At 56.6% G+C, this 57,671-nt stretch carries 54 protein-coding genes (1 of these 54 running past the window's edge); 33 read left to right on the forward strand and 21 right to left on the reverse strand.

Features of this window, described 5'->3' with window-relative positions:
- Positions 1-88: 88 nt before the first annotated feature.
- The gene (locus IE099_RS19565) at positions 89-775 is read right to left on the reverse strand and encodes an FG-GAP-like repeat-containing protein (protein ID WP_189574123.1); all 687 of its coding nucleotides are present in this window, start codon (positions 773-775) and stop codon (positions 89-91) included.
- Positions 776-855: 80 nt separating this feature from the next.
- Between IE099_RS19565 and IE099_RS19570 the strand changes: the two genes are divergently transcribed.
- The 4 genes from IE099_RS19570 (at position 856) to IE099_RS19585 (ending at position 8,271) form a co-directional block, all read left to right on the forward strand.
- Positions 856-2,142 (forward strand): hypothetical protein, encoded by a 1,287-nt coding sequence (locus tag IE099_RS19570; protein ID WP_189574125.1) that lies wholly within the window; start codon positions 856-858, stop codon positions 2,140-2,142.
- A 284-nt stretch (positions 2,143-2,426) separates the two neighbouring features.
- Positions 2,427-5,312: a PSD1 and planctomycete cytochrome C domain-containing protein gene (locus IE099_RS19575; RefSeq protein WP_229809606.1), complete on the forward strand. Its 2,886-nt coding sequence runs from the start codon at positions 2,427-2,429 to the stop codon at positions 5,310-5,312.
- A gap of 1 nt (position 5,313) precedes the next feature.
- Entirely contained in the window at positions 5,314-6,783 is a 1,470-nt protein-coding gene (locus IE099_RS19580; RefSeq protein ID WP_189574127.1) for a DUF1501 domain-containing protein, read from the forward strand.
- A 126-nt stretch (positions 6,784-6,909) separates the two neighbouring features.
- Positions 6,910-8,271, forward strand: a complete 1,362-nt coding sequence (locus tag IE099_RS19585; protein ID WP_189574129.1) for a C39 family peptidase — start codon at positions 6,910-6,912, stop codon at positions 8,269-8,271.
- Positions 8,272-8,286: 15 nt separating this feature from the next.
- On the opposite strand, the gene IE099_RS19590 is transcribed toward IE099_RS19585, so the two are convergent.
- Positions 8,287-10,065: a DEAD/DEAH box helicase gene (locus IE099_RS19590; protein WP_189574131.1), complete on the reverse strand. Its 1,779-nt coding sequence runs from the start codon at positions 10,063-10,065 to the stop codon at positions 8,287-8,289.
- Between the two features lie 238 nt (positions 10,066-10,303).
- Here IE099_RS19590 and IE099_RS19595 point away from each other — a divergent pair, with 238 nt between their 5' ends.
- The 4 genes from IE099_RS19595 (at position 10,304) to IE099_RS19610 (ending at position 14,414) form a co-directional block, all read left to right on the forward strand.
- Positions 10,304-11,041 carry a hypothetical protein gene (locus tag IE099_RS19595; RefSeq protein ID WP_189574134.1) on the forward strand — a complete coding sequence of 246 codons (738 nt, stop codon included), beginning with the start codon at positions 10,304-10,306 and terminating at the stop codon, positions 11,039-11,041.
- Positions 11,042-11,195: 154 nt separating this feature from the next.
- On the forward strand, positions 11,196-11,849 hold the full coding sequence (locus tag IE099_RS19600; protein WP_189574137.1) for a PEP-CTERM sorting domain-containing protein: 654 nt from the start codon (positions 11,196-11,198) through the stop codon (positions 11,847-11,849).
- 96 nt (positions 11,850-11,945) lie between these two features.
- Positions 11,946-13,367: a sulfatase-like hydrolase/transferase gene (locus IE099_RS19605; RefSeq protein WP_189574139.1), complete on the forward strand. Its 1,422-nt coding sequence runs from the start codon at positions 11,946-11,948 to the stop codon at positions 13,365-13,367.
- 48 nt (positions 13,368-13,415) lie between these two features.
- Positions 13,416-14,414, forward strand: coding sequence for an ADP-ribosylglycohydrolase family protein (locus IE099_RS19610; protein ID WP_189574142.1), 999 nt, complete (start codon positions 13,416-13,418; stop codon positions 14,412-14,414).
- On the opposite strand, the gene IE099_RS19615 is transcribed toward IE099_RS19610, so the two are convergent.
- From IE099_RS19615 to IE099_RS19625, 3 genes are read right to left on the reverse strand one after another with little or no spacing between them, the layout of a single operon-like run.
- On the reverse strand, positions 14,360-14,767 hold the full coding sequence (locus IE099_RS19615; protein WP_189574145.1) for an HIT family protein: 408 nt from the start codon (positions 14,765-14,767) through the stop codon (positions 14,360-14,362). The two genes, IE099_RS19610 and IE099_RS19615, sit on opposite strands and share 55 nt — an antisense overlap.
- A 12-nt stretch (positions 14,768-14,779) precedes the next feature.
- A complete protein-coding gene (locus tag IE099_RS19620; RefSeq protein WP_229809607.1) occupies positions 14,780-16,036 on the reverse strand; it encodes a competence/damage-inducible protein A in 1,257 nt (418 codons plus the stop codon).
- Between the two features lie 43 nt (positions 16,037-16,079).
- Positions 16,080-16,499, reverse strand: coding sequence for a thiol-disulfide oxidoreductase DCC family protein (locus IE099_RS19625; RefSeq protein WP_189574151.1), 420 nt, complete (start codon positions 16,497-16,499; stop codon positions 16,080-16,082).
- 164 nt (positions 16,500-16,663) lie between these two features.
- Here IE099_RS19625 and IE099_RS19630 point away from each other — a divergent pair, with 164 nt between their 5' ends.
- Positions 16,664-17,959, forward strand: coding sequence for a Gfo/Idh/MocA family protein (locus tag IE099_RS19630; RefSeq protein ID WP_189574154.1), 1,296 nt, complete (start codon positions 16,664-16,666; stop codon positions 17,957-17,959).
- Positions 17,960-18,042: 83 nt separating this feature from the next.
- A complete protein-coding gene (locus tag IE099_RS19635; protein ID WP_189574157.1) occupies positions 18,043-19,227 on the forward strand; it encodes a formylglycine-generating enzyme family protein in 1,185 nt (394 codons plus the stop codon).
- 106 nt (positions 19,228-19,333) lie between these two features.
- Here IE099_RS19635 and IE099_RS19640 read toward each other — a convergent pair whose 3' ends face one another.
- On the reverse strand, positions 19,334-19,963 hold the full coding sequence (locus IE099_RS19640) for a superoxide dismutase (protein WP_229809608.1): 630 nt from the start codon (positions 19,961-19,963) through the stop codon (positions 19,334-19,336).
- A gap of 107 nt (positions 19,964-20,070) precedes the next feature.
- Between IE099_RS19640 and IE099_RS19645 the strand changes: the two genes are divergently transcribed.
- The 4 genes from IE099_RS19645 (at position 20,071) to dtd (ending at position 24,647) form a co-directional block, all read left to right on the forward strand.
- A complete protein-coding gene (locus IE099_RS19645) occupies positions 20,071-21,711 on the forward strand; it encodes a DNA recombination protein RmuC (protein WP_189574160.1) in 1,641 nt (546 codons plus the stop codon).
- A 115-nt stretch (positions 21,712-21,826) separates the two neighbouring features.
- Positions 21,827-23,422 carry a S8 family peptidase gene (locus IE099_RS19650; protein ID WP_189574163.1) on the forward strand — a complete coding sequence of 532 codons (1,596 nt, stop codon included), beginning with the start codon at positions 21,827-21,829 and terminating at the stop codon, positions 23,420-23,422.
- A complete protein-coding gene (locus IE099_RS19655) occupies positions 23,419-24,183 on the forward strand; it encodes a hypothetical protein (protein ID WP_189574166.1) in 765 nt (254 codons plus the stop codon). Before IE099_RS19650 ends, IE099_RS19655 begins: the two co-directional genes overlap by 4 nt.
- An 11-nt stretch (positions 24,184-24,194) precedes the next feature.
- Entirely contained in the window at positions 24,195-24,647 is a 453-nt protein-coding gene (gene dtd, locus IE099_RS19660; RefSeq protein WP_189574169.1) for a D-aminoacyl-tRNA deacylase, read from the forward strand.
- A gap of 12 nt (positions 24,648-24,659) precedes the next feature.
- Here dtd and IE099_RS19665 read toward each other — a convergent pair whose 3' ends face one another.
- From IE099_RS19665 to IE099_RS19695, 7 genes are all read right to left on the reverse strand, one after another.
- The gene (locus IE099_RS19665) at positions 24,660-25,343 is read right to left on the reverse strand and encodes a hypothetical protein (protein ID WP_189574172.1); all 684 of its coding nucleotides are present in this window, start codon (positions 25,341-25,343) and stop codon (positions 24,660-24,662) included.
- A gap of 22 nt (positions 25,344-25,365) precedes the next feature.
- On the reverse strand, positions 25,366-28,041 hold the full coding sequence (locus tag IE099_RS19670; RefSeq protein ID WP_229809609.1) for a valine--tRNA ligase: 2,676 nt from the start codon (positions 28,039-28,041) through the stop codon (positions 25,366-25,368).
- 99 nt (positions 28,042-28,140) lie between these two features.
- Entirely contained in the window at positions 28,141-29,214 is a 1,074-nt protein-coding gene (locus IE099_RS19675) for a hypothetical protein (protein WP_189574189.1), read from the reverse strand.
- A 7-nt stretch (positions 29,215-29,221) separates the two neighbouring features.
- Positions 29,222-30,457, reverse strand: coding sequence for a hypothetical protein (locus IE099_RS19680; RefSeq protein ID WP_189574192.1), 1,236 nt, complete (start codon positions 30,455-30,457; stop codon positions 29,222-29,224).
- Positions 30,458-30,507: 50 nt separating this feature from the next.
- Entirely contained in the window at positions 30,508-32,214 is a 1,707-nt protein-coding gene (locus tag IE099_RS19685) for an Hsp70 family protein (RefSeq protein ID WP_189574195.1), read from the reverse strand.
- Positions 32,215-32,227: 13 nt separating this feature from the next.
- Complete coding sequence (locus IE099_RS19690; protein WP_189574198.1) at positions 32,228-32,788, reverse strand: BAR domain-containing protein; 561 nt, start codon at positions 32,786-32,788, stop codon at positions 32,228-32,230.
- Positions 32,785-33,144, reverse strand: a complete 360-nt coding sequence (locus tag IE099_RS19695) for a HesB/IscA family protein (protein ID WP_189574201.1) — start codon at positions 33,142-33,144, stop codon at positions 32,785-32,787. Before IE099_RS19695 ends, IE099_RS19690 begins: the two co-directional genes overlap by 4 nt.
- 170 nt (positions 33,145-33,314) lie before the next feature.
- On the opposite strand from IE099_RS19695, the gene rpsU reads away from it, so the two are divergent.
- Positions 33,315-33,569 (forward strand): 30S ribosomal protein S21, encoded by a 255-nt coding sequence (gene rpsU / locus IE099_RS19700; RefSeq protein WP_229809610.1) that lies wholly within the window; start codon positions 33,315-33,317, stop codon positions 33,567-33,569.
- A 183-nt stretch (positions 33,570-33,752) separates the two neighbouring features.
- Here rpsU and IE099_RS19705 read toward each other — a convergent pair whose 3' ends face one another.
- Positions 33,753-35,546, reverse strand: a complete 1,794-nt coding sequence (locus IE099_RS19705) for an ABC transporter ATP-binding protein (protein ID WP_229809611.1) — start codon at positions 35,544-35,546, stop codon at positions 33,753-33,755.
- Between the two features lie 176 nt (positions 35,547-35,722).
- Here IE099_RS19705 and IE099_RS19710 point away from each other — a divergent pair, with 176 nt between their 5' ends.
- Positions 35,723-36,499: a VC0807 family protein gene (locus tag IE099_RS19710; protein ID WP_189574204.1), complete on the forward strand. Its 777-nt coding sequence runs from the start codon at positions 35,723-35,725 to the stop codon at positions 36,497-36,499.
- A 10-nt stretch (positions 36,500-36,509) separates the two neighbouring features.
- Here IE099_RS19710 and IE099_RS19715 read toward each other — a convergent pair whose 3' ends face one another.
- Positions 36,510-37,682, reverse strand: a complete 1,173-nt coding sequence (locus IE099_RS19715; RefSeq protein WP_189574207.1) for an OmpA family protein — start codon at positions 37,680-37,682, stop codon at positions 36,510-36,512.
- 223 nt (positions 37,683-37,905) lie between these two features.
- Here IE099_RS19715 and IE099_RS19720 point away from each other — a divergent pair, with 223 nt between their 5' ends.
- The 4 genes from IE099_RS19720 to IE099_RS19735 are packed head-to-tail and all read left to right on the forward strand — an operon-like array spanning position 37,906 to position 41,308.
- Complete coding sequence (locus IE099_RS19720) at positions 37,906-38,919, forward strand: SMP-30/gluconolactonase/LRE family protein (RefSeq protein ID WP_189574209.1); 1,014 nt, start codon at positions 37,906-37,908, stop codon at positions 38,917-38,919.
- 55 nt (positions 38,920-38,974) lie between these two features.
- Entirely contained in the window at positions 38,975-40,216 is a 1,242-nt protein-coding gene (locus tag IE099_RS19725) for an NAD(P)/FAD-dependent oxidoreductase (RefSeq protein WP_189574212.1), read from the forward strand.
- 48 nt (positions 40,217-40,264) lie between these two features.
- Entirely contained in the window at positions 40,265-40,483 is a 219-nt protein-coding gene (locus tag IE099_RS19730; RefSeq protein ID WP_189574216.1) for a hypothetical protein, read from the forward strand.
- A 27-nt stretch (positions 40,484-40,510) separates the two neighbouring features.
- On the forward strand, positions 40,511-41,308 hold the full coding sequence (locus tag IE099_RS19735) for a hypothetical protein (protein ID WP_189574219.1): 798 nt from the start codon (positions 40,511-40,513) through the stop codon (positions 41,306-41,308).
- Positions 41,309-41,311: 3 nt separating this feature from the next.
- Here the strand turns inward: IE099_RS19735 and IE099_RS19740 are convergent, their stop codons facing one another.
- Positions 41,312-41,875: a hypothetical protein gene (locus IE099_RS19740; RefSeq protein WP_189574222.1), complete on the reverse strand. Its 564-nt coding sequence runs from the start codon at positions 41,873-41,875 to the stop codon at positions 41,312-41,314.
- A gap of 99 nt (positions 41,876-41,974) precedes the next feature.
- Here IE099_RS19740 and IE099_RS19745 point away from each other — a divergent pair, with 99 nt between their 5' ends.
- Positions 41,975-42,751 (forward strand): Hsp33 family molecular chaperone HslO, encoded by a 777-nt coding sequence (locus tag IE099_RS19745; protein WP_189574225.1) that lies wholly within the window; start codon positions 41,975-41,977, stop codon positions 42,749-42,751.
- Here the strand turns inward: IE099_RS19745 and IE099_RS19750 are convergent.
- Together IE099_RS19750 and IE099_RS19755 are read right to left on the reverse strand one after the other, a co-directional pair.
- Positions 42,748-43,458 carry a ubiquinone/menaquinone biosynthesis methyltransferase gene (locus IE099_RS19750; RefSeq protein ID WP_189574228.1) on the reverse strand — a complete coding sequence of 237 codons (711 nt, stop codon included), beginning with the start codon at positions 43,456-43,458 and terminating at the stop codon, positions 42,748-42,750. The two genes, IE099_RS19745 and IE099_RS19750, sit on opposite strands and share 4 nt — an antisense overlap.
- Positions 43,459-43,460: 2 nt before the next feature.
- Positions 43,461-43,949: a GNAT family N-acetyltransferase gene (locus tag IE099_RS19755; RefSeq protein ID WP_189574230.1), complete on the reverse strand. Its 489-nt coding sequence runs from the start codon at positions 43,947-43,949 to the stop codon at positions 43,461-43,463.
- A gap of 113 nt (positions 43,950-44,062) precedes the next feature.
- Between IE099_RS19755 and IE099_RS19760 the strand changes: the two genes are divergently transcribed.
- From IE099_RS19760 to ygfZ, 5 genes are all read left to right on the forward strand, one after another.
- Positions 44,063-44,380, forward strand: a complete 318-nt coding sequence (locus IE099_RS19760; RefSeq protein WP_189574233.1) for a hypothetical protein — start codon at positions 44,063-44,065, stop codon at positions 44,378-44,380.
- A gap of 109 nt (positions 44,381-44,489) precedes the next feature.
- Positions 44,490-45,755: an OmpP1/FadL family transporter gene (locus IE099_RS19765; protein ID WP_189574236.1), complete on the forward strand. Its 1,266-nt coding sequence runs from the start codon at positions 44,490-44,492 to the stop codon at positions 45,753-45,755.
- Between the two features lie 110 nt (positions 45,756-45,865).
- A complete protein-coding gene (locus IE099_RS19770) occupies positions 45,866-46,930 on the forward strand; it encodes a fatty acid desaturase family protein (RefSeq protein WP_189574238.1) in 1,065 nt (354 codons plus the stop codon).
- Between the two features lie 8 nt (positions 46,931-46,938).
- A complete protein-coding gene (gene hprK, locus IE099_RS19775; protein ID WP_229809612.1) occupies positions 46,939-47,898 on the forward strand; it encodes an HPr(Ser) kinase/phosphatase in 960 nt (319 codons plus the stop codon).
- Entirely contained in the window at positions 47,895-48,695 is an 801-nt protein-coding gene (gene ygfZ / locus IE099_RS19780; protein WP_189574241.1) for a CAF17-like 4Fe-4S cluster assembly/insertion protein YgfZ, read from the forward strand. Before hprK ends, ygfZ begins: the two co-directional genes overlap by 4 nt.
- A 3-nt stretch (positions 48,696-48,698) precedes the next feature.
- On the opposite strand, the gene IE099_RS19785 is transcribed toward ygfZ, so the two are convergent.
- Entirely contained in the window at positions 48,699-49,520 is an 822-nt protein-coding gene (locus tag IE099_RS19785) for a LysM peptidoglycan-binding domain-containing protein (protein ID WP_189574244.1), read from the reverse strand.
- A gap of 141 nt (positions 49,521-49,661) precedes the next feature.
- Here IE099_RS19785 and IE099_RS19790 point away from each other — a divergent pair, with 141 nt between their 5' ends.
- The 3 genes from IE099_RS19790 to IE099_RS19800 all read left to right on the forward strand — a co-directional run bounded on the left by IE099_RS19790 (position 49,662) and on the right by IE099_RS19800 (position 53,823).
- Positions 49,662-52,355 (forward strand): 3-keto-disaccharide hydrolase, encoded by a 2,694-nt coding sequence (locus IE099_RS19790; RefSeq protein ID WP_189574247.1) that lies wholly within the window; start codon positions 49,662-49,664, stop codon positions 52,353-52,355.
- A gap of 353 nt (positions 52,356-52,708) precedes the next feature.
- Complete coding sequence (locus tag IE099_RS19795) at positions 52,709-53,194, forward strand: hypothetical protein (protein WP_189574250.1); 486 nt, start codon at positions 52,709-52,711, stop codon at positions 53,192-53,194.
- On the forward strand, positions 53,191-53,823 hold the full coding sequence (locus IE099_RS19800) for an LON peptidase substrate-binding domain-containing protein (protein ID WP_189574253.1): 633 nt from the start codon (positions 53,191-53,193) through the stop codon (positions 53,821-53,823). Before IE099_RS19795 ends, IE099_RS19800 begins: the two co-directional genes overlap by 4 nt.
- An 87-nt stretch (positions 53,824-53,910) precedes the next feature.
- On the opposite strand, the gene IE099_RS19805 is transcribed toward IE099_RS19800, so the two are convergent.
- Both IE099_RS19805 and pyrR read right to left on the reverse strand, forming a co-directional pair.
- Positions 53,911-54,825 (reverse strand): aspartate carbamoyltransferase catalytic subunit, encoded by a 915-nt coding sequence (locus IE099_RS19805; protein WP_189574256.1) that lies wholly within the window; start codon positions 54,823-54,825, stop codon positions 53,911-53,913.
- 4 nt (positions 54,826-54,829) lie between these two features.
- Positions 54,830-55,351: a bifunctional pyr operon transcriptional regulator/uracil phosphoribosyltransferase PyrR gene (pyrR, locus tag IE099_RS19810; protein ID WP_189574259.1), complete on the reverse strand. Its 522-nt coding sequence runs from the start codon at positions 55,349-55,351 to the stop codon at positions 54,830-54,832.
- A gap of 100 nt (positions 55,352-55,451) precedes the next feature.
- Here pyrR and IE099_RS19815 point away from each other — a divergent pair, with 100 nt between their 5' ends.
- From IE099_RS19815 to IE099_RS19830, 4 genes are all read left to right on the forward strand, one after another.
- A complete protein-coding gene (locus IE099_RS19815; protein ID WP_189574262.1) occupies positions 55,452-56,078 on the forward strand; it encodes a hypothetical protein in 627 nt (208 codons plus the stop codon).
- 95 nt (positions 56,079-56,173) lie between these two features.
- The gene (locus tag IE099_RS19820; protein WP_189574265.1) at positions 56,174-56,503 is read left to right on the forward strand and encodes a hypothetical protein; all 330 of its coding nucleotides are present in this window, start codon (positions 56,174-56,176) and stop codon (positions 56,501-56,503) included.
- A gap of 24 nt (positions 56,504-56,527) precedes the next feature.
- Positions 56,528-57,310, forward strand: a complete 783-nt coding sequence (locus IE099_RS19825; protein WP_189574268.1) for a hypothetical protein — start codon at positions 56,528-56,530, stop codon at positions 57,308-57,310.
- A 253-nt stretch (positions 57,311-57,563) separates the two neighbouring features.
- On the forward strand, positions 57,564-57,671 hold the start of the coding sequence (locus tag IE099_RS19830) for an alpha/beta hydrolase family protein (protein WP_189574271.1). The gene runs 846 nt beyond the window's last position; 108 of the gene's 954 nt are visible here — the first part of the coding sequence; its start codon is at positions 57,564-57,566; its stop codon lies off the right edge, out of view.

The following is a 57,671-nucleotide window of genomic DNA, read 5'->3' on the forward strand; positions in this document are numbered from 1 at the left end:
AGAAGGTTTTTCAATCCATCCGAGCGCTCCTCAAGGAACCTGATGTTCTTAAATCAGTCTGCAATCCCTACTCCGAATAACGGCAAGTTCATGTGGAAAACGGTCTATCGGGTTGTTCGAACCAGCCCCCTTTTTCCAAGAGATCGGCTCGCCCATCGCCATTGACATCCCCGACGCCCACACCATGGACATAAGGAGTGTTCGCAACCACCTCCGAGATGGGGTGAAATTTCCAAGGCTGGGTAGTGTCCTCCCAATTGGGCTCCGCGAATCCGAAACGCCCTTTTTCCATGTAAACAAGTTCGGGCCGTCCATCCCCCGTCAAGTCGGTCCACTCCGGACACTCGGTCGCCACTCCTTCGGCCACTCGATGGGCCTCCCATGATGGGCTCGGCTCTTTGCCCGGATTGCGATACCAGGTCGCCTCGTTCCCGGGTCTCGAAACCATCAGAATATCCTCGTGGCCGTCTCCGTCCAGGTCATCGACCCAGCTCAAAAACGAGTCTTCCGCATAGCCTTTGACCTTCCAAGGGGTGGCTGGTCGGTAAGGAATGGCTTCCGCAAAGTCCGGCCCCGCAAACCAATAGGCTCCTGCCACCAAGTCCGGCTTTCCATCCCCATTCAAGTCCCCGAGAGAAACTCCTTCGGTAAGAAAGTCCAGGGTCAACAACTGCCGCTGCCAAGTCGGCGCCGCCTTTTCCCCCACGAGCGCCCATAGCCCGCCAGCGAGAATGAGAGTGGGAGCCATGAGAGTCAGGGTCGATTTTGTATTCATAGATATCCTGACTGATACGGTCGTCTCTCTCCCGTTCTCGCAACCTTGACGAGGGATAGCAAAGCACCTTGACTGCTCAAATGCGCAAAGGTCTTTTGGTTCTTGGTGGACTCCTTCTTTTTCTCGCCATCTTCTTTGCGCTCGATGCAGGAAGGTCAAAAGCGGAAGCGAAGCGGGAAAAACTCAATCGACCGAGGCAAGCGAGCAAATCCAATCAAGCCCTCCGAGCCTCGCAGACCACAACGAAATCCGGCGCGGGAACGAGTCGATTGCTCGCTCTCGTCCCCAGCGAAGGGATCGAACCGTCGGAGAACTTTCCCGATGGCGGCACACACGAACCCGAACATCTGCCAAAGTTCCACCTTCCGGCCTTCGAAGCGGAAAACGTCAGTCTCCCCGAGTTGGTGCAAATGATTCTCCAATCTTATATCGACGTTTGCACGGTGACTAAACAAGAGCCTCTCCGATTCTCCGTCAGCTACCCGGACAACCTCGGTGACCGAAAGGACTTTTCTTGGAAAGGCGGCTCTCTCATCACCGCTCTTCGGATGGCGGGAATCATTTTTGACGCAAGGCTTGAGCGGGCCGAGACCCAACTCCATTTCGAAAGCTTTGATGAAAAATCGAATTCAACGAGTTCTGAACTCCTCACTCAATCTTTTCGAGTATCTCCCTACATTCGAGATGTCATCCGAGGATTACTACCGAAAGAGATGTCCAATCCTGATGATTCAGTACCGACTCTTTTAGCAAAAATAGGATTCAATCAACATTCCGACGCCGAAATCCTATTTGACCCAGTCACAGCAAACCTGTTTGTTCATGACGATGCCACTCAACTTGAGAAACTCTCTCAAATCATAGAGGAACTCGCGTCAACCAGCACGACTAAGCAAGTCCACGTTACAAGTAAAGTCGTCCAGACCAACGAGAGTATCACTGACCTCCAATCCAGAGTGCGAAACGAGGGAATGGAGCTTGTCATGAGGAATTTAGCTCAGCAAAAAGGAACCGATATCATGACGATGCCGTCCGTTCTCTCCCGATTTGGAGAAGAGGCTACCATCGAGATTATTCAGGAGAACGGAGACGATTGGACCGGAATCCGCCAGACGGGCAATGTGACGGGATATGGTTTTGGAGTGAGCCAACAGATCCATTTCGAAAACCGACCAGGCGAGAACGCGGACGGCCTTTCGAGCCAAGATTGGCAGACTGAAGATGTCGGACCACAGGGTTTCACGAAGGTTCACCAAGAGACTGATGCCAACGGACTCACCTCCATCCACTTTTCGACCTACCAAGTGATCGATGCCACCGGGAGACCGGTCGACCCGATTGGCATGCCCCTCCCCGATACGGAGTAGCTTGGCAAGCTGGCCAGGTGGTCCTCGCCTTGGGAAAGTTGACTCACAATTCGTTCCAATTTCGCCCCCCAGCGGAAGTAACCGGGGTAGAAAGGCTTCGTCTTCGCGGGGTAGAAAGGCTTCGTCTTCGCGGGGTAGAAAGGCTTCGTCTTCGGGTTCAGCAGTCCTCTTCTCTTCTTTGCAATACGAGCAAAGGAGCGGGAGAGGCGCAGACCCAGAATTCAGACGCCAAATTGACACAACAAACGAAACTTTGCCGTATATTGACCCTGAATCTTCCTAGAATGCTTTCAAAATCCATCCTCACACTTCCAATCGGGTTGCTGACCTTTGGGAACCTTGCAGCCGAGGTCTCTTTCAACTTCGAGATTCGCCCCATTCTCTCGAAGAATTGCATTGGCTGCCACGGTCCGGATCCTGAGGATAGGAAGGCTGACCTGCGCTTGGACACCTTCGAAGGAGCGACCGCGGAGGTCCAAGGCTACGCCGCAATCGTGCCCCATCATCCCGAGAAAAGCACTCTCATCGAACGGGTCCGCACCGACGATCCCGATGACGTCATGCCGCCCCCGGAACATGGCCATACCCTCTCGGAATCGCAGATCGTTTTGCTGGAGACTTGGATCAAAGAAGGAGCCCAATATGAGACCCACTGGTCCTTCGCCCCCATCGCCGAGCACACTCCTCCAGCCGTGGAGAAACAGGGCTGGGCTGAGAACCCCATTGACGCCTTCATCTTGAAAGGGCTGGAATCCGCAGATTTGAGCCCGACTGAACCAGCGGATGCGGTTGAGATGATTCGACGTCTCTCTCTGGACCTGATCGGTCTTCCCCCCTCCTTGGACGAAGTCGAGGCCTTCAAATTGGCTTACGAAAAGAACCCACGCCAGGCGGTTAGCGAGGCCGCCGATCGGCTCTTGGCCTCACCCAATTACGGGGAGCACTGGGCGTCCATGTGGCTCGATATGGCGCGTTATGCGGACACCGTGGGCTATTCCGGAGACGAGCACCGCGACATTTGGCCTTGGCGAGACTGGGTCATCGAGGCCTTCAACGACAACAAGCCCTACGACGAATTCATCATCGAACAGGTGGCGGGAGATCTTCTCCCCGAGGCGACTGAGCAGCAACGACTGGCCACCGCTTTCCATCGCCTGACGATGAACAATAACGAAGGTGGAACCAATGACGAAGAGTTCCGCACCATCGCCGTCAAGGACCGCCTGAGCACCACCATCAATACCGCCATGGGGCTGACTGTCCGGTGCGCGGAGTGCCATACCCACAAGTATGATCCCATCAGCCATGAGGAGTATTATCAACTCTATGCCTTTTTCAACCAGACGGCGGACGCCGACAGGCGGGACGACAATCCCCGCATGGACGTCATGCCCAAGGCCGATGAGAGCAAACTGGCTGAGATTCATGCCAGAATTTCTCAGTTAGAAGAACGAGCCGTCAGCGAATCTCCCTGGTTTCTGTTGCCTCTGGACGAGGTGCACGCGACCGAGGAAGTCCTTCTTGAGAAAGAGAGCGACGGGTCCGTTATTGCCAAAGGTCCCAATGCCGATTACCCGACTTACACCTTGGCCGCGCCCACTCCAGTGGAGCCTGTCACCGCGATTCGGCTCGAGTTGCTGCCCGACCGCCGACACAATGACAATGTGGGACGCTCTCCATCGGGAGCGATGGTGATGAGCCAGGTCAGGTTGGTCGAAATCTCACCCGACGGCACCCGGACAGTGAGAAAGTTCGCTAGCGCTGCCGCCGATCATTCCCAACCCAACTATGGAGTTGAAAACCTCATTGGCGACGAGCCCCACGAAAATGGATGGGCGGTCAAGCACGACAAGGAAGGTTTCCGCGCCAAGAGAACCGCGGTCTTCGAACTTGCCGAGCCACTCACCGCTCCGCAGGGCAGCCGTCTGGAGGTCAAACTGGTCTTCAAATCGCAATGGCCAAGAATGACCGCGGGACGAGTTCGTCTGGCGACCACCTCGGTGGAGAATCCGGTTGAAAAATTCAAGAACAATACTCTGGAGCCAATCACGGTTGAAATCGCCGAACTGAAAAAGCAGCAGACCAAGCCTGTGCGCGTACCCATCGCGCAGGATCTCCCTCCGGACAAGCAGCGCGAGACCCGCATGATGACCCGGGGATCATTCATGCAACCCGGGGAGAAAGTCTCACCCGCCCTTCCCGTAGCCTTTGGAAGCCTGCCGGAAGGAGCACCCCGCAATCGTTTGTCCCTCGCCCAATGGCTGGTGAACGATGACAACCCCCTTACCGCGCGCGTAGCAGCCAATCGCTATTGGGCTCGCTTCTTTGGGATCGGGATCGTGGAAACCGAGGAAGACTTTGGCACCCAGGGAACTCTCCCCTCGCACCCCGAGCTTCTCGATTGGCTGGCTAGCGAATATCGCGATAGCGGCTGGGACACGAAGAAATTTCTCAAGCTCCTCGTGACCTCGGAAGCCTACCGCCAAAGCTCGGTCACCACTCCTGAACGTCTGGAAAAGGATCCTCGCAACATCCTCGTCTCCCGCGGACCGCGCTTCCGCCTGTCCGCCGAGGTTGTGCGGGATCAGGCTCTTGCGGCCTCGGGGCTGTTGACCAACAAGCTCTATGGCGAGCCCGTCTACCCCCCGTCTCCCATCAAGACCTTCACCAATGCCTTCTCGGGCTCCACGGTCTGGGTGGAAAGCACCGGTCCGGATCGATATCGACGTGCGATCTACACCTACCTCAAGCGCTCCAACCCACATCCTCTCTTCGAGACCTTCGACATGGCTACCCGGGACGTCTGCGTCCTCCGCCGCTTCCGCACCAATACACCATTGCAGTCCTTCATGACCCTGAACGATCCTGTCTTCGTTGAAGCCTCGCAAGCCTTGGCCCGGATCATGGATGGCCACTCCCCCGACCTCAGGGAAAAGATTCGACAAGGTTACCTCCGGGTCCTCCTGCAAGAGCCTGGCGAGGAACAGCTCGACGCCTTCGAAGACCTCTATCAGGAGACTCTCCTAGACTATCAGGACTCCCCGCAGGAAGCCCTCAAACTGGCCGGCAATACTCCGACTCCAGCCATTCTCGACAACGCGGCCGAACTGGCCAGCCTGACGGTGGTCGCCAACGTCATGCTCAATCTCGACGCCTTTCTCTGCAAGTAACATGAACACCATCGACCCACTCAACGAACTCGCTTTCACCCGTGCCAGCGCGCTGACCCGGCGGCACTTTTTGCAACGCTGCAATGCTGGACTGGGAGCGCTCGCTCTCGGGCAACTGATGGGCCAGAGCGCCTCTGCGGCCGACACCAAGCCCTCTGCGGAGATGCAGCTCCCAATGTATGCGCCCAAGGCCAAGCAGGTGATCTACCTCCACATGGCCGGCTCCCCTCCGCAGCACGAGATGTTCGATTACAAGCCCGAGCTGATGAAGCATCACTTGAAGCCCTGTCCCCAGGAGTTCATCGAGGGCAAGACTTTCGCCTTCATCAAAGGACGCCCCAAGCTCTTGGGTTCGATCTACGACTTCCAGCAATATGGCGAATCCGGGGCTTGGGTCAGCGAGACCATGCCGCATCTGGCAAAGCATGTCGACGACCTGTGCTTCATCAAATCGATGCATACCGATCAATTCAACCATGCTCCCGCCCAGCTCCTTCTCCACACCGGAAGCTCGCAGTTCGGGGGAGCTTCCATGGGCTCTTGGATCACATACGGACTCGGCTCGATGAACAACAATCTCCCCGGATACATGGTCATGGTGTCCGGCGGAAAGAACCCTTCCGGCGGAAAATCCCTGTGGGGCAGCAGCTTTCTCCCCTCCGTTTATCAAGGCGTGCAATGTCGCGCGAAAGGCGATCCCATTCTCTATGTCTCCAATCCCGAGGGAATGTCCCGCAAGGTCCGCCGCAAGAGTTTGGATGCACTCAGTAAACTCAACCGCTTGGAACTTCAGCAATATCAAGACCCCGAAACCTTAACTCGCATCGAGCAATATGAGTTAGCTTATCGCATGCAAGTTTCCGTCCCCGGAGTAATGGATATATCAAAAGAAAGCCCGGAGACTCTTTCCAAATATGGAGCGAAACCCGGTGAAGCCTCTTTTGCAAACAACTGCTTGTTAGCTCGTCGTCTGATTGAGCAAGGCACCCGCTTCGTGCAGCTCTTCGACTGGGGCTGGGATATCCACGGAACAGCGAAAGTGGACGATCTGGAAACCCAGTTTCCGCAAAAATGCCGCGAGACGGATCAGCCTATCTCAGCTCTGTTGACCGACCTGAAAGAACGGGGACTTTTGGAGGAGACTCTCGTGATTTGGGGAGGTGAATTTGGCCGCACTCCCATGAACGAAGCCCGTGGAGGCTCTAAATTCCTAGGTCGCGATCACCATCCGGATTGCTTCACAACCTGGATGGCTGGAGGCGGAGTCAAGCCGGGAATCACTTACGGAACCACTGACGACTTGGGCTACTCGGTCGTCGACAACCCGGTTCACGTGCGGGACTTCCAGGCAACTATCCAACACCTGCTCGGGCTCGACCCGCACAAGCACAGCTTCCCGTATCAGGGATTGAATCAACGGCTCATTGGGCCGACGGCTTCACCTAAAGTGGTCCACGACATATTGGCATAACTCCCCTCCCGGCAAAACATTACCGATTCATCAAACTCAAAAAAATACATTAAATAACAATCTCTCACATAACTTTCACACAACTTTTTCTCGACACCCAACGCGCACTAAAGTTGTATAGGAAACATGAGAGCTTTTTTGGGTCTTTTCTTAACGGTTTCCACTTTCGTCCAAGCAGAACAGGAGTCCCCCTCTCCTAAAAAGCTCGACGAGCTGCTGCTCTCCCCGAGCCTCTGGGAACAAAAGCTAACGGATGTAAAAGGCCAATTTGGCGCGGCCGAGACGAAGGAAGACGAGCCGATCAGAGGAATTTCTCCCGCGGACCTCGAGCGCCTGAAGAAGCACGGAGTCAACATCTCAAAATACGAAGTTGTTCTCCCCGAATTGGATTGGCTTTCCTCTGCCCACAAGGGCCTCCGTTCCGAGCGCGGAGGCTACTCTCTGGATGAAAAGGAACTGGGAGAAATCGTCATCCGGGGGACAGGCAACGGCCTCTCCGGAGTCACCATCTCCCTCTACAATCGTGGTGATGATTCGGAAATTGGGCCGACCAAATACCAAACCGAGCTCGACGCTTGGAAGGCGAGCTTGGACCGATTGCTCGAAGTCCGACCCAAATCCCGCGACCAGCGGGGGGCACTCCCCATTACCGGCTGGATCTGGCAGAAAGGAAATTCCGCCTACCTCCTCGAAGGCTCCATCAACCGGCGCGAAAAGAGACCCGAGTTCATCCGCCTCCGCATCGCCCCTCTCAATGCCACCTCGGACACCAAGACCACCGTTCGTCGCGATGACTTGGCGGACCGGGTCAAAACCGAAGGCAAGTCGACCTTTCTGGAAGGAGTTCCCATGGTGGACCAAGGTAGTAAAGGCTACTGTGTGGTCGCGACGATCGAACGGGTGATTCGCTTCTATGGGCGCGACTTTGACCAGCATGAAATGGCCCGCCTGGCGGACACCTCTGCTGGCGGAGGCACCTCGATGGAAGCGATGGAAAAGGCCTTCCGTTCCATCACCGGCAAGGCCAACGTCCGGACAATCAAAATCATCGAGTTCGACGAGAACCAGTTCAAGCGGGACATCCGCTACTACAACCGCGCCGCCAAGAAGGCGGAGAAAGCGACTTTCGATTACGACCTCGACGAATGGATCATCTCCCCCACCATGTTCTGGTCACGTGTCGATCCCGAGATTTTCCGTGAGGTGAAAGCGGACCAGAACGGCTTCGAGTTCTTCAACAACAAGATTAAGGAGTATATCGACCAAGGGGTGCCATTGTGTTGGACGCTCTATTTGGGAATGTTCAAGGAAGGCGACCTCCCCCAGTCTCACGGCGGGCATATGCGCCTCATCATTGGCTATGACGAGGCAACCCAAGAAATCATCTACTCGGACTCTTGGGGCGAAGGCCACGAGAAGAAGCGTATGAGAGCGGACGAAGCCTTCTGCATGACGACAGCCATCTACGCGATGCTGCCGACACGCTAGGTTCCAAGCGGTCGCTTAACGCCGGCCGCCCTGCCCGCGGTAGGGCTTCTTGCCACCGTGGCCCCCGTCGATTCCGCCTGGGGCTCCGGTGTTTTTGTCAAAGTCGAGGCGGAAGGGCTTGCCGCGCAATTTGGCGTCCTTCGAGACCGCGATGGCATCTTCCACCACGTCACTGCGCACTTCGATGAGGCAATGCTTGGGGAACATGTGGATTCGGCCTACTGAACCCGGAGGCAGATTGGCCTCATTATAGAGGAGCCCGGCGATATCCTTGGGCTGGAGGTGAAGGGCCTTCCCCATATTGAGGAAAAGACGGGTCATCCCCTGCTCGGCCTCGCCGCTATCGTCCCGGCTGCGACGGGGACCGCGCTCATTGCGCTCCCCGCGGTCTCCCCGCACGTTGCGCTCGCGACGGTCACCGCCCATCTCGCCGCCACGGTCGCGTGGTTCGCGCTCACGACGACGGCCGGGGCGATCTTCGTCGATCTCCTGGCCCTCGCGACCTGACTTTTCTGAAAGCATGTTGAACAGGACCGAAGCGATATCGGTTCCGGTGTGCCCTTGATCGAGAAGACGGTCGATTTGCTCGGAGTAGTCTTTCCACTCCCCCGCTTCCAACTTCTCACGCACGCTCTCGAAGAGTTGGTCCGCGATTTTGCCGCCCACTTCTTCCAGAGAAGGGATGCGACCGCGTGGGATGCGCTGCTTGGTGTAGCGCTCGACGTTCTGCAGGCGGTAGATATCGCGGCCATAGACAAAGGTCACGGCCCGGCCTTTGCGCCCCGCGCGACCAGTCCGGCCGATTCGGTGCACATAGTCTTCGGGGTCCTGGGGAAGGTCGTAGTTGGCAACGAGGTCAATCTCGTCGATATCGATGCCTCGCGCCGCCACATCAGTCGCGACGAGAACCTCGACAGTGCCTTTGCGGAAGCGGGCCAAGGTGCGCTCGCGCTGGTCCTGGGAAATGTCGCCATGAAGTCGGTCAGCAGAATAACCGCGCGCGTTCAGGGTCTCGGTGACCTCGTCCACCACGCGACGGGTGTTGCAGAAGACCACCGCGAGACGGGGCTCGTCCATATCGAGGATACGGGAAAGAACTTCCACGCGGGAGCGATTGCGCACCTCGTAGGAAACTTGTTCGATGGCCTCCACGGTCAGAGTCTTGCGCTCGATCTCGATGGTGCGCGGATTGTTGCCAAACTTGCGAATCAGCCCGCCCACGGCTTTGTTCATGGTAGCGGAGAAAAAGAGGGTCTGATGCTCATCGGGCATTTCCGAGAGCAATTCCTCCATTTCCTCGCGAAACCCCATGTCCAACATCCGGTCGGCCTCATCGAGAACGACGGTGCGGATATTCTTGGGGTCGAAGGTGCCGCGGCGCAGGTGATCCTGAAGGCGCCCCGGAGTTCCCACAATGACATGAACCCCTTTGCGCAAGGCGCGCAACTGACGGTCGATGGGAGCACCGCCGTAAACCGGCAAGGCGCGGAAACCCGGCATGAACTTGGCCAAGTCATGGACTTCCTCACAAACCTGGTTGGCCAACTCGCGGGTCGGACAGACGATGAGGGCCTGGGGAGACTCGTCCGCCAAATCAATGCGCGCCAAAACCGGCAAAGCAAAGGCCGCGGTCTTTCCGGACCCGGTCTGGGAAAGGCCGATGAGGTCTTCCCCTGTCATCGCAGCCGGAATGGCGGATGCTTGAATAGCGGATGGATTTTCATAACCCAACCCCTTGACTGCCTGTAAAAGATTCTCCGGCAGGCCCAACTCTTGAAACGATAACTCACTCATGGTCAATATCCCCACGATGACTTGAAGTTCCAAAATGCCTTTCAAAGAAGGCGTTCAAGGCGCTGCGGGGGCCGAGGGCCTTAGCAGGGACCTATGAGAAAAGAAATAGAAATCGGGATTATTAGTGGATGGGTCACATCTTTGTCACATCTAACCCATTCCATCTTGGCTCACCCCGTGCTTCTTATCCCCCGCTACGAAAAAACAAGGTGAGCTCCCCTGCTGCTTCCAACCGATTATGAAAACCACGATCCCACTATTCCTACTTGCTTTCACCGCTTCTTTTCAAGGGGCTGCCGGAGTTGTTCTGAGTGAATTCGAACCCAATCCCGCCGGAGGCGACCCAACATCATCTTCGATCGAGCTGTCTGGAGGAAGTCCTTTGGACACTTTCGATCTCTGGATTCTCTCCCTTGAGAATGATACCAACTCTGCTCTAGGAACTGTAGACCGAGCTTCCAATGTCACGGGTTCCTACGATGCGAATGGTTTTGCCACGGTTGCCATTCCAGACTTCGAGAACCCTTCTTTCACCGTCATTCTTACTGACGCCTTCACTGGCACTATCGGTGATGATTTGGATCCGACAGACAATGGAACAGTAGACCTGAGTTCTCTCGGCACCGTTTTCGACGCCGTTGGCGTTTCTGATAGCACTGATGACGATACTGCTCTCTACGGAGCAACGTTGGGAGGGACCGATATCCTTTTCAACGGAGAGTTTGAACCTTTGCTCGTCTTCAGGGATGGAACGACCGGAGATTGGTTCCAGACCGTAACCATCGATTTCGGCTTGGTAGACGAGCGCGTTGGAGCTTTTGCCGCAGCTGGAGGGCCTGAACTTGTCCCGAGCGACTTCGATTCTGGTTCACTTGCTCCAACTTACGGGAGCGTCAACCCCTCCTTCATTCCAGAACCCTCTGCAGCCCTCCTCGGAGGCCTCGGATTTCTCGCTCTCCTGCGCCGTCGCCGTTAATAATAAGAAACTTAACAATCCCAACTATTGGCGGCTTCTTTAAGACTTTGTCACCGAATTTGCTTCCATTATTGGCTCAATAACTGCTTCATTCCTTAAATTCTTAATAGCTAAGAAAAAGAGAATTGGCATCCAAACCCAACCAGTGTCCCCAATGAAACAACAATTATTTCTATCCGTCATCGCCTGTAGTCTCTCCAATTTCTGCTCGGGAGCCCTTATTATATCCCAATATGTCGAGACTGACTCCGGCTCTACGCCAAAAGGAATCGAGCTCTTCAATACTGGCTCATCCACAATCGACTTCTCATCGACCGCACTAACCGTTCTAAAGGGGACCAATGGTGCAGCTCTTTCGACAGATTTCACACTCAGCTCTGGAAGCCTAGCTGCTGGCGAAGTTCTTGTTATCGGAACATCGGACATCGGTGACTACCTTGATGCGACCTTCGGCGTTGGTGTGATTCAATTTCACGAGGAATCATTTACCTTTAATGGCGATGATGCTCTGCAGATTCAGCTCGACGGAAATGTTGAGGACACCTTTGGAGTTCCAGGGTCAGACCCCGGCGCAGCTTGGGTTGGAGTCAATGTAGAAACTAGAAATTCTAACATTGCATTGAAGGACGGAATCACTACTGGAGACGTGGACGGCTTTGCTGATCCCGATGAGCGATTTGTTGTCGTTAGCACTACCCCCTCTGCGACAGGTGGTTTGGAAGGTTTTGGAGTTGCTCCCGTTCCCGAACCTTCCGCAGCCCTTCTCGGTGGCTTGGGTCTCTTGACCCTTCTTCGTCGCCGTCGATAAGATTGAATTACGACCAGATTTTTTAAAGCAGCCTCATCGCGAGGCTGCTTTTTTTTGGCCGTGACCCTTGGGATTTCCCTGAGTTCACTGCTCACCATGATACGCACTTTCCTTCTTTTCCTCTCCTTCGGCTCGGCTCTGGCGGCTCAGAAGCCCAATATTCTGATGATTCTCGCCGATGATATGGGCTACGGAGATTTGGGCTGTATGGGTTCGGAGGTCATCAAGACTCCGCATATCGACAGTCTGGCGACGAACGGGATTCTTTGTCCCCAAGGCTACGTTCCCTCCTCGGTCTGCTCACCTTCGCGTGCGGGGATTCTGACCGGACGAGACCCCCGCCGCTTTGGCTATGAGGGCAATCTCAACAAGCCCGCGCCGGGCTACCCCACCCGTCCGGAACTTCTTGGTCTGCCTACCAGCGAGCACACCTTGGGAGATCACCTCAAGGCTGCAGGATACGCGACTGCCCTCATTGGCAAGTGGCACCAGGGTATGGCGGAGCCCTTTCATCCAAACGCCCGGGGATTCGACCACTTCCTGGGCATGCTCAATGGCAGCCACGGCTACTTTCCCACGGTGGACCAGAATCATTTGGAAGAAAACGGCACCCCGCTGACTGAGTTCCCTTCGCCCTACCTCACCGACCTTTTCACCGATGAAGCGCTGGCTTGGTTGAAGGAAAAGCGAGAGCAACCCTGGTTCCTCTTCGCCTCCTTCAACGCGCCCCATACTCCGATGGAGGCGACCAGGGAGGACCTCGCACTCTACCGACACATCTCGAATCCGAAGAGGCGGACTTATGCCGCGATGATGCATGCGCTGGACAGAGGGGTGGGACGGCTTTTGGAGCACTTGCAAGCGTCGGGTGAACTCGAAAACACCCTCATTGTCTTTTTCTCAGACAACGGTGGGGCGACCAACAATGGCTCCTGGAATGGCCCCCTCGCAGGTCGAAAGGGATCCTTGCGGGAGGGCGGTGTCCGGGCGCCTTTCCTATTCAGTTGGCCAGCTCGCTTGCCGCAGGGAGCAGTCTATTCCGAGGCCGTTTCGGCGATGGATCTCCTGCCCACCTTCCTGGCGGCAGCGGAGGCCGAACCTCTCCCGCTCAAGCCCGCGCCCTCCTACGAGGACCAACGCAACCGCAACCGTTCGAACCAAACATACGGTCCCTACGACGGACAAAATCTTCTGCCCTTTTTCCAAAAGAAATCCGAAGAAAAGCCAGCGGAACGCCTTTTCTTTTGGCGGCTTCAGGGGCAATCGGCAGTGTTGGCCGGGGATCGGAAACTCATCAAGCTCTCCCACCGGCCGGCGCAACTTTTCGCCCCGGCGGCCGATCCTGGCGAGCGGAATGACCTCGCGACATCGGAGCCAGAGGAACTCGCAAAGCTCTTCCGTTTGCTAGGCGATTGGGAGTCTTCGCTGGCGACAGTTCCCCTCTGGGACTCCTCGCCTTTCTGGAGCAAGGACTCGGCGAAAATCTATGACACGGCGCCAATCGAAGAACCGAAGTAGAACTCTCTTATTCATTCGCAAGGTGGGAAAGATGGGGTAAACTGCACAATGTCGATCTTTCTTCAACAAGCGTATTTGGGTTCACTAGCTGCCGATGCCCTTTCGATGCCGGTGCATTGGTATTATGACCGCGAGGCCTTGCGCGAGGACTACGGTGTTGTCGACCACTACATGGCGCCCGACAACCCTCACCCGGACAGTATCCTCTGGCGCTCACAATACAGTCCCGTCAATGAACGCGGAGAGATTCTCCATGAGCAGGCCCAATATTGGGGAGCTGAGCGAGGAATTCACTACCATCAATTTTTAAAGGCTGGCGAGAACACCATCAACTTGCAGCTCGCGACTTTGCTTCACCGGCAGGTTGCCACCACCGGGCACTACGATCCCGGCTTGTGGTTGGATATCTATATCCAATTCATGTTGAACCCGGGCAGTCACAACGACACCTATTTGGAAGAGTATCATCGGGGATTTTTCACGAACTATTCCAATGGAAAGAACAGGCGGAAGTGCGGAATCAAGGACGAACACATTGGCGGTTTGGCACAGGTCCCCGCCCTTCTGGCTTCTCTTCCCGAGGATGCTGACTGGCGCACCGCGGTGAAGGAACACGTCGCCCTCACCCATCGGCACTCGAATGTTTTACGTGCGGCGGATTGTTTAGCCAGATTGCTCAAGGCGATGGAAAACGGGGTTCCCATGCGCGAGGCCATTGCCAAAGCGGCAGGCGACTGGTTCTCCACCGCCAAAGCCCAGCGCTGGTCCATTCGCCCGGACGACGTGATTATCGGAAGAGTCCTCAGTCCCGCCTGCTACATTGCGGAGGCATTTCCTGCCGCACTCTATCTCGCTTGGAAGTATCACGACGATTTCGATGCCGGTATTACAGCCAACGCTCAGGTTGGCGGCGACAACTGTCACCGCGGGGTGATCGTTGGAGCGCTGCTCGGAGCAAACAACGGAGTGGACCCAAAGTGGGTCGATGGCCTTTATAGCCTTTCCAAGAATGCGGATCGGATCTCGGAGACTCGTTCGGAGGTGTAGGATTGCTTCGCATCGCAGCTCCAGACCACCCCCGGCCAGGCGGGGTCGTGGGGTGTCCGGCCTACCACGTGGAGATGCATCTGACGGACTTGATTGCCGATGCAGGCCACGTTGAGCTTTTCCGGTTGAAAATACTCGCTTACGAATTGAGATACCTCGCGCACCAGCGACATTACCTCTGCCGCGCGCTCCTCGGTCAGCTGGTGAAGGTCCTCTTCCCCATTGGCCACTTCGGGCACGATGAGGAACCAGGGGAAATGGCTGTTGTCCTTTAAAAGAACATGACAGCTCTTCCGCTGTGCGAGTTCAAAGGAACTTTTCAGGAGACGGGGATGGACTTCGAAGGGCGTCATGGGATGGCTGGACTATTCGCCATGAACCACCCGACGGCGAACCAAATCGAGGGCGAGCTGACTGACCTGTTGTTTGAAGGAGAGACGATTTCGGGGGTCGCACTTTGTGAGAACAAAGGTCTCCTTTCCCTTCTGAGCCAGACCGACGAAAACCGTTCCGATTGGCTTCTCATCACTCCCTCCACCGGGACCCGCGATCCCAGTGACCGCGATTGCCAAGTCGGACCCACTGGCCGCGAGGGCTCCCTCCGCCATTTCCCGGCAGACTTCTTCACTGACGGCTCCGACCTTCGCCAAGGTTTCCTCTTTGACCCCCAGCACGCCGACCTTGGCCTCGTTGGCATACGTCACAAAGCCGTGGGTCAAAACCGCACTGGAACCCGGAACGTTCGTCACGCGGTTGGCGATTAACCCGCCGGTGCAACTTTCCGCTGTTGCCAGCTTCAAGCCTCGTGAGGCCATCTCGCGCACCACGACCTCTTCCAGGCTGGAACCGTCATCGCTCACGTATTGCTTCGAAAAGGACTTCGCTACCAAGTCGCGGGCCGCGGTGATGGCATCATTTCCCCCAATGAGCCGAAGGTCGAGTTCGCCCAAGCGAGCGCAGTAGCCAAACTCCAAGCCTTCGATAGCCTGCAGGTCCTCGTCAATCCCATCCGCAAATGAGCTCTCGCCGATCCCCACAAACTTTAGCTCCACAGCCTCGCCCGCATCCTCGATCCCAGCGAGAGCCCGCAAACGGGGGGCGGCCTCTTCGTGAAACATCGGCCGCAGCTCGCTGGGAGGCCCGGGCAAAAGAAAAATGGCACAAGCGGAAGCCTGACCCAAACGTGGAGGAACATAGATCCCCGGCGCGGTTCCGTTGGCATTGGGCAGCACATCGGCTCCCACAGGGACGAGAGCCTGTTTCCGGTTTCCCTCAGGCATCGCGGCATAACCTCGGGCACGGAAAAACTCGCGCATGGTTCGCACCGCCTGCTCGTCCTCGATCATCTCGATCCCCAGGACTTCGGCGGTTGCCTCCCGGGTGAGGTCATCACTGGTCGGCCCGAGACCTCCGGTGACTATGAGCGCGTCGCTACGCATCACGGACTCCCTCATGGCCTCGTGAATCGCTTCTCCATCAGGAACCGTGGTCTGCCGTTGAACCCGCAGCCCCATCTTCAGTAGCTCCTGCCCCATCCAATGTCCGTGGGTATTCAGTGTTGAACCCAGTAAGAGCTCAGTTCCAGTATTGAGAATTTCGATTCGCACGCTGGCAGCTTCCACCCTTTTCCAGATTCCTCAAATAGGGATTTGGAGAAAATCGGTTCTACTCGAGAACTTTCCCCCTCAGGCTGGCAGGCGGCAGGGTGCATTCCTCCGATGAGCCCCACCATCTCCGTCGATTTCGCGCGATGAAATTGTAGCTGGCGTCTCTCAGAAAACGGGGCATCCAGGACATCAGAACTCCCACACCCGCCCAGATGCCACCCAGCTCCCGCAACATCTGAATCGCCCCGTCACTGCGAAAGAATACTTCGCCCTTTTCCTGATTCCAAAAAGCAAAAGTCTCTGCCCCCTCACCGGGGTCAGGCAAACCGAGCTCGCTCCGGTGCTTGGCCGCAAAGCTGCTATCGAGAGCCGCAAACCAAATGCGCTCGTGCCGATCCATGCGATGGCACCATTGAACCACCCCCGAACAAAGCAGGCAGCCCCCATCAAAGAACACGACATTTTTTCCCGAATCCATCGTCTGATAAGCTAACCCCTGAAACCCAATCTGGCGAGAGCCGACCAGGGGGAAAAAATGGTCATCGAACTGAAACTGACCCTCTCTAAAAAATATGACACCTCGGAAAGTTTTATCGACAGAAAGGGCATCTCTTAACAGTATTTCACCAAAGTAACTTCCATATGAATATTCCAACTACTCGCCGCCAAGTTCTCAAAACTGCCACTGCTGCCGGGACCCTGGCTGCCATGGGCATGCCCCACATCGCCAACGCCCAAGCCGGAAACAACGATACCATCAAGGTTGGAATCATCGGTTGTGGAGGCCGTGGCTCGGGGGCCATCGTGCAAGCTCTCAAGGCGGATCCCAACGTCAAGGTGTGGGCCGCTGGCGACGCCTTCCAAGCGCCCATGGACCGCTGCCTCAAGAATATCGCTTCCCTGGGTGAGCGCGCCATCGTTCCCCCCGAGCGTCAGTTCACCGGCATCGATTGCTACAAAGAAGTGATGGATTCCGGCATCGACGTCGTGCTTCTCACCGCCGCTCCCGGCTTCCGCCCCCGCCACATCGCGGCGGCAGTGGAAAAGGGCATTCATATGTTTGTCGAGAAGCCCATGGCAGTCGACCCTGCGGGTCTTCGCTCGGTGCTCGAGTCGGTCAAGAAAGCCAAGGAGAAGAACCTCTCCATCCAACACGGCTTCTGCTGGCGCTTCCACCCGGCGGTGAAGGAAGCGTATGGCAAGATCACTTCCGGCGAGTATGGTCGCGTGAAAGCGGTTTGGGGCACCTACCTAGCCAGCCCTGTTCGCCCCTTGGCCAATGACGCCAAGAAGCCTGAAGGCATGGGCGACGTCGAGTGGCAGGTCGCCAACTGGATCAACTTCGACTGGCTCTCCGGAGGCGCCCTTCTCGAGCAGGCGATTCACACCACCGACAAGGTGGCTTGGGCTATGAACGATGCCCAGCCCATCGCAGCCATCGGCACCGGCGGCAAAGTCGGCCGCACCGATCCCGGCAATGTCTACGACCACCACAATGTGGCCTACGAATATGCCGACGACGTCTTTTGCCACGTCTCCCAGCGCCAGATTCAGGGTGTTCACAACGAGGTCATCGACCGCGTGACTTGTGAAGAAGCCACCGTCTTTGGCCCCGGTCGTTGCTACGCCAAGGACGTTGCTGGTAAAATGATCTGGCGCTCCAAGCCCAAGCCCGGCGAGGTGCAGGACATGTATCAGGTAGAGCACAATGAACTCTTCGCAGCCCTTCGTGCTGGCAAGCGCATCGATGGTGGCGATCACATGATTCGCTCCACCGCTCACTGTCTCTTGGGAGCTTACGCGGCCCAGACAGGCAAGAAAGTCACTTGGGACGACCTCTGGGGTTCCGAGCTCGACCTCGCGCCTGACCACCTGAAGTTCAGCGACGACTTTCAGCCACAGAGCATGCCGATCCCGGGCCAATTCACTCTCGCCTAAACTCGGAAAGCTCTTTAAGGCATTTTAGAATGAAAGGCTCGCTTGATCAGCGGGCCTTTTTTCCGACCTCTCCCTTTCCCATCATGAATTTCCATCCCTTTTTCCTGGCCTCCCTGTTGCCCTGTCTAGCCCACTGCGAGGAACAACCAACTGCTCCCGAAGACTCCAGCAAGAGCTCCGAGGCTAAGGACTATACCGTCACCGTCTTGCCAGCAGCGCCCGCCACATTGCCGGTTGCCGACCAACTGGAGCTCACCAAGAGGATCCACGCTCTGATTGTGGAAAAAGCCAAGGAGGAAGGCCATGAAGCCTATCAACTTGCGATTCCCAAGGCCGCAGATGCCCCCCTCAAGCTGGTGGCCATCCCCGGAGGGGAGTTTCAGATGGGCGACCCAGCCGCCGATCAACCCAAGATCAAACTTTCTCCCTTCTGGATGTCGGCCACCGAAGTCACTTGGGCACACTACAACCCCTTCTATCTCAACGACCCAAAGTTTGATAAACCCCGGAACAAAGACGGCAGCCGCGATCTCGACAACGACCGCTACACCTCCGAGCAACCGGATTTGGACAAGTCGACTCTCGTGGACGCGGTTTCCCAGCCCACTATCCAGTATCACGACATGTTCATGAGCGGGAGCTTCGCCAACGAAAAGGACTACCCCGCGATGGATATGACCAACCATGCCGCCGCCAAGTTCTGCCAGTGGCTCTCAGCCCAAACGGGCCACTTCTATCGCCTTCCCACCGAAGCCGAGTGGGAATACGCCTGCCGCGCGGGAACAACTACCACCTATTCATTCGGTGACGACGCGAGTCAGCTCGGCGACTACGGCTGGTATATCGACAACAGCGACTTCACGTATCAAAAGGTCGGTCAGAAGAAGCCCAACCCCTGGGGCCTCTACGACATGCACGGCAATGTCGCGGAATGGACCATCGATAGCTTCGAGATCGACGCTCTGAGCAAGCTCAAGGACGGCACGGAGAATCCCTGGTTCTTTCCCTCCAAACGCTACCCGCGGGTGATTCGAGGAGGGTCTTGGGATGATGACGCCGAGATGCTGGCTTCTGCCGCCCGCGTCGCTTCCCACAAGGACCTCAAGATGCAAGACCCCCAGAATCCAAACTCAGTCTGGTATCATACCAATGGCCAGCACATTGGTTTTCGGGTGGTGCGTCCGGTGGCTATTCCTTCCGTTGAAGAGATGCATCTCTTTTGGAACACCGACTTCATTTCGCCCGAGCGCACTGCTGAGGATTTTTAGGCTTTCGCTCGGGAAGGCCGAACCACTCTGTTTTTTAGTTTTTCCATAGATCTAAAAAGGCAGCCCGTGCGGACTGCCTTGATAAAGTCTTTTTCGGAAAGAGCGCTTACTTCGCGGCCGCGTAGTTGGCAGCGACCACGTCCCAGTTGACCACGTTCCAGAAAGCGGAGATGTAGTCCGGGCGACGGTTCTGATAGTTCAGGTAGTAAGCGTGCTCCCAAACATCGAGTCCGAGAATCGGAGTGCAACCACAAGTTCCAGCGGCCTTGCCCATGAGAGGGCTGTCCTGGTTCGGAGTCGAGTTCACGCAGACAGTGCCGTCAGCCTTCACACCCAACCAAGCCCAGCCGGAGCCGAACTGAGTCGCGCCCGCGTTGGCGAACTTCTCCTTCATCGCGTCGAGAGAGCCGAAAGCAGCGTTGATAGCTTCCAGGAGTTCACCGCTCGGCTCGGAAGCACCGCCGGGAGCGATGACTTTCCAGAAAAGGCTGTGATTGGCATGTCCGCCGCCGTTGTTGCGCACCGCGCCGCGGATGTCTTCAGGAACAGCATCGAGGTCGGAGATCAGCTCCTCGATACTCTTGGCCTCGAGGTCAGCCTTGCCTTCGATGGCAGCGTTGACCTTAGAGATGTAGGCTGCGTGGTGCTTGCTGTGGTGAATCTCCATAGTGCGCGCATCGATGTGCGGCTCCAGGGCGTCGTATGAGTATCCCAATTCGGGTAGTTCGTAAGCCATGATCTGTTTTCTGTGTCAGTTTCGTTTTGCCAGCGTCTCGACCTTATGTCAAAACGCTCTCCCGCGAAGCAAAGCATGCCAATCGTTTTGCGCAAGTGACAATCACCATGGTTTCCCTTTCATTTTCCATTCCCTTCCTTGCCCTTTTCTCTTCCAACGAGGCGGCCATCATCTCCTATCAGCTGGCTTGCGGGCTTTTCGGCTTCGTGGCCGGTCTCTTCATGATGTGGCTCATCCTACGGGCCAAATTCGCCACCCTCCGCGTTCGCCAGGAGGAGCAGGCCAGGTCCGCTAAAAAAGCCATCGCCTCTCTCGAAGCCGGTTCTGCAAATCTGGAGGCCGAGCTGACCGAACTTCGCAATACCGAAGTCATCCTCCTCAAGCGTCAGGGCGAACTGGAAGCGACCCTGAGTGGACACAAGCGCCGCCACGTCGAGCAGCAGCAGCTCCTTTCCGATATGGAGGCTCGCTTCGCCAACACCTTCCGCACCCTTTCCACCGACGCCCTGCGCAGCAGCCAGCAGCAATTCGTAACCCTCGCCCAACAAGCCCTCCGCGCCCAGCAGGAGGAAGCGCAGGGAATCTTCGACAAGCGTCACGTCGCCGTCGAACAACTGGTCTCTCCGGTCGCGCAGTCTTTGGAAAAAATGCAGTCCCGCGTCGGCGAGATCGAACAGGCTCGCGAGAACGCTTACACCTCTCTCTTGGAACAGGTCCGCCATCTGGCCGAGTCCCAGGCCTCGCTCAACAAGGAGACCCACCGCCTCGTGCGTGCCCTGCGTCAGCCCAGCGGCCGCGGTCAGTGGGGTGAGATGCAGCTGAAGCGCTGCGTGGAGATGGCCGGCATGCAGGAGCACTGCGAGTTCCTCAACAATAGCCAGGACCCCAGCAACAAGGAAGCCGAAGTCACGGGTGCCCAACTCCATCCCGACCTGCTCGTCAAACTGCCGGGTCACCAACAGGTGGTCGTCGACACCAAAGCGCCAATGGGTGCCTACCTGGATGCCCTGGAAGCGGAGGATGATCAGGAGCGCGACACCCTTTTGATCCGTCACGCCCAGCAAATCAGCGAGCACATCCAGAAGCTGGCCTCTCCAGACTACCTGCGCCAGTTCGAGTCCGCTCCGGAGTTCACCGTCCTTTTCCTCCCCTCGGAATCCTTCTTCTCGGCAGCTCTCAATCACGATCCTTCCCTCATCGAAAAAGGGGTCGACCAAGGCGTGATTCTCGCGACCCCGACAACATTGATTGCTCTGCTGCGCGCCGTGTCCTACGGCTGGCGCCAAGAAGCACTTGCCGAGAACGCACGCCAAATCTCGATCCTCGGCGGCGATCTCTACAAGCGCCTGACCAATCTCACCGACAACTTCACCAATCTGGGACAATCCCTCGACAACACCGTGAAGGTCTACAACTCCGCGATGTCCTCGCTGGAGACCAAGGTCCTGCCCGGAGCGCGTAAGTTCGAAGAGTTGGGAGCGGCAAACATCGAACAACCGATTGCCGAAATCCCCCGCTTGGAAATCCAGGCCCGCAACCTCACCTTCGCGGCAGCGGACAGTGACTCCGACGAGTTCGACAAGTTACTGGAAGCCACCCCCGAAGTTGCGCCAGAAGACAAACAGTTCGAGGGCTTCACCGTCGAGACGCCCGAACCAGAGCCCGAGCCCCCCAAGGGCGAGGACAAGGACAGCAAAGCCAACGCCGCCGCCGAAGATTTGCGCGCCGCCCTCGGGGAAGCCGGCTAGCTCTTTTCCCTGAACTCAGGGCGTCATTTTGCTGAAAACTGGATTTTTTCGGGGAATTTTCCAATTTCAGTGCGACTCTTATCGCTAAGCGGCGTTTATAAGCCATCCCTGTTTCATGAAAATCAAACCGCTAGAGCTGACCCTGATCTCCGTTTTTCTGGTCCTCGCTGTGGTTGGTGGCTGGCTCTTGGTCAGCGATGTGGCGGGGCGAACTGCTCAAAAGAAGGAAAAGTCCGAGTCGCGCACTCCCGTTTTGGTCCAAAGCCATCCGACTGCTCGCAGCAGCGGAAATGCCCCCACCCGCTCCCGCCCCGACACCCAGGGAGATCCTCTTTTTTCCATCCCCAATCAACGACTTGTTCAATTCGACAATGAGGAAGATTACCGGAAATTTCTAGCTTCCCTCGCTGATTCCGACCTCCGCCTTCTCGGCTCCATCGACGCCCTCCGCACGGCTTTGGTCGGCTTTGACAGGCTCAGCGATTTCGACGGCCTCCTCGACTCAGAGGAGATGGGCTACAACTATCTGGTGACCCTTCCCCTGCCTCCAGGAGAAGGTGAGGTGCAAGCCGGAGCGGTCGGATTCCACGGAAATGCCCTCGAGTGGCTCGGCATCACGGGTGACAACAGCACCTGGGGCAAAGGGGTGATCGTGGCCATCATTGATACCGGCGTCACCAACCACGAGGCCCTTACCGGGAGCATTCGCCACATCAATTTGGTGGAGGGCGATGACTCCGCTGACACTTGGCACGGCCACGGCACTGCAGTTGCGTCGCTCATCGCTGGCACCAGCGCCTTGACCCCCGGGGTCTCGCCGGGGGTGTCTCTCTTGGACGTGCGGGTGGCCGATGTGAACGGGGACTCCACCTCCTTCAAACTCGCGGAAGGAATCGTGGCCGCGGTTGATGCCGGGGCGCAAATTCTCAATATCTCCATGGGCAGCTATGGAGACAGTCTCCTTGTTAGAAACGCAGTCGAGTATGCCTATACCAACGGCGCAGTGATCGTAGCATCATCCGGCAACGAAGGATACGACCAGCCAGCCTTCCCCGCGGACTACGCCCAAGTCACCGCCGTGGGAGCGGTCGATCAGGAGGGCACCGTGATCAATTTCTCCAACTACGGAGAGAACCTCGACATGACGGCGCCGGGCCTGGAAGTCTATGCGGCGTGGACAAACGACCGCTACATCGAGTTCACCGGAACTTCCGCCAGTGCTCCCTATGTGACCGCCGCCGTCGCAGCCGCGATGAGCGAATACGAGCTCAACGCGAACAACGCGATGAACCTAGTGACCCAGAACTCGAACGAAGCGGGTGACCCAGGGGCGGACTCATACTACGGCGTTGGCCACCTGGATGTCGGTCGAGTGGTCAATTCTGGCACGAGTGGCATCTACGACATCGCTGCGGTCTCCAATCTCATCACGACCGATGACGGCAACATGGTTCTCGCGGTGGTGCAGAATCAAGGCACGGAGGCTATTACCGGAGCGAAAGTGACCATTACCACTCCCTACTCTTCCGTTCCATTGCAGGTGCAGACTCTGAGCCCCGGCGATATCCAGACCTTCGAAATTCCGACTGCACTCCCAGCGAATGGAGACTTTGAAGTGAGCACTTCGGTCAGCCTCAATTCATCCTTCCAAGATGTCGATCCAAAGAACAATATCAGGAGCAACGTTTTCGAATTCAACTCCAGTCAGTGAAGCTCCTTCTCCTCTTACTCCTCAGTCTGTCGCCGACGTATGGACAGATTCTTGACATCTCGGCGGCCAACCGGGAGTTTGACTATGTCGATCAGAAAAATGGCGTGGGCAATTCCTGCGGGCCCGCGTCCTTGCTCAATTCGTTCGGCGCCGGTACCGAAAGATGGCAAAAGGCCTATCTACAAATTCCCGGGTCCAGCGACCGGGCCCGAATCGCATCCGTGATCAAATCCTGGGGACTCCAACCGTCCACCACCTTCACCAACCGCTCCAGATGGCAACAACGCGGTGGAGTTAATTTTGAAGACTTGGCTGCAATGGCGGAAGACATGCGCAAGATTCATTGGACGCTCCCCAAGGTGAAGTCCGAACTCTTCTTCTCGCCCCCCGGGACAGAGAGCGTCGGTCAGCTGAAGCTTGCCCACAAGCGATTGAGCAAGTCCTTTGACAAAGGCATGCCCCCCATTCTTTCGGTCCGTCGCTTTGTTCTGCGCAAGGGCATTTGGCAGAGTGTTCATGGACACTTTGTGGTTCTCACTGCCATGCCTTCCAAACTCAACCGTGGGGAAACCTCCTTTCCCGTTACTCTCGTAGACCCGGTCGGAGCCAAGTCCTTCGTCGGGACCGTGACCATCGCGGACAGCAGAACGTCTCTTCCTTGCCTCATTCTGAACTGTCCCACAAATCCCGTGGGTAAGACTGCAGTTCAATCCGGAGAACGACACGCCCTTGGCTTGGCAGGCGCAATAGGAGCTTGGTAAGTCCCCTCCTCATGCGTGCAGTCATCCAAAGAGTTAAAAAAGCATCCGTTCATAGCGAGGGAGAGCTTCTCGCCGAACAAGGTCCCGGCCTCCTCATCTTGCTGGGCGTCTCCCACGAAGACGTGGAAACCGATCGCGATTGGCTGGTGCGCAAAGTCGTCGCCATGCGCCTCTTTGAGGATGAAGAGGGCAAGATGAACCGCTCGATTCTCGATACCGGCGGCGAGATTACCGTGGTCTCCCAGTTCACCCTCTTCGCCTCGACCAAGAAAGGAAACCGACCCTCCTATCTGGGAGCCGCGCGGCCGGAGAAAGCCAATCCCGACTACGAAAGCTTCTGCCAAGCCCTATCCGAGGCCTTGGGCAAGCCGGTGGGCCAAGGCCGCTTTGGAGCGATGATGGAGGTCTCGCTCATCAACGACGGCCCCGTGACCATCACCATTGATTCCCGCGATCCCGCCTAACAATTCTCGGGACTACTTCTTCGTCCGCACCGCCGTACCGCAAAACATACAGCGGAACCACTTGAACAAAAGCACATGCAAGGCAGTGCTGACGATCGGACCGGTGAATAAAAAGCGATGGGTGTTCCGATGCTTGTTCGCCCGACTGGGGATAAATTCCTTCTGCCCACACACCCGACATCGCGCCTGTTGCGCGGTGATCAGGTGCAAGAACCCGGCAAGCGGCAGCAAGCCGAACCAAGCTAGCATCAGCCCGTCCACCTCGATCTTTTCAAAAAGGATCAAGGCTCCAAAAACCAAGCTGGCGACGAAAACGAGCCGAAAGACGATAACGAAAAAGGCCGCAGAGAGAATCTTGAAAGGCGCGGGGTGCAGAATTCCCCTCACAAAGGTTCTCGAGTTCGGGTTTTTCCCCCGGTTTGTAGACTCCAAGGCCTTCCGATTGATAGAGGCCGGTTGCTTGGCAATCGGCTCCGGTCGCGGCGCCCGCCGAGGCGCAGGCCGCGAACCCGAGGACTCCCCTTGCTCTTCCTGCTCCGGCTCTTCTTCCAGTTCTTCCTCCGGAAAAATCACCTGCTTCGTCTCGCTGGTTAGACGAGCCTTGGGCAAATCCTGAAGCTCCACCCGCACCTTGCGCAAAGTCTCGCGCGGCATGGGGATGGCTTCTGGGATTTCGTTGGATTCTTCCGGGGGCATGGGACTGGCAAATCAGATTGAGCTACTCGGCATCGAGGGCGGCATGAAGCTCCCGCAGTTGCTTCAGCTTCTCCAACCAAGTCGCGTGACGATCTTTTTCCACCGCCACGACTTCAGGTTTGGCATTTTCCACAAACTTGGGATTCTGCAGCTTTTTCAGAGACTTTTCGACCTCTTTCTCCACCTTCGAGATTTCTTTGGAAAGGCGGTTCTTTTCAGCATCGACGTCAATCAGTCCATCCAGAGGAAGGACGAACTCGCCCGCATTGGTCACCGCAGTTGGAGTTCCTTTGTTGACGACAAAGTCTTGATCGATTTCGACCTTCTCGGCACCGACCAGCAACGCCAGCACATCGGCTTCTTCCGCCAGCCAGTCGACCGCGTTTTTCACCACGAAGCGCACGTCCTTGCGCGTTGCGAGTTGGTATTCGGCCTTCAAGTTGCGCAAGCGACCGGCGACCTCGTAGACCACTTCCGCCCGCGAGACTCTGTCGGGAACATCTGCCAGAAGAGGTTCGCCCGGCAGAACCTCGTTCATCAAAAAGACTCCCTTGTCCACGTAGCCCATGCGCGAGGAGAGTTCCTCGGTAAGGTGCGGCATGAAGGGGTGCAAGGCTTGCAGATAGCGCTGCATGATTTGGTCGAAGACCGCCAGCGTGACCGCCTTGGACTCCGAACCATCATCAGCTCGCAGATCTTTCTTAACCGCTTCCAGGAAACGGTCACAGAACTCACTCCAGAGGAATTCATAGAGCAGCGATCCCAACTCATTGAAGCGATATTCGCTATAGGCCAACGTGAGGTTCTCGGCCATTCGATCGCACTTTTGCAAGACGTCCAGGTGATAGGGTCGCAGCTTGGACACCTCAGGGAGGGACTGCGCGACCGTTCCGCCAGCCATCAACCGCAAGCGGCAGGCATTGTAGAGCTTGTTGGCAAAGTTGCGCCCCTCTTCCACCAACGATTCGTCGAAACGGACATCGGAACCCACTGGTGCGGTTCGTAGCAAGCCAAAGCGCAAGCCGTCCGCCCCATACTTGTCCATCAGGTCGATCGGGTCGGGCGAGTTACCAAGAGACTTGCTCATCTTGCGCCCCTTGATGTCGCGAATGATAGAAGTGAAAAAGACATTGCGGAAAGGCAACTCCCCCTTGAAGTGAAAACCAGCCATCACCATCCGGGCGACCCAGAAGAAGATGATATCCGGGCCCGTCACCAAGTCGTTGGTCGGGTAGAATTTTTTCAATTCAGGACTTTCCTCACCCAACTTGGTCATGGTCGCAAAAGGCCACAACCAGGAGCTGAACCATGTGTCCAGCACATCGTCATCGCGAACCCACTCGCCCTCAGACGGAGCCTCTTCTCCCACGTGAATTTGCCCCGACTCCATATCGGCCAATGTCAGGGACTCGGCGTCTTTAAGTTGAGCCACTTGTTCGGCGCGGTACCACACCGGGATGCGGTGTCCCCACCAGAGCTGGCGCGAGATGCACCAGTCCTGGATGTTCTCCAGCCAGTGCGCATAGGTCTTGGCCCAGCGCTCGGGTCGGTAGGAGATATCGCCATCTGCCACTGCGGCCTTGGCCTCGTCCACCGCAGGATACTTGAGAAACCATTGCATGGAAATCCGAGGCTCAATAGGCACATCCGCCCGCTCGGAATATCCGACATTGTTCTCGTATTCCTCCACTTTCAGGAGCAGTCCCATCTCCTCCAACTTGGCCGCAGCCTTGCGGCGGGCAACGAAGCGGTCAAGACCGTCGAACTCCGGCATATCCGGCAGATTCATCGTCCCATCGGGATGGAGGGTATCGATGATCTCCAAATTGTTTCGAACCCCGATCTCGAAGTCAGCCTTGTCGTGGGCAGGCGTAATCTTGAGCGCGCCAGTTCCAAACTCCGGGTCGACATGCTCATCAGCGATGACTGGAATTTCAGCTTCGGGGAAAGGACGACGCACGGTGCGACCGACATATTTGCCCCAACGTTCGTCCTTGGGAGTCACCGCCACGGCCACATCGCCCATCAGAGTTTCGGGTCGGGTTGTCGCGATCTCAATGAACTCCCCGGGAGCGTCCACCACCTCATACTTCATGTAAAAGAGCTTGGAACGCTGGGCCTTCATGATGACTTCTTCATCCGATAGGGCGGTCAAAGAAACCGGACACCAGTTCACCATACGCTTGCCTCGGTAGATGAGCCCCTGTTTGAAAAGCTCGCTGAAGACGTGGCTCACCCACTCGGAGTAATCCTCATCCATGGTGAAGCGCTCGCGGCTCCAATCGCAAGAGCAACCCAAGCGCTTGAGCTGTTTGATAATGATTCCCCCGTGCTTTTCCTTCCAATTCCACACGCGCTCGAGAAAGGCCTCGCGCCCCAAGTCACGCCTGGTGGTGCCCTCCTCGTCACGAATCTGACGTTCCACTTTCGTCTGGGTCGCAATGCCAGCGTGATCGGTCCCGGGCAACCAGAGCACTTCCTTCCCCTCCTGCCGCGCCCGACGCGCCAAGACATCCTGGATAGTGTTGTTGAGCACGTGGCCCAAGTGAAGAATTCCCGTTACATTGGGTGGTGGAATGACGATCGAATACCCCTCTTTTTCAGAATGAGGGTCGGCGGTGAAGCACCCTTGCTCCAGCCATGCTTCATACCAGCGCTTTTCGACCTCCTGCGGCTCATAGGCTTTGGACAATTCCATTTCGTCAGACATCGCGCCTGCAATGCCTCAAAGGAGCCGGTTTGTAAATAGTGGCGAGCGATTTGCCGCGACTTGCAAGGGGGCCGCAGCCGCCACCCTCTACTCCGAAGACGGCAGAACCCACTCGGAAGCAACGTATTCCTGAATCTGGAACTCATCCTCGCGGAAACCTTTGGCGTTCGTTAGCCGGACCGTCGCCCGCAAGTAGTCTTTCCGTTCTCCAATCAAACGACCGTAGTTCAACTCTTTGCGCAAAGCCTCATCAATCGCATCACCCCGGGTGCAATAGGCCCACACGAAGTCCACCTTGTTCGGAGAAAGAATCTGATACCAAGAGAATAGGCGCTCATCACTGCGAGCATCGAAATGAGGCTCTTTGGCCAACCAACAACGCATCAGCACGGGCTGGGTCAAGGTCTGGCCCGGCAGCTCGATAACGGGTATGTCGGAGCGTGCTTCGGTGGCATCGACATCCATCAACACCTCACCCTCATCCCGGACGAAGTAGGCTCTAAAGTCGTGAAAGTCCTTCTTTTGCCCCATCAAAACCATGAATCCCGCATCGCCCGAAGACCCGTAGTCCCAAACCAGATCCGTTGGCACGCTGGTATCGAAGGCCACCCATTCTCCGGCACGTTCCAGTTGAACCAAGCGCTCGGCTTGCTCGGGACTGCGCACCAATGGCGAAACTTCCTCCAGAGTGAAACCCTCCTGGCTGACCGTTTCGAGAGTATTGAGACCGATTTCAAAGGCCTCGCCCGGATTCTTGATAAACCAATCTTCCGCTTCAACCTGACCCGCTCCACTCAGGACATCGAAATCCAGACCCATTCCGCTATTCCCGGATGCCGTCTTGCCACGCTTGCCACCGCTCACGATCATCAGGCCCACCAGAACCACGGGTATGGCCAGACCGAGAATCGCCCACAACATCCACGGACTCCCTTTGCGTCGCTTTTCCTTGGAGCCCCAATCCTCCTCCTTGGTGCCCTCGCTGCCGGCATTCTTCAAGGTCTCTACCTGCTCGCGCACGTTGATCGGCCGGAGCTCTTCCGTCGATTGCATTTCACGCAAGAGCTGCTGCCGCTTCAGATAGAGCGTCTCACGATTGGAATTGCTTTTACTAACGCGACGCCCCTCGGGCAGGTTGGATGGATTTTCTGGTTCACTCATAGTGACTCTATTCTTCGGTGGACTCCCCTGATGCGGCATTTTCCACATCCAAGCTACGCCAATGTTCGGACAAAAGCTTCTGAATTACCATTCTTTCTTCACCGGTAACGGGGTCTTGGACCCACTCCAGCTCCACGGTTGCACGCCGCAGTTCCTCGGGGTCTCTGGACCACAACTCGGAATAGCCCTCGCTCTGGCCTTCGCGGTCGGCAAAAAGGTGCACGAAATCGGAAACAATTCCATCCGTCCCCTCCAGGAGGATAGCCTGACTCGCTTCCCGACGACGCCGCTCCCGATTGCGGTAGGGTGGCTGAATTCTGACTTTGAGCCACTGGCTGAAATCCGAGCCTTCCCCTTCGGAAACCTTTTCCACATAAACCCGAAAGACCCCTTTCCTGGTGCCTCCGATTCTTTGCCGGAAGACGGTCCAGCTTTCCGTGGAGTAACGGGCGAAATGCTCCCAATCGACTACCCAAGAGTCATCAACCTTCACAAAGACAGCCTCGACCGGACCACTCTTTCCCCCATCCCAAACCACCTCGACGAAACCGGGACTTTCCTCGAATGCGACATTCCAAAAAGTCGGGTTCCCCTTCAAATCCGAGGCCGAGAACTTGCGTGAATTCTCCTTGAAGTAACGAGTCATCTTTCGGTCGAGCTGATTGGCCTTCAGGGCGAACTCCGCCATCTGACTCGTCGAACGCGCTTCGAGGAAATTGCGGAACGTTCTCGTGATGAGGGGATACTCCTGTTTGTAAAACTCTCTCTCCTCCCCGGACAGCCGCTCTTCAACCGTTGGAGCATTCTTGTTGTTGGCTGCAAACTGCTTTTGCAAATTGGATACCACAAAGAGGACCAAAGCCACCGCGCCCAGCCACAAGATCCCCCAGCCCAAGTAGACTTTGACCGCAGGCTGATTCTTCTTCTTGAGCCGTTTGCGTCGCTCACCCCGCTCCCGCTGGACGTCCTCGATATCCTTGGTAGGCACGACGGGTTCTGGAATCTTTTCCACGCTGCCGAATTGCTCCGCTCCCCCCTTGGGCTTGAGCGCAATATTCCGCTGGATCGCATTCGACGAGGAGGCAGGAAGCACAGGCGATGGCGCCAAGACCTTTTGCTCGACCTTCTTTGGCAGCTCAAACTTCCCCTGACATTCGGAACAACTCGCGAAGCCATCCCCTGTAGCAGCAGACGGCCCCCCGCAGTCCGGACAAATGAAGATGCCCCTCGCCTTATCAATCATTGGGAAAAAGTCTCTCTTACTCCTTCCTTCGCTGCAAGCCTTGAGAGCCCCTACTGCCCCATCATGGCACGTTCGACGACCAAAGCGGCCAACTCCTCGGTGGCTTGGTCCAATTCTTCCACCGCAGCCTTCAAGAGCGGTCCGCTCTGTTGCTCGGCCCCCAGCTGTTCACGGACCTTCGTCTCAGCCTCTCTCACCTTCTCCAAATCATCCGCAGACAAAGCCTCACCCAGCTCGGCCAAAGCCGGAACCAAAGCCCCCAAGAGCTCTTCCGCCTTCAGCTTGGCTTCCACAAACACCCGCGCGCTCATATCGGCAAAGGCATGGTCGACACTCTCCGAGACCATCTGCTCGACCCGAGCATCAGCCACATCCACGGCGGAACTTTCGATGGTCAAGACAGTGTCTTTCCCCGTCGCGGTATCCCGGGCCAAAACCTCCAACAAACCACTGGCATCCAGCGAAAACTGCACCCCGACCCGGGCCTGCCCCTTGGCCGCCGCTTCGAAGGGGACCTCGACCATCCCCAGTTCCCAATTGTCTTTCGCCAACTCGCGCTCGCCCTGCAAGATTCGGATCCGCATCGCCGTCTGACCAGCCACCGCATTGGTGAACATTTCGCCGGCCTTGCAGGGAATGGTGGTGTTGCGCGGGATGAGCACATTCATCAATCCGCCAACGGTCTCAATCCCCAAACTCAGGGGGGTGACATCCAACAAAACCACCTCCCGAACTGCCCCGCTGATGATTCCCGCTTGAATCGCGGCACCTAGCCCCACCGTCTCATCCGGGTCCACGCCCTCAACCGCAGACCGCCCGAAGATGGTCTCCACGCGAGCTTTGACCGCCGGAACCCGGGTGCTGCCACCCGCCAGCACTACCGCTTCAATCTCTTCAGGCCGCACCCCGGCATCGGACATCGCACGCCGACAACACGCTTCTGTTTTTTTCAAGAAAGACTCAATACTCGCTTCGAAATCCTTTCTGCGAATCACCTTCTCCACCCCTTGCCCGAGCAAGAACGGGACTCGAAAGACCGCCTCCTCGTCCTCACTGAGCGCAAATTTGACTCGCTCGGCCTCTTCCAAAACTCGCCCGCGCTCTCCTTCGTCCAGTTCATCCAGCCTGACCCCGGCGGCTTTCACAATCGCCTCGTCAAAATCGTCACCCCCCAGGCGCGTGTCCCCGGCAGTCGCGAGAACCTCAAATTGTCCGGACCGGATTTCCAGAATCGATACATCGAAAGTCCCCCCGCCCAAATCGTAAACCACTACCCTCTTGTCCTCCCCCAGCTTGTCCAGACCGTAGGCCAAGGCCGCCGCAGTCGGCTCACTGAGCAAACGCACAACCTCCAGGCCCGCCAGTTCACCCGCCCGATGGGTTGCTCCCCGCTGCCCTTCGTTGAAGTAGGCGGGGACCGTTATCACCGCCTTCTTCACCTCGACGCCCAGGCGTTCTGACGCAATCTCTTTCAACTCCTTTAGAATCTCGGCACTCACCTCTTCAGGACTCCGCCCTCCCACCGTCTGCGAGGTGCCCATCAGTCTTTTCACACTGGTCACCACGCCCCCCATTCCGCGACGACGCTTGGCACGAATTCCCACCTCGACTTCTCCCTCACCGCCATACCAAACCGCGCTCGGGGTCAAGCGGCTGCCGGCGGAATCGGCCAGCAAGATGGGAAAACCCGACTCCACTACACCTACCGCCGAATTGGTTGTTCCCAAGTCGATTCCTAAAATCACCTCAATGCTCATATCAAAAAAATTCCTAAACCAGTCCCTCCCACAACTTCCCATAGCAGCTCTGCAACTGCGCCTTCCACTTGCGCAAGAAACCCAATTCCCCGCGAACCCGGAGCGCTTCCTCGAACTCCCCCAGACGAGCCTGGCCCTCCAGTTTCGAGAAAGAAGCGGTCACCCTTTCCTTCCAATCATTGACTTCTTGCAAAAGCTCTTCCACCCGCGACTTCCACGCGAACCCCTCCTTCTGCCACAGGGCTTTTCCCAGAGCCGAACTCACCGCGCCCCCTTTGCCCAACCAGTCATCGACGCCTGCCAGCACCTCACTGACCCGGGCAAACATCCCGCCCACCTCCTCCGAGACCGCTCCCGAGTGAGCCACCGCGACCTCGTGCACCCGTAACCATTGCTCCAGACGCTGGTAGTCATCCCGCAAGCCATCATAAGCTTCCCGAAGGCGCTCGAACTGACCGCGCTCTCCCCCCGCATCCGGATGAGCTCCCTCGCTCGCCACTCGAAAGGCCGCTTCAACCTCCGCTGACGCCACCGCCAGTTGGACCGGGATCCCCAGCACTTCCCAATGGTTCATGCCGCAAAACTTTCCCCACAGGAACAAGTCACCAGCGCATTGGGATTCTGCACCTTGAAGCCACCCTGCTGCAAATCATCGGAGTAGTCCAATTCACTCCCACTGACAAAGAGCGCGCTCTTGGGGTCGATCACCACCTTCACGCCATTGCTCTCCACCAGAACGTCGCGATCTCTGGGACCATCGACCAAATCCATCTGATATTGAAGGCCACTACAACCGCCTCCCACCACCGCTATCTTTAAAGCACCCTGCTCCCGTCCTTGCTTTTCCAACAATGAACGCAAATGGGAGGAGGCTCCATCGAGAACCTTCACCAGCTTTTCATTCCCAACCGTATACTTGACCGTTGCCACGGCGGGATACTAGCGCAATCGCACCGCCCCACAACCCCTGACCGTGCTTTGCGAGCGAAGAAAAGACGTTTTTAAGCGCCACGACTTGAAAATAGTTGTCGAAAGAAGCAAATTACCCTCTTGACGTCCAGCGTCAGGGCCCCTAGCCTCCGCGCCCCTAAGAAAAACTGATGGCAACTATGGCAAACGATAATTTCCGCGGAGTCGAGATGAAAAAAGGAGAGCCCGTCGACCGTGCTCTCAAGCGACTCAAAACCAAGCTCGATACCGAGGGAATCTTGGAGGAGATGCGTCGCCGTCGTGCTTTCGAGACTCCTACTCAGAAGTTCCAACGCAAGCTCCGCACCGCTTCCAAGCGTAACAAAGTGCGTTGGCAATACTCCAGCCGCACTCCTGAGAAGGAAGGCGAAACCAGCGAAGATTAATTTTCTTCCAAAATCAATTTTTCAAAGAGGCGTCCAATCGGACGCCTTTTTTGTGGGTAGTTGACTCGCTCCAAGCAGGACCTCAAGAACACTTGTGAACCCGACCGCCAATGTCCAAGCAAAGAAGAAGCTGCGGCAAGCGCAGCTATCTGATGGACACAAAGCGCCCCGCCCCCGCCGGCACTACAGCAACTGGGTCTCAGCCAAGAGACGGTAGGTTCCATTGGCCGCCAGCAACTCATCGTGGGAGCCGCTTTCCACGATTTGCCCGCCGCTCAAGACGTGGATGCGGTCGCAGGTGCGCACCGTTCCCAGACGATGGGCAATGATCAAACTCGTGCGACCTTGCATGAGCTTCTCCAATGCCTCCTGCACCAGTCTCTCGCTCTCCGAGTCCAGCGCACTTGTGGCCTCATCCAACATCAATATTTTCGGATCGGCCAGAATCGCCCTCGCGATGGCAATTCGCTGACGCTGCCCTCCGCTCAGACGCATTCCTCTCGGCCCCACCACCGCTTCGTACTTTTCGGGAAAGCCTTCAATGAAGTCAGCAGCATTGGCCTCGCGCGCCGCATGCTCAATCTCCTCCTGACTCGCGCCAGGTTTTCCGTAGGCAATATTTTCCGCAATCGTTCCGCCAAACAGATGCACATCCTGCGGCACGACCGCGATGGCCGAACGAAGATCTTCCAGCGACCAGTCGGTCAATAGCTTGCCATCCAGAGAAAGCTCTCCGCCGGTGACTTCATGGAATCGCTGCAACAAGGCAAACAAGGTCGACTTCCCACCCCCACTCGGACCGACGAAGGCGACCTTTTCCCCTGCCGCCACATCGAAGGACAGTCCCTTGATCACCTCCACATCGGGTCGGGAAGGATAGGCAAACCGAATCTCTTTCGCCGCAAGGCGCCCCTCCACCTCGTGGCTCTCACTTCCGCCTTCATCCTCGGGCTTCTCGTCGAGAATCTCGCGCAAGCGCTCGGTCGCACCGTTGGCCTTTTGCACCTGGCTTACAATCTCGGGGAAAGAGCCGAGGGAAGCCCCTACGAAGACGCTGAAGAGGATAAACGCTACAAAGCCCTGTTGGGTAATCTCGGCTCGCGCCAACATCCCGGCCCCAAACCACGCCACTACCGAAATTGTTCCAAAGAGCACAAAGATAATGAAGGCAATGAAGGCCGCGCGAGCCTTGGCACCCTTGAGAACCACGGATAGATACTCCGAGAGTGATTCTTCGTAGCGATTCTCTTCAAAAGTCTCGTTGCGAAAAGACTTCACCTCGGAAATTCCCTGAGTGCTCTCCTCAATCACAATCGAACTTGCGGCGAGAGAATCCTGCGCGGACTTGGAATAGCCCCGCACCTTGCGGCCGAAAAACGCCACCGCCAGCACCACCACCGGAATGATGGCCAACATAAAGAGCGCGAGCTTCCAGGACGTTACGAAGATGAAAACCAAGCCCCCGATGAGAATGACAGTCTGACGAATCATCTGCGGCACGGTGGTCAGAAGAGTTTCCCGCAAGACCGAAAGATCAGCCGCCACGCGACCGGAAAGCTCTCCCGCCCGGCTCTTTTCGTAAAAGTTCATCGGGAGATGGACGAGATGACTGAAGACCTCCCTCCGAATATCATTCAAGGCACTTTCCCCGGCCTTGATAAAGCCTCTTACCCGCCAATAGGAGACGAAGGCTTGCAGCGCGAGCACCGCAATCAAAGTCAGGACCGTACGGTTGATCCCCTCGGTCACCCGCTCGACATCGAGCATCTCAGCCTCACCGAATTTGACCCCGCCGATCAATTGACTCAGGAAAAAAGGAAAAGCGAGAGAGAGCCCGGCCGTGATGAACAACGCAACCAGAGCCGGATAGAAAGTCGATTTGTAATTCCCCAGATAGCTGTAGAACCCCATAACCGGCAGCTTCTTACCCGACTTCCCCTTTTCCGATTCGCCCGACTTGGCCTTACGCTTCCGCATGGGTGCAGTGGAAAGCAGCAGGCTTCATCCGTCAAACAACAAGGCTGGCGATGCCGAAATAGAAGTGGATACGATCCGAATGAAACCAACCAGCTTGGCGCCGACCGACGACGGAAAGGAACAAAGTTTGCACTTGGGTCTCTCGAGGTTCTAGTTGAGATTCCCGCACACAAATTATGTCCGAAGTCGATGCCCAGCCACCCAAAGAGAACCCGCTTACCAATATCCTGGTCAATGTTCTCATTCCCGTCATCGCCCTCAGCAAGCTCAGTAAAGATGCCGCCTTGGAGGCCGACCCCAAGCTCTGGCACGTGGGGCCTATCTGGGCTCTGGTCATCGCGTTGGCTCTACCCCTCGGCTACGGCATCTGGTTTCTGTTCAAGCACCGCAAACTCAACTTCTTCTCCGTTGTCGGGCTTGCCTCAGTCTTGCTCACCGGTGGCTTGACCCTCTTTCTTTGGAACAAGGACGGTTCGGTCAACCCCTCTGCCCCCCTTCTCTTTGGACTGAAGGAAGGCTCGATTTCCTTTATTCTCGGCATGGCTGTTTTGGTCTCCCATTGGACCAAGACCCCACTCCTCAACACCTTCCTCTACAATGATCAGATCTTTGACCTGAAGCGCATCAATGGGAGGATTGAGGAAAACTCCAACCAGGAGTCCTACGCGAAGCTGCTTTTCCATTGCACCCTCATCTTCACCTCCTCCTTCTTCATCTCGACCGTGTTGAACTTTTTCGTCGCCCAATACTTTCTCAGCCCGGACAAGATTGACTACTCCGCCGTCAACGCCCGCGAACTTTACAACAATGCGGTAGGCAAAATTACCTGGTGGGGTTTCCTCGTCATTGGCCTTCCCATGACCGCCTTTCTCGTCTGCTGCATGCTCTACCTACTCAAGGGCCTGCGCCGCTTGACCGGGCTGAAAAATGACGAGCTGATGCTTCCGCGATAAGGCCCGGCCCCTAGTCAACCGGCAGAGCGCGCAAAGGCTTGGGCTCCTGCTCTTCCTCGTCTTCCACCTTGAGAGCCTTCAACGGCTGCCTCTCAGCGGGGGAAGGAACCGGCACGGGCAAGGCCTCTTGCACCTCGGGTTTCACTTCTGCGGCGGGCAAATCCTTGCGCATGAGGATATCAACGCGCCGGTTGATGGCCTGCTCCTCAATCGAGCCCTGCATCACCTTGGGCTGGGTGCTTCCGTATGCCCGAACGATGATCCGCTCTCCATCGAGCCGCATAGAGTCGACCAGCCAGCTCTTAACAGCCTGAGCCCGCTGGCGCGAAAGATTCATGTTATAACTCCTGTCGCCAAAGAGGTCCGAATGGCCTTCCAAGATACAAAACATCTGGGGATTTCGGTCGATCAGCATGGCGAGCTTCATCAGTCCCAGCCGGGCCGTTTCCCGCAACTGGGCGCTATCATATTCGAACAAAAGGTCGCTGGGCAAAGCGGCACGGCTCCGACTGAGTTCACCGGTAGCCATCCGTAAAAGGCCATCGATACTGGCATACCCCGACGGCAAACCATCCTCGGACAACCCACCGCTCCCCTTACTGGCCATGTCCTTGAGATACTCGTCCGGGTCCACGATATCAGCCTTCACCGAGCCCTCCTCGACCATCACCTGCCCCGTGGCCGCCTCTTCGAAAAGATTCTCCGTCCGCCCAATCTGGTCCAAAACGTGATCGACCTTCGGAGCGGCAACCGGCTCCAGCAATTCGCCGAAATCCTCCCCCGCATCCAGCGGAATACTCGCTTCCAGTGCCACTTCGGGTTGGGCAATGTCGGGAGAAATATCGAGCTCGGTATCATCCAGCTCGGGAATCAACTCCTCCACCTCCGCAAGCAATTCTGTGGCATCGGCGGTGGTCTCCGGAACGATGACTTCGTCCTCGATCTCAGGCGGCGGCTCCGTTGCAATTTCAACCTGCTCGAGATTGAAGGCCTTGCTCTTGATTTCCAGCGGCTCGACAATCCCCAACCACACCTTGAGCTCGCTCATCCCGAAGAGCAGCGCACCAAAAAGGCTCACCCCGATGATCACGGAGAGAAGAACCGAAAAACCATAGCCGACGCCGCCCCCCTTGGATGAGCCGCCATCGTAACCACCGTTTTCCCACTGATATGCTTTCGCCACGTCGCAAGTATAACGTCGCTCACCCCCTACGCAATTCACGGTTTGTTCAGTTTTTGCTAAAAAAACGGCAAATTGCAGTCAGCTCATCCTTATAAACTCTCTGAGGCCAGCACTCTTCTCCCCATCCAAACGGCTTCTGACAGCTCGCCTGATTCACTCGCCCTTCCGTCCCCTTTCGATTCCTGCTTTACAAGGCGGGGAGGACTTTCATTGCTTACAGCACATGAAAACACCCCTATTATTCAGTGTTTTACTCGGATCGCTCCTCGCGGATGAGCTTCCCCCGACAAGCATCGTGTCCCACGATCCGTCGTTCGACAAGCTGATCGCAAAGGACGCCGAAATTGAGGTTTTGGCCTCTGGATTCAGCTGGTCCGAGGGTCCGGTGTGGGACTTTTCTGAAAGTCGGCTCCTCTTCTCGGATGTGCCCAACAACGTGGTTCACTCGTGGTCGGAAGAGCGGGGCCTGGAGGTTTACTTGAAGCCCTCGGGCTTCACGGGCGTCGCCAAGCATTCCAGAGAACCGGGCTCCAATGGTCTGGCCTTCGACTCCACCGGACGCCTTCTCACTTGCGAGCACGGGGACCGTCGGCTTTCGGTCCTGACCCCCAGCGGCGGAAAGATGACTTTGGCGGACAACTATCAAGGCAAGCGCTTCAACTCCCCGAACGACCTCGTGGTCCACTCGTCAGGCTCCATCTTCTTCACCGACCCACCCTACGGTCTGCCCAATCAGGGAGAAGGCCCCGAGCGGGAAATGCCTGAAAATGGCGTCTATCGCTGGGACCCTGACGGCAAGGTCACACAAGTGATCGTTGACTTGGTCCGCCCCAATGGCGTTACTTTATCCCCCGACGAAAAGACCCTTTATATCGCCCAATCCCATCGCGAGGCTCCGCACATCATCAGCTATCCGGTCGACGCGTCCCTCCAGCCCGGAGAACCGAATGTTCTCTTCGACTCTTCCCAGCTAACGCCCAAACTGCCAGGCCTGCCTGACGGGCTGAAAGTTGACCGCGAGGGCAACATCTGGTCCAGTGGACCCGGAGGGGTGATTGTGCTCAACCCCGAAGGAAAATTGTTAGGCCAAATATTAACCGGCCGTCGCACTGCCAATCTCGCTTGGGGAGGGAGTGACCGCGCAACCCTCTATCTAACAGCGAACCATGACTTACTGAGAGTCAAAACAAAGACTGCAGGCCCCACTCCAAGACATACAGAAAAAGAGAAGACTTAAAAGTAACTGGTCCGCTGACTCAAACTGCTACATGAATGGGCCCAGACGATTGACCATGACTTCAAAAATCAACGATGTGATCATTATAGGTGCCGGGCTGGCAGGCTTGTCCTGCGGCTTGGAACTTTTGAAGAACGGACTTAGGCCTCTCGTCTTGGAGAAGGCCGACCGCCCCGGCGGGCGAGTGGCGACTGATGAGTATGAGGGCTTTCTGTTGGACCGGGGCTTCCAAGTGTTCCTGGATGCCTACCCAGTCTCAGGTGAACTGCTCGATCTCGAGGCCCTTCAACTCCGTGCCTTCGAACCTGGAGCCAAGGTTTATCTGTTAGATGAATTATATCGAGTTATGGATATATTCCGCAGACCTAAACATTTTCTCTCTAGTGCCTTTGCTCCAGTCGGCAATCTCTTCGACAAGGCTTTGGTTGCCCGCCTGAGACTGCAAATGGGAAAGTCTGAGCTGGAGGACATCAACGATCGCGAAGACATGACCACGGTGGAATACCTTCGTCGCTTCGGCTTCAGCGAACGAATGGTCGATGACTTCTTCCGAAGCTTCTACGGCGGAATCTTTCTGGAAAGAGAGCTCCGCACTTCGAGCCGGATGTTTGAGTTCACTTTCAAAATGTTCGCAAAAGGAAGTGCTACCTTGCCAGCCAAAGGCATGGGCGAGATCCCAAAACAACTCGCAAGCCGATTCCCGGAAGACTGCATTCAGTATCACTCCCGCGTGTCCTCGATTAATGGCAACACTGTGAAAATCGCAACAGGCGAAACCTACACCGCAGAGCACGTCGTCATCGCCGCCCCATCTCCGAAGTCTTTTCTCCCGGATCTCAAGTATCCCGAAATCGAGTGGAGATCGGTCACCAATCTTTATTTCGCAGCTCCTCAATCGCCATTGAACGAGCCTCTGCTCGCTCTCAATGGAACCAGTGAAGGAATCGTCAACAACGTGGCCGTGGTCAGCGATGTCGCTCCAGCATACGCGCCCGAAGGTCAATCGCTCATTTCGGTCTCTTTGCTGGGTCTCTACCCCCAGCGGGATCTCGTGGACCGGGTAAAGTCCGAGTTGAAGGAGTGGTTCGGAGAAGAGGTCGCCCAATGGAAATTTCTCCGGACCTATGAGATTCCCAAAGCGCTTCCAGTTCAGCGTCCCGACGATATCCCGCCCCCCCAGCCCGATGCCCCTTACCATCTTTGCGGAGACTTCATGAATTCAGCCTCCATTGAGGGTTCCATTGTATCGGGACAAAACACCGCCCGGCGCATCCTTGAAGGGTTAACAAACTCTTAACCATTTCTTTCGCAACGATTGGTCGAGAGGAGAGTTTCTTCCCTCGACATGAAAACCATCGCTCTCCTTCTACTCGCCTGCTCGACAGCCTTTTCCCAAGGCCCACGTCCAGAACAATTGGAGGCTTCTCCCCAGGCCGTCGGAGAGGCCGGGCTCGTCTGGTATACCACTTGGGAAACCGCACTCGCGGAGGCCAAGCGCTCCAACCGCCCCATTTTCTTCATGGCTGCGGCAGCGACCTGCAATGGCATTCCCGGGGTCTTCTGACCGGGCTACACCAAGACGCAGAACAGTTTGTTCTCGCAAAAAGAGTTTATCGCCGCCAGCCGCCAGTTCGTCTGTGTCCGCCTCGAGTCCTACGAGTCCGAGGAACACCAGAAGATGGTGCGCAAATTCCTCGGAGGAAGCTTCGCCAATACCGCGTTCGCCATCCTCGCCCCCGATGGCGAAACTCAGCTTTCGCGCAGCGGACGGAGCCCCCATGTGCTGTTGGGTCGAAGAGGGCGCACTGAAGACGCGGCGCCCGCTGAGGTGATTCAGGAACTCACCCGAATCGCCGCGAACTATCAGCCTAAGGGAAATGCCTCAGAGGCGACCCTACCGGACTTCCATACAACCCGACAGGCCCTAAACGTAGCCGCCGGGGATCAACGCCTTCTCGTCCTGACCGTCGCCTCCGGAAGGTCGCTCCTGATGGCAAAGACCACCTTGCGCACGGTTCTCAATGATTCCGAACTCATCGGACGCTTCCATCACGACTTCGCGGAAAAAGAGTCAGCTCCGGAATGGACGAAACTTTTGGAAGGCGAAAAAGAGACCAGCGGATTCCTCGTGATAGCCCCGGATTCATTTGGCCTCAAAGGGAAAGTCATGGCGCAACTTCCGCTCACCGCCAGCGTGGACATACTCAAGAATACCCTCATTGCAAAGAACAAAATCTACTCCAACGAAACCGAGCGGACAAACTACAGCGAACACGTGCGCGAAGGGCGGCAGAAGAAGGTCTACTTCCCCAACGCGATGCCCTATGGCGAAGACCGCGATGGGGACGGCGTGATCGACAAGCGCGCGGAACGCGGCCCTCGTCGCTAGGATCTACTCTGCTTCGCGACGCTGGGCGCCGGGCCCGACTTGGAAATCCGCTTTCAATTCGGCGAGTTTTGCATGCTCCTCAGCGAGACCGCTCAAGGTCAGGTGGCATTCGAAGGTGTCGTGGGCTCCTTCCTGGTAATAGACCCTCAAGGTGCGGCGAATGGCCTCAATCGTCATGCTGACAATTTGCCTCGGGGTGAGCTCAACTGTCTCGGGAACTTTCAAGTCGGCACAATCCAGTACTACCTCGATGGAATTTTCGGAACGAGTGACTTCCAGCGCCAACCCACAGATGAGGAGCAAATTGACTTCTTCGACTTCGTATGTCGGATTGTTAGTAGGCAGGCGATGGGGCATCGCCACGCTCTTGACCAAGTCTTCCGGGAAGGCCCCCGAGAGAACAACCGGCCGATCCACCACTGCAGCCTGCACCAACTGCCCCTTCACCCCGTACTCACTGGCACTATCGGTATCGTGATACGAGACGGGCTGGAATACCCTCACCACCTCTTTGGTTACCCCGCTGACCGAGCCCAGCATCAGGAGCGAGAGGAATATGACTTTCATGGTTTAAATTCTCTTCACAATCGACCGAGAGAACCAGCTGAATCAACGTCTTCTATCTTGTTTCTTGACTCTACCAGCCCGTTTGGGTCCCTCTTGGACATGCCCATCGCGTCCGACCGTACCCGCGTCGAATCCATTTTCATCCGCCATCGCAACACCTTGATGGTGCGAGCCAATTTCACGGACATCTTCACCGATTATTACCTGCATCTCGCCGATAACAATCTGCGTTATCCACCGGAGCTGGATCATAAGCTCAAGGAGCTCCTTGCCGTCCTCACGCTGCACTCTGTCGCCCGCCCGTGGTCGGAAGTGCACGCTTGGACGGTCAATCTACGTGCCCCCAGAGTGAACTTCTTTGCCACGGCCTCATCCACTGGTGAAAATGTCACCGGTCGGGTCTTCACGGAAGATGTGCGCGAGCCGCCCCAGAACCTCCTTTACTCCCAAGTCAACGACACGAGTGCCGGAGGCGGACCGCGACGTTCCACCGTGGCGGTGGAAAACGAGAATCCTCTGGATTGGCTGAGCCACTACTACTCGCAGTCCGAGCAGCGTCCCGGGAAAGTCTTTGAGCTCCCCGATGAGAACTTTGTTCTGGTGGCCGCCCAACCCGATTACGACGAGGAATGGTTCGAGAGCCTGACCCCGGAAATGGTGGCGGCGTTCCCCGAGACCGAATCACTTTCACCCTTGGAAAATCGGGCCTTCCACTTTCACTGCGGCTGCACCCGCGAGCGCATCATGCCAGCCCTCGCAGTCTGGTCTGACAAGCTGGACGAACTTTTCCAAGGTGCGCAGCACGTCAAGGTCCAGTGCCCCCGTTGCGCGGCCAAGTATGAAATCACCCGCGAGGACTTTGCCTCAAACGACTAAACGGGAGGAGAAAAGCCGGTGTAAACAGACGCAATGCCTCCGCTGAGGGGCTGCGCGGTCACCTGCTCCAACCCGCTTTTTTCAAACAGTTCAACCATGGCCTCTCCACTGGGAAACTTTTCAATCGTGCCTGCCAGATACTCGAAGGCCTGGGCTTGTCCCGTGAGCGCGCCCGCTATCTTCGGCAAAACTTTGTCGAGATAGAATCCATACGGTTTTCCCAGGACACCCTTGGGAAGCGAGAAATCCAAAACAAGCACGTGCCCGCCCTGGCACACCCGGGCCATCTCACGCAATCCGCCTTCCCAGTCCGCCATGTTCCGGAGTCCAAAAGCTACGGTAACGGCGTCGAACGAGCCATCCTCATACGGAAGGTTGAGGGCATCAGCGACCTTGGTTTCCTTGATTCCCCGCCGACTGGCATGAGCCAACATCTCCGCGCAAAAGTCGGTCGCCACCAACTCCGCCTCGGGGCAGACTTTCTGCATTTCCAAGGCCAGGTCACCCGTCCCGGTCGCAACATCAAGAATCCGTTTCGGCTCCCAGGCCTTAACCATTCGGGCGACCTTTCTCCGCCAAAGAATATCAGTTCCCGCGCTGAGCACGTGATTGGTCACCACGTAGCGGTCGGCGATTTTAGCAAAGGCCTCCCGAACGAATCCGGCATCCTGGCCTCCACTTTGAGCGCGCTCTCTTCCTTCTCCCATAACTAAGCTTCGGTCGGGGGTTCGGGGAGAATGTCCTGATAGATTCCCGGATCACTTCCAGGCACCTCGATTGCGCCACAGGCCTTTTCGTAGAACTCGCGCGGTCCCACTCCACCGATGAATCCGTAGGCATAACCCGTGTCCCGCAGACCTTCGAGGGCCTTGTAGAGCAAGGCCTTGCCCACCCCTTTGCCGCGGGCGGCCTCCCCCACTCCGGTGGGACCGAAGTAGGCCTTGCAGGTCGTGTCGTAACAAGCAAAGCCGAGAATCTCCTTATCCTTCGTCGCTATGAAGCAAGTGACTGGCTGCCGGGTCATCGCGACCTCGACCTCGCTCACCCACTTGGGAGAAAAATGCTCGCCCACCCACTGGGCCACCAAGTGCTTTTCATAAACCCCGGGACGCCGCAGAATAATCCCCTCACTGGCAACCTTCTGGTAGGCGACTTCGGTTTCCGGCAAATCATAGAGCCGGACGAGCATGTCAATCATGGCGGGAGATTAGTCCACCTTTGCCTGGCCGCAACGCCAATTCCCGCCAGCCGAATGATGCTGGGCCAGGTTTTCCCGTTTGCGCTTCACGCGAGAGCCTTTAGGATCCCCTCGTGATTCCCGAAGACGAAAGTCGCCCTCTTCCACCCGACGCCAGACTGGATGCCACCCTCCGTGTCGTCGTGGGAGCGGTCATTCTGATTGGAGGAGGCTTCCTTTTACTGGAATTCGTGCACTGGCTGGCCAACGGGGGTTTGAGGCCCTTTCTGATAGGGGCGGCCTTTACTGCAATCTTCTTTTTCCTCCTCGTTCTCTGGTCCCGGCTACTCTCGCAGGGCGGCCGGGCTCTTCAGAAACGCCCCTCCCTTTATGCGGTGTTGGGGGCGCTGACCGCAGTGGGGATCTTGATTCAGCACTTCATGGCGCGATAATTAGTTAGCTTTTACTGACAATCTCTATATTCTGACGTCTTGACCAGCTGAGAGCCTTTCAGGCATACTCTTGGATCAACAGAATTGTCATTCTGCTCACATCTCACCCATGAAAATCTATCACAATCGATTAGCCCAATCCGCGATCCTTGGATCTCTTTTCGCAGCCCCCAACCTTTTAGGAGCCGGATTTCAACTGGCAGAACGCTCTGCCTCCGGACTGGGGCGGGCCTTTTCGGGCGAAGCCTCCATTGCCGACGACGCTTCGGTGGTCTCCTCCAACCCAGCGGCGATGCTCATGTTGGGCGGCGACTGGAACTTTTCGGTTGGCGGCGGCTATATCAATCCCGGCGCCGACGCCACCCTCTACCCGGCGGTTACGGGAGGGAATGCCGGTCCCGTGCTCAAGGACGATGACATCGCCGAATCGGCCTTTGTCCCCTACCTCTACCTCACCAAACGAATGAGCGAGGACATTGCGGTAGGCCTGGGAGTTTACTCTAACTTCGGACTCCGCACGAACTATAGCGATTCCGTGGCCGACCTGGTCGGAACCAATTACTCGGATATCACCACCATAAATTTCAGCCCGAGCATTGCCTACCGCATCAATGAGATGATCAGCATCGGAGCAGGCTTGGACGTCGTCTATGCCGAAGGAGAACTAACCGCCAACGCGGTGGCTGGCACTCCCGCCCCCTCTTTCAAGCTGAAGGGTGATGACGTGGCCTTTGGCTACAATCTCGGTATTTTGCTCAACCTTTCGGAGAGCACCCGGGTGGGAATCAATTATCGCTCGAGGGTGGAACTCGCGCTGGACGGTTCCGCTTCGGGCTCCCCCTTTGGCGGAGCCAGCGTCCCCGGCGAGCTTGATGTTGATTTGCCAGCCAGCGCCGAAGTCAGCATTTTCCATCAGTTGAATGACAAGTGGGCGGTTCACGGCGATATCCTTTGGGCCCAATGGAGCTCCTTCGACACCTTGGAACCCATGGTCAGCACCGGAAATCCTGCTTTGGACGCGGGGGTTAACGCCGGTTTGCGCACCGTTGAGAACTGGGACGACACCTTCCGCTACTCGCTCGGTGCCACCTACCAAGCCAACTCACAGCTCACTCTTCGGGGAGGGGTTGCCTACGACTTCAGCCCGGTGGATGACGAATACCGCACACTTCGGATTCCCGATGGAAACCGGCTCTGGCTCAGCATCGGGGGCAGCTATGCTCTCAACGAGAATCTTAAAGTCGACGCCGGCTACTCACTCATCTTTGTTGATAAAGTCAAATTGGGTGAGAACGACAATGGCTTGATTGGCACGAACAGTCGTGGCGAAGGAAACATCCATCTCTTCGCACTCGGTCTCAGCGGCAGTTTCTAACAAAATAACGCCAATTTTCTTCGAAAGCGGGCCCTCAGCAGTGAGGCCCGCTTTTTTTAGTCTGACATGTAGGTGTTTTGAACTAAAGTGACCGTGTTCAGATAAAGATAATGTCTACACTTTCTCGAAATCTTCTTAGACGCAGGACCTACGCTTCACTGGTCGAAGAGGGCATTAGGCCAAACTTGCGGGATGTCCTTCCGGAGTGGCTGCGCACGATCAATGTGTTTCGCTATCAAGAGGCTTGGGCCACTTGGGTCTGGCTGAGCCAGCATCTATTGGGGCTCGTGTGTGGGGTTCTCTTCTTCACCCACTTCTTTTCCTGGACAGGGGTTCTCTGGTGGTTGGGCTTTGCGCTCGTTCACGCGCACTTTTTCCATACCTTTTGGTATCACCGCTATTGCTCTCACCGCGCTTTCCGCTTTCGGCACCTCTGGGTGGCGCGGCTGATTTATTGGCTCAATCCTCTAATGATCAAGGAGGAGACCTACGTCATCCCCCACTTTGTTCACCACAAGATTTCCGACACCCCCGGCGATCCCTACGGCCCCCGTAACGGCTATTGGGGCACGGTTTCCGCCACCGAGTCGGCGAACTTCTTCAACCGCCAGATGTCGCAAAAGGAATTCAACTTTTGCGACCGCTTCCTCGCCCACATTCCGTCGTTCTGGAACAGCGAAGACCGATTCAGAGCCACTGGTTCTTTTGAGAAACGCTGGCTCTACCCTCTGCGATTCTTGGTCTGCAACGGTTTCTGGTTTACCCTCTTTCTCGCTATCGGAAGGCCGGACTTGCTGATGGCGTTCTACTTTGCCGCTTTGACCTTTCTCCTCATCATGCGCGATTTCAACTACCGCGGCCACGATGAGCATAGTGAGCACGAGCCCAAGCTCGATACCAAGTCTCTTGCGGTGAACCAATGGTTCTACGGAATCGTTGCCAGTGAGTGGCATGACAATCACCACCGCTTCAGCACCAGTGCCAAAGCGGGATTCGAGCGCCTCGAACTCGATGTCAGCTTTGCCATCACCCGTTTGCTCCACAAGCTCGGGATCCTCGAGTCCTATGTCGATAGCAGCCGCGGCTATGAACGAGAGATCGTCAAGGTCATCGCCGGACGCAAAGCACGCCAAAATAGCGAAGCATTCTCGACAACCGTTCATCCGAGGGAATAGCCTCAGGAGTGAAAACGAAAATCGTCCAGTCCATCACCGTGGGAGAATTCTATTCGCGGCATAAGGACGAACTGGAGCTGAGCCTGGTTGGCGAGGAGTATGGATTCGATGAACCGATTCGGGAACCCGCCCCCAATCGGCCGGGTCTCGCTCTCGCGGGTTTCTTCACTTATTTTGCGAAGAAAAGAGTTCAGGTGCTCGGAAACTCGGAGCTGTCCTATCTCCGAAAACTCGACGATCGCACGCGGGCCAAACGATTCGAGGCCTTTTGCAAACAGCGCCCTCCCTGCCTCATCCTGGCTCGTAGCCATCCCTTTCCCCCCGAGCTCATCGACCTCGCGAAAGAGCACCAGATCCCTTTGTTTGGTTCACCCATGGTGACCATGAAATTCCTGAACCTGGCTACCCGCTGTCTTGAATCGGACTTTGCCTCGACCACCACGATGCACGGCGTCATGGTCGACTATCGCGGCATCGGTATCCTCCTCATGGGCAAGTCGGGAGCAGGCAAGAGCGAGACTGCCATCGGGATGCTCGAAAAGGGCGCGGCCCTGGTGGCTGACGACATGGTGCACATCCAGAGCCTCGGCGGCGAACTGATCGCCAGCTCTCCCGAGCTTTCGCGCGGATACATCGAGATGCGGGGCATCGGCATCATCAACGTCGCCAACCTCTACGGCCTCTCTGCCATTCGCCCCCAGAAACGACTGGACCTGATCATTACCCTCAAGAGCCAAGCCGACCTCAACGAAGTCGATCGCCTCGGCATCCGGCGCAAAACCTACCCCATCCTGGACCTCAAAATCCCCAATGTCGAAATCCCCGTCGCCCCCGGCCGCGATACCGCCCGTCTGGTCTCGGTTGCCGCTCTCGATCTGCAGCTGCGCAAGCTCGGCTACGACATGGCTGATGAGTTCAACCAAAGACTGTTGGCAAAGATGAACCCAGACCTTAAGGACAGGCCGTGAGCACCTCCTTCATCCTGACCCAGCTGACCCACCTCCGCTTCCGTGGCCCCGATGCCGAGCGTTACCTGAGCGGACAAATCACCCAGCAGGTCTCAGATCTTCCACTCGATTGCTCTCGGTACACCTTCGTCTGCGACGCCAAGGGACGCATTCTCTTCGACGCTCACGTGCGGCGCGATGAGCAAGGCTTTCTTCTCAGTGTATGCGGCGGTGACAAGGATGAAATCTTCGCCCGCATGGACCGCTACCTCATCGCCGACGACTGCGAATTGAGGGATGAGAGCGATGAGTGGGTCGTGCGGCACACCCTGCTCGATGGAAAAGAAGAAGGCGCGGTCAATCGCTTTGGCTCATGGGGCCGCGATGAGTATCTGCGAGGAGAAGAACAAAACGACATGACCGGTTGTGACCCGGACCAACTCGAAATTCTTCGAATCAGCAACGGTGTCGCCCGAATCCCAGACCTTGTCGGGGCCTTGCCGGCAGAAACGGGTCTCGAAGACGAGGCGATCTCTTTTCACAAGGGCTGCTATCTCGGCCAGGAGGTCATCTCGCGGATGAAACGAGCCGGACGGACAAACCGGAAACTCGTTTCTTTCTTCCTGGAAAAACCAGCAGAAGAACTCCCCCTGTCCTTCTACGCCGAGCCTCAAAAGAAGGCATTGTTGGAAGTCACTTCAGCCACCACCGAGGGCCTCGATGGCAAATTTCCCGCACTAGCGTACCTCAGCTCCCGCTACGAGCCCGGCACTTCGCTGCAAAGCTCTGCGGGAAACTCGGTAATTGGTCTTTCTTAGCTCTTACTTAAAGTCCTCTTCACCCCAGACCATCGCATTGCGCATGGCGTAAGCCAGACAGGTGTGAACCCGTGTGATACGGGAATTGCTGCGCCCCAAGTCGCCGTTTTTCATTGCCGAGAACTGGTCGACCACATTCTTACACTGCGCCAGAAGACCGCTGGCGTACTCCTGAACGCCGGGGCGCTTAACGAGGAAGCCTGCGTGAATCTTTTTAGCGGTTGCGTGCATTTCGCTCAGAGTGTCCTTGAGCTCGTCGCTCGGGCTCCCTTCACAGGCGCGGAGCTTGGGCTCGATGGCCATATAGTCGTCCCGCAACTGCAGCATGGCGGTCATCTCCTCGGGATAACGTGCCAGGACCTTGGCCCCCTTGACCTTTACGATCGTTGCGATGCTAGGCGTTTTGATCACCTGTCCGACGTAGATCTTGGTCGCATTCACCCCGTTCCAGTGCTCAATGACCGGGAAATATTGTGAACTGCCATAGCGGTCGGCGGCAATCGCTCCCAAGGTTCCTCCGGACTCGATCGTATAAGAGTCCCGACCGGCCGATTCCCCCGCCAGGCGAAGGCTTTCCGGGTCGATCAAGGGGTCTTTTTTAGCCGCTTCTATCGCAGCCTGCTTTCGCTCTTCTTCCAACCTCTTGGCTTCTTCCTCCAATCGGATTTGCTCCAGGCGAGCTTCCTCCTTTAACCTCTCCTCTTCCGCGGAGGCCCGCAAGTCGTCTAGATTGGGTTTGACGAGGTCGTGGATTCCGTCGGCTGAAAGCGGGTACATTTGTGCAACCGTGAGGGCAGCAAAAAGCAGGGGGATATGAGTTTTCATGGTCAGGAAAGTCTCTTTGAACACTGCCCTAAGGCGGACACAAGTTCAATTTCATTCAGTTTTTCTGACAATACTCATCAAGTCCTGAACGATACGCATTTTTAACTCGTATCTTGAAACCCATTTTCAAGACTAGCGCCAATGAAACTCATTCTAACGACATTTATAATATCAGCGGCCTCCTTGGCGGCTCAAGAGACCACTATTTTTCCAGACCAAGTCGGTGATTGGAAAATGGCGGGGCCCGGAGAATTCGTCGTTGACGACGGAACCGCCACCGCCAAGGGTGGAATGGGTCTCTGGTGGTATTCCAAGGAAAAGTTTGAAAACGCGACCCTCAGCCTCGAGTTCAAAATGGATGATCCTTCCTATAATTCGGGAGTGTTCGTCCGCTTTCCCGAGCCCGGTAATGACCCTTGGGTAGCGGTCAAGGAGGGCTACGAGGTCCAAATCTCAGGCCGGGGAGTGGACGATGTTTCTACCGGAGCAATCTACAAACTGCAGGCAGCAGTCGCCAATCCCCTCAAGCCAGACGGCGAGTGGAACAAGATGGAGATCCACACCTTGCGAAACGAGATCGCAGTGGTCCTCAACAACCAGTTGGTCAACGTCTTCAAAACGGAAAAGGGCCGTGGCGACAAGGAAGGGTATTTCGGAATCCAGAATCATGACGACGGCTCGCCGGTGCAGTTTCGCAACATCACCGTCACCCCCCAACATCCCAAGGCCCGCCTTCGCAACTTGACGCCCCGGAGTGCGGAGACCGTCTATGAGCTGAAGCGCAACCCTGAGACCAAGAAGAAAAAAGAATGGTTCGATGACGCCGACTTTGGTCCGGCCTTCATTCAGACTTGGGGAGACTTCTACAATGATGAGTATCGCCCCGACGCGGCCCTCAAGGGGATGCTTCTACGCCCGGATCCCAAAGCTCACAATCTAGTCGCACTTTATAACCTCGAGACCATGCAGGTCGTGACCGCCACCGACCGGGGGGTCTCTCTCGACAACACCCCCTTCGGCGGGAATCACGGGACGCAGAACAAGGTGATGAACTTGGGCAACCCCATGTTCAATAGTGAGACCGGCCCCGCTTGGGCTGATGCGGATGGCTCGTTCGAGGACTCGCGCGAGACTCCAGGCCACGGCAACTTCGACCACTTGGAATTCAAAGGTTACTTCCGCCACGGACATCGCATTGTCCTCGACTACACAGTCAACGGTCAGGACCTCCTGGAATCGGTGAAGATTGGAGACGACAACGATTTCGTTCGTGTTCTCGACAAGTCTGCGGTTGAAAAGCCAGAGCTCCTAAAGGCCGCTCCCTCCCCGGTGAAAATCGTTGAGGGTGAGCTGAAGGCTCTCACGGAAGGCGGCCCTGCCATCTATCCCGAAACCTTCGAGGTCACCCCAAAAATCGCGACTGGCGATGACCCTTTCCTCGTCGATCAGATTCCTCTTCCCCCCGTCTTGAAGGACTCACCCTACAAGAACAAGGTTCGCCTCACTGACTTCGACTTCTTCTCGGATGGAGATCGGGCTGCCCTCTGCACCTGGGACGGCGACGTCTGGCTTCTTTCGGGCCTGAAGGAATTCAAGACTCTCACCTGGAAGCGTTTTGCGGCCGGACTCTTCGAGCCCCTGGGCCTGAAGATCGTGGACGACGTTATTCACCTCAATGCCCGCGACGGCATCTGGCAGGTCATCGACCTGAACGGCGATGATGAAGCGGACCACTTCAAGGTCTTCAACTACGACGTGGTCATCACCGACAACTTCCACGAATTCTCCTTTGGCTTGGAGACCGATAGCGAAGGCAACTTCTACTTTGCGAAAGCTTCCCCCGTGAAGCCCGGAGGTCGCAACTTTGACAAGATCCTCAAGCACAACGGAACGTTTCTCAAGCTCACCCCCGATGGCAAGGAATTGACTGTGGTCGCGACAGGTCTGCGTGCACCCGGCGGAATCGGGGTCGGCCCCAATGGCGAGCTGACCAGTGGCGAGAATGAAGGAACCTGGCAGCCTTGCTGCAAGTTGAACTACTTCACCAAGGACGAGCGTCCTGTCTTCCTGGGCACCGAGCAAGCCCGCCACGAGGTCACCAAGGATTTCAAAGAGCCTCTCTGCTACTTCCCTATGGACGTCGACAACTCCGGCGGTCAGCAGGCGTGGATCCCAGATTTCGCCAAAGTTGGCCTTCAGGCAGGCGAGATGCTTCACCTCTCCTACGGTCAATCCTCAGTGTACCGCGTCCTTCCCCAAGAGCTGGAGAGCGGACAAATGCAGGGTGGAGTCGTCAGACTGCCCATCACTCTCTCCTCATCAGCTCAGCGCGTGAACTTCCACCCCGAAGGCTCGATGTATATCTGCGGAATGCGCGGCTGGCAGACCAACGCCGCCAGCGATGCTGGAATCCAGCGCGTCCGCTACAACGAGGGAACTCCCCTCAACCTGCCTGAGGCCATGAGCGTGAAGGGCGACAAACTCACCCTCGTGTTCGACAGCGAATTGGACGAAGAGCTCGCCACTGACCCTGAGTCCTTTTCCATCAAGCGTTGGAAGTATATGCGCACTCCCCAGTATGGTTCCGGGCAGTTCTCCATCGACAATCCCGATCTCGAAGCCGAAGCCAATGCTCAGAAGCAAGAGAGCAAGGGTCACAAGCAACAGGATGACGTCGAGGTAACGGCCGCTGAATTGGGTGAGGATGGCAAGACCATCATTCTCACCATCCCGACTCTCAAGCCAGCCCAGCAAATGAAGATCGATTATGACCTCGAGACCCTGGACGGCGATGTTGTGATCGGCACCATCTACTCGACCATTCACAAGAACTAGACTCTTCCATTCAGCCAGGCGGAGACGGAAAAATCTCCGCTTGGCGAAAATCGGCTATCGCAGCAGGAAAAACGTTCTATCCTCTGAGCATCAGAGCTGAACGTTACCTGCTGCTTCTTTTTTTAGGTCTACTCCCAATTCTCCTTTCCTCATGCATTGAGGGAGAGGAAGAGATTTGGGTCAATGCCGATGCCTCGGGGCGCGCCCACTTCACCCTCTCCGCTCCGACCCTCCTGTTTGCCAAATTCGGTGGCGTCGAACAGATCGTTCTGGATGCCCGCTCCGGAGCTGAAGCATCGGACAACATTGCACTCACTGCCATTGAAGCCAAAGAGTCTGGCACCCGGACCACTTTGCGCGCGGAAGTCACCTTCGACGATGCCAGAGGCGTGGGCAATTTTCTCAAAAGCTTTCGCGATCCTCGCAATCCTTCCGTAGAGAGCACGGAGGAAATTGTGCTGGGTAGCCCGAACCTCGAATTCAACTTTCCCGACCTCAACTTCTCCCGGGAGGTCGACATCTCCTCCCTCGTTCCTCCTGAAAGCAACAACCTGCTAACAAAGAAGCTCCTCGGCAACGCTGCGATCAAATACCGCATCCACCTCCCGACCCCCGCAGCCAACCACGATGCCAAGCAAGTCTCCGCCGATGGCAAAACCCTGGAATGGGAATTTCCCGTGGCCACAATGATGGATGGTCCCGTCGAGATGAACCTGACCGCTCCGCTTCCCAGATTATCACTCTACTTGACGCTGGCAGGAGTCGTGCTTCTCTTACTCGCGATTGCATTTCTTGCTTTTCTCAAACTCCGATCGCGACCTCCTTCAACCCAATTATGAGCGGAATCCATATCCCCGAGCTCTGCGGAGCCATTCTCCTGCCCGATACAGTCCTCTTCCCACACGGAGCACTACCGCTGCACATCTTTGAAGACCGGTATCGCGAAATGCTGGAGGACGCCTTGGAAAGCGACTGCATGATCTGTGTTGGAACTCTGCTCGAGGAAGAATCTAACAACTACGCCCAGTGCGTGAACCCCATCGGCACAGTGGGACTCATTCGAACCTCCCGCGAGATGGAGGATGGTCGCTCAAACCTCGTGCTTCATGGCGTCTATCGCGTGAGGTTCTCGGCTTGGCCCGGCGGCAAAAACTATCCCTACGCCCACATTGTCCCCATGAGTGCGGATCCCTTCCCATCAGACAAAGGCCCCGCCATGGCTAAAAAACTGCGCGGCAAAGTCAACGAAGTGCTGACCGTGTTTCCCGAAGAAGTGAAACGCGAGATCAACCTCGTGCTCGACCGCGCCCAATGCGAACCGGCCATTTTGGCCGACGCGATTTCGCAACAATTCGTGCAGGACCCTGAAGTGCGCTTGCAACTCCTCGGCGAACCCGCCATCGACGCACGCTACGAAATCCTCTTCCGCTACCTCACCCAGATTCGCGAGAACTGGCAACAGAACTAACAATCAGCTGTTAGATTTTATTGGGCTGCGTCCCCCATCCTCTTTATCCAAAGCGATATCGCCACGGTGGCGAGGCGACAATTGAACTCACTCCTCGCCTTGCTTCAGGAGATAGAGAACCGCCATTCGCACCGCGATGCCATTTTCCACCTGCTGGTTGATCAAGCAGCGTTCGTAATCCATCGCGGCATCACAGAGCTCCACCCCGCGATTAACAGGCCCGGGATGCATCACCCAAAGCCCTTCCTCGCTGATTCGGCGGAACCGGTCTTCAGTGATTCCGTAGAGCTTGTGATACTCACTGACACTCGGGAAAAACTGACACCCCTGGCGTTCCTTCTGAACCCGCAGCATATAGAAGACATCCGGCTTCCACTGCCACGCCTCTTCAAAGTTGGTGAAACGCGCAATCCCCGGCACCTCCGGCACCAGCGACCCCGGCCCCAGATAGGCCACCTCGTATCCCAGCTTTTTCAAGACCGTGCTCGTCGAACGCGCCACCCGACTGTGGCGAATATCTCCCGCAATCAGCACGCGCTTTCCTTCCTCGGTGGGATAGACTTCGCGCAAAGTGAAAGCATCTAACAGACCTTGGGTCGGATGGGCATGGGCCCCATCACCTGCACTGATGACGCTGGCTTTGGTCATCTTTGCAATTCGGCCGGGCAACCCGGGCATCTGATGGCGCACCACGATGTAGTCCGCCTGCATGGCCTGCAAGGTGTCGACGGTGTCCCGCACGCTCTCCCCTTTGACCACCGAGGAACTCGGAACGTCGAAGACCGTGACATCCGCCCCCATCCGCTTGGCCGCGACCTCGAAGGAGCTGAGGGTCCTCGTGCTGGGCTCATAGAAAAGCATCAGCACGGTTTTTCCCTTCAGGGCTGGAAACTTCTTCACCGACCGCTGGAAAACCTCCTTCAGCGGCTTGGCTTGCTCCAAAATTTCCTCCGTCTCCTCCCGCGAAAGCGAGGCCAGGTCCAGCAAATCCTTTCTTACCATCTCTTTAGTCGTTCGATTCCAAAATCACCGAGTCCTCGCCATCGGTTCCCTGCAAATTCACCACCACCCGGTCCAGCCGTTTGGTCTCTAACACCTTGCCCACATAGGTCGGCTCAATCGGCAGTTCACGCCAACCGCGGTCAATCAGAACCGCCAGCTCCACCTTCTGCGGACGGCCATAATCCGTCAAAGCATCCAGCGCGGCCCGAATGGTCCGACCGGTGAAGAGCACGTCGTCGACCAGAATGACGTGCGCGCCATCCATCGGGAAAGAGATCTCGCTACTTTGCAGCTTGGGATTCTGCTTCAAATGCTCGAGGTCATCGCGATAAAGCGAGATATCAAGCACGCCATACTGCAACTCGCGGTCGGTCTCCGCCAAGCGATTGCAAACCCGCTCCGCCACTTCATCCCCACGACTGCGAATCCCGACGATACAAACCGGGCCCTCGCCACTGGCCATGATTTGGTCCGCCAAACGGTCCACAGCCTCCGCTATTTCTTCCTCATTGAGCAATATCGCCATCTCCCCCGTTCTTAACTGCCGCCCCCAATACCCGCAAGACCCGAAACCGTTGGCGCGCTTGGATATTTGCATTTCGCGCAAAGAGAGACATCGTGTGGTTATGGCCAACGAATTGATCTCCCCAAAGCCCGCTGTCGGCAGCCTGACTGTCCATCGTCAGAGCGCCCAGACCGCCGGCTTCGAGTTCATCCCCCTGCCCTTCATCGACGACTGGCTCATCAATCGCGAGCGACGCAATCTGGTCCGCAAAATTCTCCAACAGCGAGGCATCCAATATGATGCCAAGTCAGTCAAAATCTTAAGCGGTAGCGGCACCAGCCTCTTTGGCAAGCTGGGCGGAATGGCCAAAGGACTGGTCCTGAAACCCATTATCAAACTCTATCGTTCCGTGCTCTTTTGGCTCACTATTCGTCGCGCGGTGCTCACCTTTGCCGAAACCTATTTTCTCGCCCGCTTTCTTTCCAAGCCAGAGGTCATCCCGGATGGCACGACCCTCAATCAGGCCGAGGCCAAAAGACTGGCCGATCTCTATCGCAGTGTGGTCACCAAGCTCGACCGCCGACTCGCCACCGAAGGCACCAAGCATCTCTGGGAATTCATGCGGAAAAAGAAGACCGAAGATCACAACAGCGTCTCCAGCCAAGAAGTCGCCGATGCCATCGAGAAAGAAGCGCCCGGCATCCTCGCCGACTTCGACCGCCGCGTCACCGCCGCCCTTCAAGCTTAGATAAATTGGGTAGGGCTGTTCTGAAGAGTAACCCAGGGAGCTTTCTGACAAACTCCTGACAAACATCTTCACCTGGTGGCGCTAGTATCAGGACAATGAAAGCCTTCCTGCCCTTCCTAGCCCTTGCCCTCACAGTCTTTGCCGAGGAGAACCCACTGGCCTCCGCCGACTCCGCAATAGCTCGCCAAGCCATTGCCTCCGCCATCAAAAAGGGCCCCGCAGTTCTTCCCGAACTCCGCACCTACGGCAAGTCTGACGACCCGCGCCTCCGTGTTCGCGCCAATGAAGCCATTGGCGGAATCACCGGTCAGTATGGCTCCGAGGTCGACCTCATCTGGAAACGCTCGGTCAAAGAGGCAATCAACCCGACCAAACCTCTTCTCGTGCTCCACCTCTTCGGCAACTTCGACGAGGAGTTCTGCTGAGCAAATGGCACTTTAGCGAGAACCGTGACGTTCTCCGATTCCCGTGTCGTCCAATTCATCAACGACAATTTCGTTCCCGTTTGGGAAAGCGTCTCCCCCGTGCGAACGGTCACCTTCGAGCTCGGCGAAGGCCGCTCCGTCAAAGGCACCATCTCCGGCGAAATCGCGCTCTATTTCTGCACCCCGCAAGGCCACGTCTACGACATCTTACCAGCCTTGCAATCACCAGCAGCGACTTTGGAGGCCATGAAAGAGGCCGCGGCCTTTCATAGGGGCAGAGTGCTTTCCAGCGAAATGGATCGAACGCAAAAATTCCACCTCAAGCGGATGGAGGCAATCGCTGGAACCTATTTTGACAAGAAAGAACACAGCCCCGAGGAACTCGAACTCCCCGAGCCACCTAGACGTCTCGTTCGAGCTTTATTAAAGGCTGAAAATGGAATCACGGCCCGGGACCAACACATCAGCGAGGCCATTGACGAAGCCACGATCGATCTCCGCATTATGGCCATGTCAAAGGTTGCCATGCCCATGCCAACCGGCTCGCCCCTCATCGTCGTCGAGCCGGGCGGGAAAGACTACTACCGCTGGGAGATTGCGCGGAGGTTTCAAAATCTAACCCCATGGAAATCCGAACCGAAGGGTTGGAAAGCCCTCGGTCCCCCCGACCCACCCCTCGATCAACGCAGTCCTGATGAATGGAAAGAAGAACTCTTCGTCCACATCCTCAAGCAGCCCCTCGACCAAGGCCAGGAAGTCACCTACGACTCCGATTCCCTCAAAGCCATCCGCATCATCCAAGACTAAGGCACGGAGCAAGGACATTTCAGCCCCTACGGTAGGGCTGTTTTGACAAAACTGCCGCGAATGTTGGGGGAAGGTCCCCAGCCCTCCGGCAGTCGTCCGCGGGATGGCCATTCGAACACACCTGACCACTCGCGGTCCTTTTATCAAAAGGACCCTATCGAGAGGTCTTCTAACGCGGGGCCCATATTCAGAGTTCCATTCTTCATCTCCCCTTCATCAACTTTTCACAAAGCTTCTTCATCGTCTCGTCTCGATGAAACGTCGCTACTTCACCATTCCCCTCATTCTCGCCGCTCTGGTTCTCCTCATCTTTATCCAAAGTGCCAGCAACCGCATCACCTCCCCCGATCGCGCGCGCCTG

Origin of the sequence: Roseibacillus persicicus, assembly GCF_014651675.1 — a bacterium.
Taxonomy (GTDB): Bacteria; Verrucomicrobiota; Verrucomicrobiia; order Verrucomicrobiales; family Akkermansiaceae; genus Roseibacillus; species Roseibacillus persicicus.

Coding starts and splice junctions, on each gene's coding strand:
- IE099_RS19690 (WP_189574198.1), bottom strand. CDS start 32,788: ATGAACCATTGGGAAGTGCTGGGGATCCCGGTCCAACTGGCGGTGGCG.
- IE099_RS19570 (WP_189574125.1), top strand. CDS start 856: ATGCGCAAAGGTCTTTTGGTTCTTGGTGGACTCCTTCTTTTTCTCGCC.
- IE099_RS19790 (WP_189574247.1), top strand. CDS start 49,662: ATGAAACTCATTCTAACGACATTTATAATATCAGCGGCCTCCTTGGCG.
- IE099_RS19740 (WP_189574222.1), bottom strand. CDS start 41,875: ATGAAAGTCATATTCCTCTCGCTCCTGATGCTGGGCTCGGTCAGCGGG.
- IE099_RS19645 (WP_189574160.1), top strand. CDS start 20,071: ATGGTTTCCCTTTCATTTTCCATTCCCTTCCTTGCCCTTTTCTCTTCC.
- IE099_RS19805 (WP_189574256.1), bottom strand. CDS start 54,825: ATGGTAAGAAAGGATTTGCTGGACCTGGCCTCGCTTTCGCGGGAGGAG.
- IE099_RS19820 (WP_189574265.1), top strand. CDS start 56,174: ATGAAAGCCTTCCTGCCCTTCCTAGCCCTTGCCCTCACAGTCTTTGCC.
- IE099_RS19625 (WP_189574151.1), bottom strand. CDS start 16,499: ATGGATTCGGGAAAAAATGTCGTGTTCTTTGATGGGGGCTGCCTGCTT.
- rpsU (WP_229809610.1), top strand. CDS start 33,315: ATGGCAACTATGGCAAACGATAATTTCCGCGGAGTCGAGATGAAAAAA.
- IE099_RS19580 (WP_189574127.1), top strand. CDS start 5,314: ATGAACACCATCGACCCACTCAACGAACTCGCTTTCACCCGTGCCAGC.
- IE099_RS19725 (WP_189574212.1), top strand. CDS start 38,975: ATGACTTCAAAAATCAACGATGTGATCATTATAGGTGCCGGGCTGGCA.
- IE099_RS19595 (WP_189574134.1), top strand. CDS start 10,304: ATGAAAACCACGATCCCACTATTCCTACTTGCTTTCACCGCTTCTTTT.
- IE099_RS19665 (WP_189574172.1), bottom strand. CDS start 25,343: ATGCCCCCGGAAGAATCCAACGAAATCCCAGAAGCCATCCCCATGCCG.
- IE099_RS19630 (WP_189574154.1), top strand. CDS start 16,664: ATGAATATTCCAACTACTCGCCGCCAAGTTCTCAAAACTGCCACTGCT.
- IE099_RS19615 (WP_189574145.1), bottom strand. CDS start 14,767: ATGACGCCCTTCGAAGTCCATCCCCGTCTCCTGAAAAGTTCCTTTGAA.
- dtd (WP_189574169.1), top strand. CDS start 24,195: ATGCGTGCAGTCATCCAAAGAGTTAAAAAAGCATCCGTTCATAGCGAG.
- IE099_RS19640 (WP_229809608.1), bottom strand. CDS start 19,963: ATGGCTTACGAACTACCCGAATTGGGATACTCATACGACGCCCTGGAG.
- IE099_RS19730 (WP_189574216.1), top strand. CDS start 40,265: ATGAAAACCATCGCTCTCCTTCTACTCGCCTGCTCGACAGCCTTTTCC.
- IE099_RS19670 (WP_229809609.1), bottom strand. CDS start 28,041: ATGGAATTGTCCAAAGCCTATGAGCCGCAGGAGGTCGAAAAGCGCTGG.
- IE099_RS19800 (WP_189574253.1), top strand. CDS start 53,191: ATGAGCGGAATCCATATCCCCGAGCTCTGCGGAGCCATTCTCCTGCCC.
- IE099_RS19750 (WP_189574228.1), bottom strand. CDS start 43,458: ATGGGAGAAGGAAGAGAGCGCGCTCAAAGTGGAGGCCAGGATGCCGGA.
- IE099_RS19770 (WP_189574238.1), top strand. CDS start 45,866: ATGTCTACACTTTCTCGAAATCTTCTTAGACGCAGGACCTACGCTTCA.
- IE099_RS19755 (WP_189574230.1), bottom strand. CDS start 43,949: ATGATTGACATGCTCGTCCGGCTCTATGATTTGCCGGAAACCGAAGTC.
- IE099_RS19565 (WP_189574123.1), bottom strand. CDS start 775: ATGAATACAAAATCGACCCTGACTCTCATGGCTCCCACTCTCATTCTC.
- IE099_RS19605 (WP_189574139.1), top strand. CDS start 11,946: ATGATACGCACTTTCCTTCTTTTCCTCTCCTTCGGCTCGGCTCTGGCG.
- IE099_RS19650 (WP_189574163.1), top strand. CDS start 21,827: ATGAAAATCAAACCGCTAGAGCTGACCCTGATCTCCGTTTTTCTGGTC.
- IE099_RS19705 (WP_229809611.1), bottom strand. CDS start 35,546: ATGCGGAAGCGTAAGGCCAAGTCGGGCGAATCGGAAAAGGGGAAGTCG.
- IE099_RS19635 (WP_189574157.1), top strand. CDS start 18,043: ATGAATTTCCATCCCTTTTTCCTGGCCTCCCTGTTGCCCTGTCTAGCC.
- pyrR (WP_189574259.1), bottom strand. CDS start 55,351: ATGGCGATATTGCTCAATGAGGAAGAAATAGCGGAGGCTGTGGACCGT.
- IE099_RS19785 (WP_189574244.1), bottom strand. CDS start 49,520: ATGAAAACTCATATCCCCCTGCTTTTTGCTGCCCTCACGGTTGCACAA.
- IE099_RS19585 (WP_189574129.1), top strand. CDS start 6,910: ATGAGAGCTTTTTTGGGTCTTTTCTTAACGGTTTCCACTTTCGTCCAA.
- IE099_RS19745 (WP_189574225.1), top strand. CDS start 41,975: ATGCCCATCGCGTCCGACCGTACCCGCGTCGAATCCATTTTCATCCGC.
- IE099_RS19575 (WP_229809606.1), top strand. CDS start 2,427: ATGCTTTCAAAATCCATCCTCACACTTCCAATCGGGTTGCTGACCTTT.
- IE099_RS19590 (WP_189574131.1), bottom strand. CDS start 10,065: ATGAGTGAGTTATCGTTTCAAGAGTTGGGCCTGCCGGAGAATCTTTTA.
- IE099_RS19610 (WP_189574142.1), top strand. CDS start 13,416: ATGTCGATCTTTCTTCAACAAGCGTATTTGGGTTCACTAGCTGCCGAT.
- IE099_RS19685 (WP_189574195.1), bottom strand. CDS start 32,214: ATGAGCATTGAGGTGATTTTAGGAATCGACTTGGGAACAACCAATTCG.
- IE099_RS19815 (WP_189574262.1), top strand. CDS start 55,452: ATGGCCAACGAATTGATCTCCCCAAAGCCCGCTGTCGGCAGCCTGACT.
- IE099_RS19765 (WP_189574236.1), top strand. CDS start 44,490: ATGAAAATCTATCACAATCGATTAGCCCAATCCGCGATCCTTGGATCT.
- IE099_RS19675 (WP_189574189.1), bottom strand. CDS start 29,214: ATGAGTGAACCAGAAAATCCATCCAACCTGCCCGAGGGGCGTCGCGTT.
- IE099_RS19600 (WP_189574137.1), top strand. CDS start 11,196: ATGAAACAACAATTATTTCTATCCGTCATCGCCTGTAGTCTCTCCAAT.
- IE099_RS19680 (WP_189574192.1), bottom strand. CDS start 30,457: ATGATTGATAAGGCGAGGGGCATCTTCATTTGTCCGGACTGCGGGGGG.
- IE099_RS19710 (WP_189574204.1), top strand. CDS start 35,723: ATGTCCGAAGTCGATGCCCAGCCACCCAAAGAGAACCCGCTTACCAAT.
- IE099_RS19720 (WP_189574209.1), top strand. CDS start 37,906: ATGAAAACACCCCTATTATTCAGTGTTTTACTCGGATCGCTCCTCGCG.